General features: G+C 66.1%; 51 protein-coding genes and 2 tRNA genes (2 of these 53 only partly in view). 28 read left to right on the top strand and 25 right to left on the bottom strand.

Features of this window, described 5'->3' with window-relative positions; translation table 11 throughout:
* Both ACFQ4E_RS05280 and ACFQ4E_RS05275 read left to right on the top strand, forming a co-directional pair.
* On the top strand, positions 1 to 628 hold the 3' portion of the coding sequence (locus tag ACFQ4E_RS05280; protein ID WP_386801893.1) for a helix-turn-helix transcriptional regulator. It extends 242 nt beyond the left edge of the window; only the last 628 of its 870 coding nucleotides appear in the window; the start codon falls outside the window, past its left edge; its stop codon occupies positions 626 to 628.
* Positions 625 to 2,289 carry an ABC transporter substrate-binding protein gene (locus ACFQ4E_RS05275; RefSeq protein ID WP_386801892.1) on the top strand — a complete coding sequence of 555 codons (1,665 nt, stop codon included), beginning with the start codon at positions 625 to 627 and terminating at the stop codon, positions 2,287 to 2,289. Before ACFQ4E_RS05280 ends, ACFQ4E_RS05275 begins: the two co-directional genes overlap by 4 nt.
* Before the next feature lie 21 nt (positions 2,290 to 2,310).
* Here the strand turns inward: ACFQ4E_RS05275 and ACFQ4E_RS05270 are convergent, their stop codons facing one another.
* Positions 2,311 to 2,916: a lytic transglycosylase domain-containing protein gene (locus tag ACFQ4E_RS05270; RefSeq protein ID WP_386801891.1), complete on the bottom strand. Its 606-nt coding sequence runs from the start codon at positions 2,914 to 2,916 to the stop codon at positions 2,311 to 2,313.
* Positions 2,917 to 3,146: 230 nt separating this feature from the next.
* Here ACFQ4E_RS05270 and ssb point away from each other — a divergent pair, with 230 nt between their 5' ends.
* Entirely contained in the window at positions 3,147 to 3,647 is a 501-nt protein-coding gene (gene ssb, locus ACFQ4E_RS05265; protein WP_386801890.1) for a single-stranded DNA-binding protein, read from the top strand.
* 100 nt (positions 3,648 to 3,747) lie between these two features.
* Here ssb and aroB read toward each other — a convergent pair whose 3' ends face one another.
* Both aroB and ACFQ4E_RS05255 read right to left on the bottom strand, forming a co-directional pair.
* Positions 3,748 to 4,863: a 3-dehydroquinate synthase gene (aroB, locus tag ACFQ4E_RS05260; RefSeq protein WP_386801889.1), complete on the bottom strand. Its 1,116-nt coding sequence runs from the start codon at positions 4,861 to 4,863 to the stop codon at positions 3,748 to 3,750.
* Complete coding sequence (locus ACFQ4E_RS05255) at positions 4,860 to 5,429, bottom strand: shikimate kinase (protein WP_386801888.1); 570 nt, start codon at positions 5,427 to 5,429, stop codon at positions 4,860 to 4,862. Before ACFQ4E_RS05255 ends, aroB begins: the two co-directional genes overlap by 4 nt.
* Positions 5,430 to 5,527: 98 nt before the next feature.
* Here ACFQ4E_RS05255 and ACFQ4E_RS05250 point away from each other — a divergent pair, with 98 nt between their 5' ends.
* From ACFQ4E_RS05250 to ACFQ4E_RS05235, 4 genes are all read left to right on the top strand, one after another.
* The gene (locus ACFQ4E_RS05250; protein WP_386801887.1) at positions 5,528 to 5,677 is read left to right on the top strand and encodes a hypothetical protein; all 150 of its coding nucleotides are present in this window, start codon (positions 5,528 to 5,530) and stop codon (positions 5,675 to 5,677) included.
* Positions 5,667 to 7,259 carry a hypothetical protein gene (locus tag ACFQ4E_RS05245; protein ID WP_386801886.1) on the top strand — a complete coding sequence of 531 codons (1,593 nt, stop codon included), beginning with the start codon at positions 5,667 to 5,669 and terminating at the stop codon, positions 7,257 to 7,259. Before ACFQ4E_RS05250 ends, ACFQ4E_RS05245 begins: the two co-directional genes overlap by 11 nt.
* Complete coding sequence (locus ACFQ4E_RS05240) at positions 7,256 to 8,185, top strand: site-specific tyrosine recombinase XerD (protein ID WP_386801885.1); 930 nt, start codon at positions 7,256 to 7,258, stop codon at positions 8,183 to 8,185. The genes ACFQ4E_RS05245 and ACFQ4E_RS05240 overlap by 4 nt, the downstream gene beginning before the upstream one ends.
* 104 nt (positions 8,186 to 8,289) lie before the next feature.
* Complete coding sequence (locus tag ACFQ4E_RS05235) at positions 8,290 to 9,621, top strand: HlyC/CorC family transporter (RefSeq protein WP_386801884.1); 1,332 nt, start codon at positions 8,290 to 8,292, stop codon at positions 9,619 to 9,621.
* Here the strand turns inward: ACFQ4E_RS05235 and ACFQ4E_RS05230 are convergent.
* Entirely contained in the window at positions 9,563 to 10,705 is a 1,143-nt protein-coding gene (locus ACFQ4E_RS05230) for a histidine kinase dimerization/phosphoacceptor domain -containing protein (protein WP_386801883.1), read from the bottom strand. The genes ACFQ4E_RS05235 and ACFQ4E_RS05230 overlap by 59 nt on opposite strands.
* A 191-nt stretch (positions 10,706 to 10,896) precedes the next feature.
* Between ACFQ4E_RS05230 and ACFQ4E_RS05225 the strand changes: the two genes are divergently transcribed.
* Positions 10,897 to 11,496 carry a nucleotidyltransferase family protein gene (locus tag ACFQ4E_RS05225; RefSeq protein ID WP_386801882.1) on the top strand — a complete coding sequence of 200 codons (600 nt, stop codon included), beginning with the start codon at positions 10,897 to 10,899 and terminating at the stop codon, positions 11,494 to 11,496.
* A 144-nt stretch (positions 11,497 to 11,640) separates the two neighbouring features.
* Here ACFQ4E_RS05225 and ACFQ4E_RS05220 read toward each other — a convergent pair whose 3' ends face one another.
* From ACFQ4E_RS05220 to pdxH, 6 genes are all read right to left on the bottom strand, one after another.
* The gene (locus ACFQ4E_RS05220) at positions 11,641 to 16,620 is read right to left on the bottom strand and encodes an Ig-like domain-containing protein (protein WP_386801881.1); all 4,980 of its coding nucleotides are present in this window, start codon (positions 16,618 to 16,620) and stop codon (positions 11,641 to 11,643) included.
* 944 nt (positions 16,621 to 17,564) lie between these two features.
* Complete coding sequence (locus tag ACFQ4E_RS05215) at positions 17,565 to 21,233, bottom strand: vitamin B12-dependent ribonucleotide reductase (RefSeq protein WP_386801880.1); 3,669 nt, start codon at positions 21,231 to 21,233, stop codon at positions 17,565 to 17,567.
* 665 nt (positions 21,234 to 21,898) lie between these two features.
* Positions 21,899 to 21,975, bottom strand: a tRNA-Pro gene (locus tag ACFQ4E_RS05210).
* Between the two features lie 46 nt (positions 21,976 to 22,021).
* A complete protein-coding gene (locus tag ACFQ4E_RS05205; RefSeq protein WP_386801879.1) occupies positions 22,022 to 22,492 on the bottom strand; it encodes a DUF192 domain-containing protein in 471 nt (156 codons plus the stop codon).
* The gene (locus ACFQ4E_RS05200; RefSeq protein WP_386801878.1) at positions 22,462 to 22,995 is read right to left on the bottom strand and encodes a cold-shock protein; all 534 of its coding nucleotides are present in this window, start codon (positions 22,993 to 22,995) and stop codon (positions 22,462 to 22,464) included. Before ACFQ4E_RS05200 ends, ACFQ4E_RS05205 begins: the two co-directional genes overlap by 31 nt.
* Positions 22,996 to 23,106: 111 nt before the next feature.
* Positions 23,107 to 23,712 (bottom strand): pyridoxamine 5'-phosphate oxidase, encoded by a 606-nt coding sequence (gene pdxH / locus ACFQ4E_RS05195; RefSeq protein WP_386801877.1) that lies wholly within the window; start codon positions 23,710 to 23,712, stop codon positions 23,107 to 23,109.
* Between the two features lie 99 nt (positions 23,713 to 23,811).
* On the opposite strand from pdxH, the gene fabI reads away from it, so the two are divergent.
* The 6 genes from fabI to trpE are packed head-to-tail and all read left to right on the top strand — an operon-like array spanning position 23,812 to position 30,362.
* A complete protein-coding gene (fabI, locus tag ACFQ4E_RS05190) occupies positions 23,812 to 24,618 on the top strand; it encodes an enoyl-ACP reductase FabI (RefSeq protein ID WP_386801876.1) in 807 nt (268 codons plus the stop codon).
* 4 nt (positions 24,619 to 24,622) lie between these two features.
* Entirely contained in the window at positions 24,623 to 25,228 is a 606-nt protein-coding gene (locus ACFQ4E_RS05185; RefSeq protein WP_386801875.1) for a LysE family translocator, read from the top strand.
* A gap of 5 nt (positions 25,229 to 25,233) precedes the next feature.
* Positions 25,234 to 25,734 carry a xanthine phosphoribosyltransferase gene (gene gpt / locus ACFQ4E_RS05180; RefSeq protein WP_386801874.1) on the top strand — a complete coding sequence of 167 codons (501 nt, stop codon included), beginning with the start codon at positions 25,234 to 25,236 and terminating at the stop codon, positions 25,732 to 25,734.
* Between the two features lie 15 nt (positions 25,735 to 25,749).
* The gene (locus tag ACFQ4E_RS05175) at positions 25,750 to 26,943 is read left to right on the top strand and encodes an aminotransferase (protein ID WP_386801873.1); all 1,194 of its coding nucleotides are present in this window, start codon (positions 25,750 to 25,752) and stop codon (positions 26,941 to 26,943) included.
* 49 nt (positions 26,944 to 26,992) lie between these two features.
* Positions 26,993 to 28,843, top strand: a complete 1,851-nt coding sequence (locus tag ACFQ4E_RS05170; protein ID WP_386801872.1) for a peptidyl-prolyl cis-trans isomerase — start codon at positions 26,993 to 26,995, stop codon at positions 28,841 to 28,843.
* A gap of 4 nt (positions 28,844 to 28,847) precedes the next feature.
* A complete protein-coding gene (gene trpE / locus ACFQ4E_RS05165) occupies positions 28,848 to 30,362 on the top strand; it encodes an anthranilate synthase component I (RefSeq protein ID WP_386801871.1) in 1,515 nt (504 codons plus the stop codon).
* A gap of 191 nt (positions 30,363 to 30,553) precedes the next feature.
* Here the strand turns inward: trpE and ACFQ4E_RS05160 are convergent, their stop codons facing one another.
* From ACFQ4E_RS05160 to ACFQ4E_RS05150, 3 genes are all read right to left on the bottom strand, one after another.
* Positions 30,554 to 32,194 carry a BCCT family transporter gene (locus tag ACFQ4E_RS05160; RefSeq protein ID WP_386801870.1) on the bottom strand — a complete coding sequence of 547 codons (1,641 nt, stop codon included), beginning with the start codon at positions 32,192 to 32,194 and terminating at the stop codon, positions 30,554 to 30,556.
* Between the two features lie 440 nt (positions 32,195 to 32,634).
* Positions 32,635 to 33,627 carry an acryloyl-CoA reductase gene (gene acuI / locus ACFQ4E_RS05155; protein WP_386801869.1) on the bottom strand — a complete coding sequence of 331 codons (993 nt, stop codon included), beginning with the start codon at positions 33,625 to 33,627 and terminating at the stop codon, positions 32,635 to 32,637.
* A 111-nt stretch (positions 33,628 to 33,738) separates the two neighbouring features.
* Positions 33,739 to 34,254, bottom strand: coding sequence for a DinB family protein (locus ACFQ4E_RS05150; RefSeq protein WP_386801868.1), 516 nt, complete (start codon positions 34,252 to 34,254; stop codon positions 33,739 to 33,741).
* Between the two features lie 126 nt (positions 34,255 to 34,380).
* On the opposite strand from ACFQ4E_RS05150, the gene ACFQ4E_RS05145 reads away from it, so the two are divergent.
* The 3 genes from ACFQ4E_RS05145 to ACFQ4E_RS05135 all read left to right on the top strand — a co-directional run bounded on the left by ACFQ4E_RS05145 (position 34,381) and on the right by ACFQ4E_RS05135 (position 37,004).
* Positions 34,381 to 34,611 (top strand): aspartate aminotransferase, encoded by a 231-nt coding sequence (locus ACFQ4E_RS05145; RefSeq protein WP_386801867.1) that lies wholly within the window; start codon positions 34,381 to 34,383, stop codon positions 34,609 to 34,611.
* Between the two features lie 168 nt (positions 34,612 to 34,779).
* Positions 34,780 to 35,781, top strand: coding sequence for a Fe(3+) ABC transporter substrate-binding protein (locus ACFQ4E_RS05140; protein ID WP_386801866.1), 1,002 nt, complete (start codon positions 34,780 to 34,782; stop codon positions 35,779 to 35,781).
* Positions 35,782 to 36,002: 221 nt separating this feature from the next.
* Positions 36,003 to 37,004, top strand: coding sequence for a YihY/virulence factor BrkB family protein (locus ACFQ4E_RS05135; protein WP_386801865.1), 1,002 nt, complete (start codon positions 36,003 to 36,005; stop codon positions 37,002 to 37,004).
* Between the two features lie 12 nt (positions 37,005 to 37,016).
* Here the strand turns inward: ACFQ4E_RS05135 and ACFQ4E_RS05130 are convergent, their stop codons facing one another.
* The 4 genes from ACFQ4E_RS05130 to fabD all read right to left on the bottom strand — a co-directional run bounded on the left by ACFQ4E_RS05130 (position 37,017) and on the right by fabD (position 39,584).
* Positions 37,017 to 37,202, bottom strand: a complete 186-nt coding sequence (locus tag ACFQ4E_RS05130; protein WP_386801864.1) for a hypothetical protein — start codon at positions 37,200 to 37,202, stop codon at positions 37,017 to 37,019.
* Between the two features lie 91 nt (positions 37,203 to 37,293).
* Positions 37,294 to 37,527 carry an acyl carrier protein gene (locus ACFQ4E_RS05125; RefSeq protein WP_386801863.1) on the bottom strand — a complete coding sequence of 78 codons (234 nt, stop codon included), beginning with the start codon at positions 37,525 to 37,527 and terminating at the stop codon, positions 37,294 to 37,296.
* Positions 37,528 to 37,774: 247 nt separating this feature from the next.
* Positions 37,775 to 38,512: a 3-oxoacyl-ACP reductase FabG gene (gene fabG / locus ACFQ4E_RS05120; protein WP_386801862.1), complete on the bottom strand. Its 738-nt coding sequence runs from the start codon at positions 38,510 to 38,512 to the stop codon at positions 37,775 to 37,777.
* 139 nt (positions 38,513 to 38,651) lie between these two features.
* Positions 38,652 to 39,584 carry an ACP S-malonyltransferase gene (gene fabD, locus ACFQ4E_RS05115; protein WP_386801861.1) on the bottom strand — a complete coding sequence of 311 codons (933 nt, stop codon included), beginning with the start codon at positions 39,582 to 39,584 and terminating at the stop codon, positions 38,652 to 38,654.
* 166 nt (positions 39,585 to 39,750) lie between these two features.
* On the opposite strand from fabD, the gene ACFQ4E_RS05110 reads away from it, so the two are divergent.
* Entirely contained in the window at positions 39,751 to 40,956 is a 1,206-nt protein-coding gene (locus tag ACFQ4E_RS05110; protein ID WP_386801860.1) for a cytochrome b/b6 domain-containing protein, read from the top strand.
* Between the two features lie 123 nt (positions 40,957 to 41,079).
* Positions 41,080 to 41,397, top strand: a complete 318-nt coding sequence (locus ACFQ4E_RS05105) for a hypothetical protein (protein WP_386801859.1) — start codon at positions 41,080 to 41,082, stop codon at positions 41,395 to 41,397.
* Positions 41,398 to 41,581: 184 nt separating this feature from the next.
* On the opposite strand, the gene ACFQ4E_RS05100 is transcribed toward ACFQ4E_RS05105, so the two are convergent.
* Together ACFQ4E_RS05100 and ACFQ4E_RS05095 are read right to left on the bottom strand one after the other, a co-directional pair.
* Positions 41,582 to 42,166, bottom strand: coding sequence for a YceI family protein (locus ACFQ4E_RS05100; protein ID WP_386801858.1), 585 nt, complete (start codon positions 42,164 to 42,166; stop codon positions 41,582 to 41,584).
* A gap of 75 nt (positions 42,167 to 42,241) precedes the next feature.
* The gene (locus ACFQ4E_RS05095; RefSeq protein WP_386801857.1) at positions 42,242 to 42,502 is read right to left on the bottom strand and encodes a hypothetical protein; all 261 of its coding nucleotides are present in this window, start codon (positions 42,500 to 42,502) and stop codon (positions 42,242 to 42,244) included.
* Between the two features lie 255 nt (positions 42,503 to 42,757).
* On the opposite strand from ACFQ4E_RS05095, the gene rpsF reads away from it, so the two are divergent.
* The 3 genes from rpsF to rplI are packed head-to-tail and all read left to right on the top strand — an operon-like array spanning position 42,758 to position 44,036.
* Positions 42,758 to 43,114, top strand: coding sequence for a 30S ribosomal protein S6 (gene rpsF / locus ACFQ4E_RS05090; protein WP_386801856.1), 357 nt, complete (start codon positions 42,758 to 42,760; stop codon positions 43,112 to 43,114).
* Between the two features lie 25 nt (positions 43,115 to 43,139).
* Complete coding sequence (gene rpsR, locus ACFQ4E_RS05085; protein WP_008328567.1) at positions 43,140 to 43,367, top strand: 30S ribosomal protein S18; 228 nt, start codon at positions 43,140 to 43,142, stop codon at positions 43,365 to 43,367.
* A gap of 12 nt (positions 43,368 to 43,379) precedes the next feature.
* Positions 43,380 to 44,036, top strand: a complete 657-nt coding sequence (gene rplI, locus ACFQ4E_RS05080) for a 50S ribosomal protein L9 (RefSeq protein WP_386801855.1) — start codon at positions 43,380 to 43,382, stop codon at positions 44,034 to 44,036.
* Positions 44,037 to 44,262: 226 nt separating this feature from the next.
* On the opposite strand, the gene ACFQ4E_RS05075 is transcribed toward rplI, so the two are convergent.
* The 3 genes from ACFQ4E_RS05075 to ACFQ4E_RS05065 all read right to left on the bottom strand — a co-directional run bounded on the left by ACFQ4E_RS05075 (position 44,263) and on the right by ACFQ4E_RS05065 (position 47,173).
* Positions 44,263 to 45,447, bottom strand: coding sequence for an ATP-binding protein (locus ACFQ4E_RS05075; RefSeq protein ID WP_386801854.1), 1,185 nt, complete (start codon positions 45,445 to 45,447; stop codon positions 44,263 to 44,265).
* Between the two features lie 284 nt (positions 45,448 to 45,731).
* The gene (gene tig, locus ACFQ4E_RS05070; protein WP_386801853.1) at positions 45,732 to 47,063 is read right to left on the bottom strand and encodes a trigger factor; all 1,332 of its coding nucleotides are present in this window, start codon (positions 47,061 to 47,063) and stop codon (positions 45,732 to 45,734) included.
* 25 nt (positions 47,064 to 47,088) lie between these two features.
* Positions 47,089 to 47,173 (bottom strand) — tRNA-Leu (locus tag ACFQ4E_RS05065).
* A gap of 170 nt (positions 47,174 to 47,343) precedes the next feature.
* Here ACFQ4E_RS05065 and ACFQ4E_RS05060 point away from each other — a divergent pair.
* Complete coding sequence (locus ACFQ4E_RS05060; RefSeq protein ID WP_386801852.1) at positions 47,344 to 47,841, top strand: Hint domain-containing protein; 498 nt, start codon at positions 47,344 to 47,346, stop codon at positions 47,839 to 47,841.
* 74 nt (positions 47,842 to 47,915) lie between these two features.
* On the opposite strand, the gene ACFQ4E_RS05055 is transcribed toward ACFQ4E_RS05060, so the two are convergent.
* Entirely contained in the window at positions 47,916 to 49,520 is a 1,605-nt protein-coding gene (locus tag ACFQ4E_RS05055; RefSeq protein ID WP_386801932.1) for an NAD(P)H-hydrate dehydratase, read from the bottom strand.
* A 168-nt stretch (positions 49,521 to 49,688) separates the two neighbouring features.
* On the opposite strand from ACFQ4E_RS05055, the gene ACFQ4E_RS05050 reads away from it, so the two are divergent.
* The 5 genes from ACFQ4E_RS05050 (at position 49,689) to ACFQ4E_RS05030 (ending at position 54,600) form a co-directional block, all read left to right on the top strand.
* Complete coding sequence (locus ACFQ4E_RS05050) at positions 49,689 to 50,027, top strand: P-II family nitrogen regulator (RefSeq protein ID WP_386801851.1); 339 nt, start codon at positions 49,689 to 49,691, stop codon at positions 50,025 to 50,027.
* Between the two features lie 53 nt (positions 50,028 to 50,080).
* Positions 50,081 to 51,487, top strand: a complete 1,407-nt coding sequence (gene glnA / locus ACFQ4E_RS05045; protein WP_386801850.1) for a type I glutamate--ammonia ligase — start codon at positions 50,081 to 50,083, stop codon at positions 51,485 to 51,487.
* Positions 51,488 to 51,839: 352 nt separating this feature from the next.
* Complete coding sequence (locus ACFQ4E_RS05040) at positions 51,840 to 52,664, top strand: hypothetical protein (protein WP_386801849.1); 825 nt, start codon at positions 51,840 to 51,842, stop codon at positions 52,662 to 52,664.
* Positions 52,665 to 52,849: 185 nt separating this feature from the next.
* Complete coding sequence (locus ACFQ4E_RS05035) at positions 52,850 to 53,635, top strand: lytic murein transglycosylase (protein WP_386801848.1); 786 nt, start codon at positions 52,850 to 52,852, stop codon at positions 53,633 to 53,635.
* A gap of 116 nt (positions 53,636 to 53,751) precedes the next feature.
* The gene (locus ACFQ4E_RS05030) at positions 53,752 to 54,600 is read left to right on the top strand and encodes a hypothetical protein (RefSeq protein ID WP_386801847.1); all 849 of its coding nucleotides are present in this window, start codon (positions 53,752 to 53,754) and stop codon (positions 54,598 to 54,600) included.
* Here ACFQ4E_RS05030 and ACFQ4E_RS05025 read toward each other — a convergent pair.
* Both ACFQ4E_RS05025 and ACFQ4E_RS05020 read right to left on the bottom strand, forming a co-directional pair.
* The gene (locus tag ACFQ4E_RS05025; RefSeq protein WP_386801846.1) at positions 54,597 to 55,331 is read right to left on the bottom strand and encodes a heme-dependent oxidative N-demethylase family protein; all 735 of its coding nucleotides are present in this window, start codon (positions 55,329 to 55,331) and stop codon (positions 54,597 to 54,599) included. The two genes, ACFQ4E_RS05030 and ACFQ4E_RS05025, sit on opposite strands and share 4 nt — an antisense overlap.
* Before the next feature lie 67 nt (positions 55,332 to 55,398).
* Positions 55,399 to 55,573, bottom strand: the 3' end of a protein-coding gene (locus ACFQ4E_RS05020; protein ID WP_386801931.1) for a biotin transporter BioY. It continues 425 nt past the right edge of the window; only the last 175 of its 600 coding nucleotides appear in the window; the start codon falls outside the window, past its right edge; the stop codon is at positions 55,399 to 55,401.

Genomic DNA, 55,573 nt, shown 5'->3' with positions numbered 1-55,573 from the left:
CACGCTTTTCTCGGTCGAGCCCGGCGCGCAGGCCTATCTGCAGGTCATCGAGGCGCCCAAGGGGCTTCTGCCGCAACCGGTCCCGGGGCCCCTGCTCCTCCGGGTGCGCGACAGCCTTGGCCAGGCCGAGCTGACCGCGTGTTTCGAGGCGATGCAGCGTGAGACCGCCTATGGGCGGACGCATCTGCAGGACGCGCTCCGCGCGCATCTGGGTCTCGTCGGCGTCTGGCTTCGCCGTCAGTTCGAAGCGGGCGCGACCGACCGGCCGCCGGACAATGCCACCACCCGGCTCGCACGGCGCTTCGCCCATCTCGTGGTCGCGGATTTCCGCACCGACCGGGCGATGGCCGAATATGCCGAGGCGCTTGGCGTGACCGCCACCCACCTGACACGCACCTGCCGCGCCGCCTGCGGCAAGACCGCGTCGGAAATCATCACCGAGAGAAAGCTCTACGAGGCCAAGCTCATGCTGGGATCGGCCGGTCCGCCGATCCAGGAAGTGGCGCGGACGCTGGGCTTCAACTCGGCCGCCTATTTCACCCGGTTCATCCAGAACCACACCGGGCTGTCGCCCTCGGCGCTCCGGAAGCGCGCCCAGACGGCCAGCCATGTACGAGGTCCGGCATGAGCGCACGCCATCCTTTCGCGGCGCGCTACGCCGCCGAGCTTCGGTCAGGCGCGTTGTCCCGACGCGAATTCCTGACCCGGGTCACAGCGCTGGGCCTGACGCCCGCCGCGGCCTATGCCCTGGGCGGCTTCGCCCCCGCCGCCGCGCAAGAGCCGATCCCCGCCGATGCCGCGCCGGGCGACCGCATCCTGCGCATCCAGCAGGAGGTGCGCCCGCTGGTCGATCCGCGCACCGCCGACTGGTCCGAGATCGCCAATGTCTATCGCGGCTGGCTCGAATATCTCGTCGAAAACCAGGCGGACGGCACGCTGCGCGGCATGCTTCTCGAGGGATGGGAGGTGAACGCGGACGCGACCGGCTATGTCCTTCGTATCCGCCCGGGCGTCACCTGGACCACCGGCCAGCCGTTTAACGCAGAGGACGTGCTCCGGCTCTTCGACTACTGGTGCGACAGCTCGGTGGCGGGCAATGTCATGTCCGCGAGCCTCGCGAGCCTCGTCGATTCTGACTCCGGCAAACTGATCGAGGGCGCGGTCCGCGCGCGGGACGAGCTGACGGTCGAGATCGCCCTGCCCCATCCCGATGCCACGCTGATCGTGGCGCTCTCCGACTACCCCGCCGCCTGCGTGCCCCCGCGCTTCGATCCGGCGACCATGCTCTCGGCCCCGGTCGGCACCGGCCCGTTCCTGCCGGTCGAGGTCACCCCGGGCAGCCGCGCGATCCTCGTGCGCGACACGCAGCACGTCTGGTGGGGCAACACGGCGCCGGACTTCGGCCCAGTGGGGCTCGACCGGATCGATTTCGTCGATCTCGGGACGGATCCCGCAAGCTGGATCGCCGCCGCCAAGGCGGGCGCCATCGACATGCTCTACGAGAATGTCGGCCCCTTCATCGAAGCCGCCGATGGCATCGGCTGGCAGCGCTCCGAGGTCACGACCGGCGCGACATTGGTGCTGCGCGGCAACCAGACCGCCGAGATCTCCGGACGCAAGCCCTATGCCGAGCCCAAGGTGCGGCGGGCCTTGCAGCGCGCGATCTCGAACGAGATCTGCCTCGAGCTCGGTTATGACAATCGCGGCGAGGTCGCCGCCGATCACCACGTCTCGCCGATCCAGCCCGATTACGCCGATATCGGCCCCGCCCCGTTCGCCCCCGAGACCGCGCCGGTTCTGATCGCCGAAGCGGGCTTCGAGGATCTCGAGCACGAGGTGGTGACCCTCGACGACGGCATCGCCCGCGCCACCGGCGAGGCGATCGTGGCGCTCCTCGTCGATGCGGGCATCCGGGCGAAACAGGTGGTGCTGCCCGGGTCGCGGTTCTGGGCCGGGTGGAAGAGTTTCCCGCTCTCGGTGACCGAATGGAATCATCGCCCTCTGGGCATCCAGACCCTGAACCTCGCCTATCGCTCCGGCGCGGTCTGGAACGAGAGCGGCTACGCCAATCCCGCCTTCGACGCCGCCCTCGACCGGGCGCTCAGCCTTGCCGACGCCGCCGAGCGCAGCGCGGTGATGGCCGAGCTCGAACGGATGCTGCGCCTCGATGCGGTGATCGTGCAGCCCTTCTGGCGCAAGCTCTTCCGGCATTACCGTCCGGGCGTCACCGGGGCCGAGATGCACCCCTCCTTCGAGCTGCATCTCTACAAGCTGGGTCTTGCGGACTGACCGGTCGGAAGGCGCGCGGCCTCAGCCGCCGAGGATGACCTTCACGTAATTGCGGGTCTCTTTGTAGGGCGGCACGCCGCCATGCTTCTCGACCGCGCCGGGACCGGCATTGTAGGCCGCGAGCGCCAGTTTCCAGGATTTGAACTTGGCGAACTGCTGCTTGAGATAGCGCGCGCCGCCTTCGAGGTTCTGCGCCGGGTCGCGCGGGTCGACGCCGAGACGCTTGGCGGTCATCGGCATCAGCTGCGCCAGCCCCAGAGCGCCCTTGTGCGAGCGCGCCGTGGCGTTCCAGCCGCTTTCCTGCTGGACGAGCCGCAGGAAGAGATCCTCGGGGATGCCGTGGCGGCGGGCGGCCTCGCGCGCCATCGTGAGGTAGAGCCCCTTGTACTTGCCCTGGTAGCGCGGGATCGCGGTGTCGGGCTGGACGCCGTATTTCGTGGGCGTCACCACGGTCGGCGGCTGCAGGCGCACCGAGTTGCGGTACTGCTGCGCGGCGCGGGTATCGAGCACCTTGGTCTGGGTCGAGAAGAGCCGCGCGCGGTTCTTCGTCGACAGCACGTCGGCCACGCTGGCAGCCGGAATGGCAAGCGCGGCAATGACCGCGATGGAAACCCCGAAACGAAACACCCTGTCCCCCGAACGTCCCAAACAATCCGGGGCGACTATACCGGGTTTTGCCGCTCTGGCCACCCTTGCGACGCCCAATGGGCCCGGAGCCGCTTACGGTTTCTTAGCCAAGCCCGTGCTAGGCGTCCCCGGGCGTCTCGGGGCGTCGGCGGGTTACGCTCGGGACGGGGCATGGTAAAAGGTCGGTCAGCGGAGGAGAGCCGCAGATTCGCGAGCAGAAGAGAGGTGCCATGGCGGGCAGCGTGAACAAGGTCATCATCGTCGGAAACCTGGGCAGAGACCCCGAGGTCCGAAGCTTCCAGAACGGCGGCAAGGTCTGCAACCTGCGGATCGCGACCTCCGAGACCTGGAAGGACCGCAACACCGGTGAGCGCCGTGAAAAGACCGAGTGGCACTCGGTGGCGATCTTCTCGGAGCCGCTCGCGCGGATCGCGGAGCAGTATCTCAAGAAGGGCTCCAAGGTCTATATCGAGGGTCAGCTCGAGACCCGGAAATGGCAGGACCAGTCCGGCCAGGACCGCTATTCGACCGAGGTCGTCCTGCGCCCCTATCGCGGCGAGCTGACGCTTCTCGACGGCCGCGGCGAAGGCGGCGGTGGGGGTGGCGGCTCCTATGGCGGTGGCGGCGGCTCCTATGACGGCGGGCGCGACTACGGCGGCGGCGGCGGCGATTATGGCGGCGGCCCGAGCCGCGCCCCCTCGCGCGATCTGGACGACGAAATTCCGTTCTGATCCGGCCAGCGCTCCGGAGCGGACAGAGTTAGAAGGGCCCGGTTTCGACCGGGCCTTTTTGTTTGAAAAGCGCCGAAGTGGATGTGCCCTGCGTCGCCCGCTAGGCGCGCAGCGCCAGAGCCTCTTTCAGGAGCGACAGGACCACGTCTCCCGGCACGTCCGAGGTCACGAAGGCCTCGCCGATCCCGCGCGCCAGAATGAAGCGCAGCTGACCGTCCACGACCTTCTTGTCCTGACCCATGAGATCGAGCAGCGTTTCGGCATCCGGAAGATCGCCGGGAATATCCGACAGGTCGGTCTTCATGCCCATCGCCTTGAGATGCGCGCGCACCCGCGACGGATCCTCCTGCGCACAAAGCCCCAGCCGCGCCGAGAGCGCAAAGGCCAGCGCGCAGCCGATCGCCACCCCTTCCCCGTGCAGCAGGCGGTCGGAATAGCCGGTCGCCGCCTCGAGCGCGTGGCAGAAGGTGTGGCCGAGGTTCAGAAGCGCCCGGTCGCCCATCTCGGTCTCGTCGCGGGCCACGATCTCGGCCTTCATCTCGACCGAGCGCCGGACCGCCCGCGCGCGCGCTTCGGCATCGCCACGCGAGAGCGCCGGACCGTTGTCTTCGAGCCAGTCGAAGAACTCCGCATCGCCCAGCAGCCCGTATTTCACCACCTCGCCATAGCCCGCGAGGAAATCGCGGGGCGTCAGCGTCGCCAGCGCGCCGATATCGGCAAGCACGCGCGCGGGCTGGTGGAAGGCGCCGACAAGGTTCTTGCCATGCGGCGAGTTGATCCCGGTCTTGCCGCCGACCGAGCTGTCGACCTGCGCCAGAAGCGAGGTCGGCACCTGCACGAAGCGCACGCCACGGCGCAGGATCGCCGCCGCGAAGCCCGCGAGATCCCCGATCACGCCGCCGCCCAGCGCGACGACCACGTCGCGGCGTTCGATCTTCTGCGACAGGAGCCATTCCACCACACGCTGCAATTCGGCCCAACTCTTGGTCGCCTCGCCGGGCGTGAGCGTCAGCGTGCTGGAGGCGATGCCCTCCGCCGCCAGGGCCGCCTCGAACGTCGCGCCGTGATGCGCGGCCACGGTCGCGTCGGTCACGATGGCGATCCGCGGGCGTGCGAGGAGCGGCGCGATCTCGGCCCCGGCGCGGGCAATCAGGCCTTCGCCGATCCGCACCTCGTAGCTGCGCGCCCCCAGGGCCACAGTAACGGTATCGGTCATGAGAGAGGCTCCAGGATGTCGGGACGGGTCGCGAGCGCCTCGAGCACGCGCCCGGCGGTGTCGTCGATGGAATAATCGGGCTGCGTCGCGACCGACAGATCGGCCAGCCGGTAGACCGGCACGCGCGCCTCGAACAGAGCGGTGAGCGCGCCCTTGGGATCGGCGGTGCGCAGAAGGGGCCGCGTGTCCTTGTGCCGGACCCGCGACCACAAAAGATCGAGCGACGCATCGAGCCAGACCGATACGCCGCGGTTCGAGATCATCTCGCGATTGGCCTCGGACAGGAACGCGCCGCCGCCGGTGGACAGGATGCAGGGCACGCCATCGAGCAGCCGCCCGATCACCTGGCTTTCCTTGCGCCGGAAGAACGGCTCGCCGTCGCGGGCGAAAATCTCGGCGATGGTCATGTTGGCCGCGGCTTCGATCTCCTGGTCGGAATCACGAAACGCCACGCCCAGGCGGGCCGCCAAGGCGCGCCCGACGGCGGTCTTTCCCGCCCCCATCATGCCCACCAGAACCACGGTGCGCTTGAGACGGGCCCGATTGTGACGGGCGGTATCGGCCATCTCCTGCCCATGCTTGCTTTTTCCGCGTGAATGACGTGATCTTGCGAAAAAGGCCAGTTACAAAAGCCAAAAAACTTCTGGGCAGAACGTGAGGCGAGATGGGGCGATTGCTGAAATACCTGGTCTACCTGGCGATCATCGGCGTGATCGCGCTGGCGGGCTATGCCTATATCGGCCCGTTCTTCGGCGCCGATTTCTCCCCGCCACAGACCGAGGTTCGGGTGCCGGTCGATCTGGATGTGGACTGACCGAGCGTCGAGATGTGCCGCGCTCTGGCTTCTCGCCGCCCCCGCGGCGGCGCAGGAGCCACTGACGGCCATCGACTGGCTCGGCGCGACCGAAGGGTTGCCGCGCACGACGGCCTTGCCGCAGCCCGATGCCGCGGGCGCCACGCAGGGCTCTCCGGTCCAGCCGAACGAGCCTCCGGTGGCCGACAGGGTGGAGACGCCCGAGATCACCTCTGCACCGCTCGATGCGCCTTCGGCCGAGGCCGTGGGGCTCTTGCCGGTCTCGGTGACGGGGCTGCCGCGCACGCTCTGGTCGGCAAGCGAGACCCGCGACCTTCTTCCCAAGCTCAACCGGATCGAGGCCGATTACGCGGCCATCTCGGCGCTACTGAACACGCTTCTTCTGGCCGAGGCCGATCCGCCCGCGACCGGCAGCGAAGGCGCTCCGCTTCTCGCGGCCCGGATCGAACGGCTGATGCGGGACGGCGCGCTCGACCCGGCCCTGGCCTTGCTGGACCGCTCGGGGCTCGGGGCCGAGACGCTGTTCGATCTCTGGTTCGATCTCGCGCTCCTGACCCAGACCGAGGACGCCGCCTGCACCGAGCTTGAAGCCAAGCCGTCGCTCAGCGAGGCGCTCGCGCCGCGAATCTTCTGCGCCGCGCGGGCCGGCGACTGGCAGCGCGCGAGCCTCGCCCTCGCCGCGGGCCGCGAGACCGGCACGCTGTCGCCCCGCGATGCCGATCTGCTGGAGCGGTTTCTCGACCCGGAGCTGTCCGAGGGATTGCCGCCGCTGCCGCCGCCCACCGATCCGACGCCGCTCCAGTTCCGCCTCTTCGAAGGGATCGGCGAGCCGCTTTCGACCAACAGACTGGGCCGCGCCTTTGCGGCCACCGATCTCGATGGCGACCAGGGATGGAAGGCGCAGCTCGCCGCCGCCGAGCGCCTGGCCCGTGCCGGAACGCTCGCGCCGAACCGCTTTCTCGGCATCTATACCGAGCGCGAGCCCGCCGCGTCTGGCGGGATCTGGGACCGTGTCGAGGCGCTCCAGCGCTTCGATACCGCGCTGACCGCCCGCGATCCCCGCTCGATCGCCGCGGCGCTCCGCAGGGTCTGGCCCGAGATGCGGGACGCGGGGCTTCTCAGCACCTTTGCCACGCTTTACGGCCCGGATTTGGCGGGCTTGCCGCTCGACGGTCCGGCCAAGCGCATGGCGCAGCATGCGGGGCTTCTGTCGGAAGAGTACGAGACCATCGCCGCCACCTCGGCGCCGGCGGGCGACGCGGCGCGGTTCCTTTTTGCCGTCGCGCGCGGAACCGATCCCGGCACGCCGCCGCCGGACCTGCCCCATGGCGCCTCGGTGCAGGCGGGTTTCGACGGCACGGCCGAGACGCCGCCCCGGATCAAGACGCTGGCCGAGGACGGAAAGCTCGGGGAAGCGATCCTCGTCACCATGCTGGAATTCGAGCGTGGTGCCGCGGGCGATCCCGGCGCTCTGTCGGGTGCCTTGGCCGCGATGCGCGACCTGGGGCTCGAAGACACGGCGCGGCGCGCGGCGCTCGAGCTTGTCGTGACCGCCCTCGAGGCGCGCGAGGCTCGGCGATGAGCGACCGGCTCTGGATTTCCTCGTTCCTCGAAGCGCAGGCGGCCGAGCGCGGCGCGGCACAGAACACCCAGCTCGCCTATGCGCGCGATCTCTCCGACGTGGCCGATTGGCTTTCGGGGCGGGGCCGTGGCTTCGTCGATGCGGAGCGGTCCGATATCGAGGATTACCTTGTGCATTGCGACGCGCAGGGGCTCTCCGTCGCCACCCGCGCGCGGCGGCTTTCCGCGATCAAGCAGCTCTACCGCTTCACCTTCGAAGAGGGGCTCCGACCGGACAACCCGGCGGTCCAGATCTCGGGGCCGGGCCGCGCCAAGCGACTGCCCAAGACGCTGTCCATCGAAGAGGTCGACCGGCTCCTGACCGCCGCCGAGACCCATGGCCGGACGGACACCGACCGCCTGCGCTCGACCTGCCTGATGCAGCTTCTCTATGCTACCGGCATGCGGGTCTCGGAACTCGTCTCGCTCCCGCTCGCCGCCGCCAAGGGCGACCCGCGCATGCTTCTCATTCGCGGCAAGGGCGGGAAGGAGCGGATGGTGCCGCTCTCGCCGCCCGCCCGCGACGCGCTCGCCGCCTGGCTCGCGCATCGGATGGACGAGGAGGACGCCGCGCGCAAGGACGGCAAGCCTGCCTCGCCCTTTCTCTTCGCCTCGCGCGGGAAGGCCGGGCATTACACGCGCCACTGGTTCTATGCGCATATCAAGGATCTCGCGGTGACCGGCGGAGTGTCGCCCGCGAAGGTCACGCCGCACACGCTCCGCCACGCCTTTGCCACGCATCTCCTGGCCAACGGCGCCGATCTCAGGGCGATCCAGACCTTCCTCGGGCACGCGGATGTCGCGACGACGGAAATCTACACCCATGTGCTGGAAGAGCGGCTGCGCGAGCTTGTGCTCGACCATCACCCGCTGGCGCGCGAGGGCTGACGAGCAGCCCGGGACCGAAAGTCGGGGTCCGGAACCCCGGGCGCGCTTGAACTGCCGCCCTGCCCGACCCATAACCGATTGAGTTTCTGCAACCGGACGGGCCGATGGACGCCAGCATTTTCGACACCGCTTTCTGGATCACCGCCGGAGCGATCCTCGCGCTCCTGGTCCTGTCGGGCTTCTTCTCGGGCTCCGAGACCGCGCTGACCGCGGCCTCGCGCGGCAAGCTGCGCGCCGCGGTCGACCGCGGATCGAAAGGCGCCGAACGGGCGCTGAAGATCACCGAGGACAACGAGCGGCTGATCGGCTCGGTCCTGCTGGGCAACAACCTCGTCAACATCCTGGCGACCTCGCTCGCCACGGCGCTTTTCACGCGCATTTTCGGCGAGGGCGGCGTGGCGCTGGCGACGCTGGTGATGACGTTCCTCGTCCTGATCTTCGCCGAGGTGCTGCCCAAGACCTACGCGATCACCAATCCCGAGACCGCCGCCGCGCGGGTCTCTCCGGTGATCCAGCTCGTGATCCTGGTCTTCTCGCCGGTGGTGAGCGCGGTCCGGGTCTTCGTGCGGCTGGTCTTGCGGCTCTTCGGCGTGCAGACCGATCCCGACAGCCAGATCCTCGCCGTGCGGGAAGAGATCGCGGGCGCGCTCAATCTCGGCCATTCCGAAGGCGTGGTCGAAAAGGAGGACCGCGACCGGATCCTCGGCGCTCTCGATCTGGCCGAGCGCACGGTCGAGGAGATCATGCTCCACCGGTCGGGCATCGAGATGATCGACGCCGACAGCGATCCGAGCCAGATCCTCCAGCAATGCCTGGAAAGCCCGCACACGCGGCTGCCGATCTACAAGGACGACCCCGAGAACATCATCGGCGTGATCCATGCCAAGGACCTTCTGCGCGCGATGTACAAGCTGATGCAGGGGCCCGAGGCCTCGATGCAGGCGCTGAAGGAGTTCGACATCCGCAAGGTCGCGATGAAGCCCTACTTCATCCCCGACTCGACTTCGCTCGACGACCAGATGCGGCAGTTCCTGCGCCGCCGCACTCACTTCGCGCTGGTGGTCGATGAATACGGCGCGCTTCTGGGGCTTCTGACGCTCGAGGACATTCTCGAAGAGATCGTCGGCGAAATCACCGACGAGTTCGATCCCGATGCCGATCACGCGATCAAGATGGCCGAGGACGGGCATTTCTGGATCGACGGGCTGATGACGATCCGCGACTTCAACCGCGCCACGGATTTCCAGCTTCCGGACGAGGAGGCCAACACCGTCGCCGGTCTGGTGATCCACGAAGCGCAGATGATCCCGACCGTCGGACAGGTGTTCTCGTTCCACGGCTTCCGTTTCGAGGTCGCGGGCCGCGAGAACAACCGGCTCACTCGGCTGAAAGTACGACCTCTCGAGGCCCGTCCGGAACCGCGCCCGGATCAGTGACGAGGCTCAGCCGGTAGCCGGTCGCCCCGGCGCCGATCTCGACCTGCCCGCCGATCTGCTCGGCCGCGCTTTCGATGAGGCGCATGCCGATGGAGCTGACGTCGTTGCCCGCGTCGAGCTGGGTGGCCTGATCCCCGATCCCGTTATCGCTGCACTCGAGACGGAGTGTGCCGTCGTCGTCGCAGGCGACGCGGATCGTGATCACACCGTCGCGCCCGTCGGGGAAGGCGTGCTTGTTGGCGTTGGCGGCGAACTCGGAGACGATCATCGCCAGCGTCGCGGCCTTGCGGCTGTCGACACGCACCGACGCGATCTCGGCATCGATGGCGACGTTGCCCTTGAGCGATCCGCGCATCAGATCGAGGATCCGGTGTAGATAGGTATCGAGCCGGACCATGTCGAATTCGGAGGTCTGGTAGAGCTCGCGGTGAAGCTGCGCGATGGCATCGACCCTGCGCCCCACGGCCTCGAGCGCGTCGCGGCTTTCCGGCGAGCGGGCGCGTGAGACATAGATGCGGATGAAGCTCGCCACGGTCTGAAGCGAGTTCTTCACCCGATGATCGATCTCGGCGCGCAGAACCTCTTCGTTGCGGAGCGAGCGCTTGAGGTCCATCTGGCGCATCACCTGCCCGGCCAGGACCTCAAGCGCGTGGCGCTGGGTCTCGTTCAGCCGCCGCGGCTTCGTGTCGAGCACGCAGAGCGATCCGAGCGCATAGCCCGAAGGCGTGATCAGCGGCGCCCCGGCGTAGAAGCGGACGGGATCCGTCTCGCTCAGGCACAGCGGATTGTCGCGCGTCCGGCGATCCTCGAGCGTGTCAGGGATCTCGAGCACGCGGGTGCCGAGGATCGTGTGGGCGCAGATCGCCTGGTCGATGGGGGTCTCGGGCTGGTCGAAGCCCTCGCGCGCCTTGAACCACTGGCGGTTCTTGTCGACGAGGCTGATCAGCGCCGTCGGGACCTGGCATATCTCCCGGATCAGCGCGACGACATCGTCAAAGCTCTTCTCCGAGGACGTATCCAGAATCTGGTAATTGGCGAGCTCTTCCAGGCGCTCGTCCTGATTTTCCGGTACGGGTGCTCGCATTGAATGTCGTGGTGCCTCAAGTCATGTGTCAGGGTGACGGACAGCAGCATCGGACCGAGACGCTTCGTGACCGGTTGCGCGCTGCCATATATACCGACACCTCGGGTTTGCAAATTTAGATGGACGATTCTGTCACAAAGATCAAACATGCGAATGTCATATATATTTGACAGTTTCTTGAAGGTCGCCCGGTGAGCGGAACCCTGCCGGTTTTACTGCTCGCAGCCGGGGCCGCGCGGCGCATGCGCGGTGCCGACAAGCTTTTGCAAGAGATCGACGGCGTCCCGCTCCTGCGCCGCAGCGCCGAAGCCGCGCTCTCCGTCTCTCGGAGGGTCTTCGTCACCCTGCCCGCCCCCGAGGGCGCGCGCGGCGCGGCGCTCGACGGTCTCGACGTGACACGCGTGCCGGTTGCCGATCGCGATCTGGGCATGTCCGCTTCGCTCCGGCGGGGCGTCGCAGCCCTGCCCTCCGACGCGGCGGGCGTGATGATTTTGCCAGCCGACATGCCGGAGCTGACGGCGGAAGATCTCGCCGCGCTTCTCGCCGCGTTCGGAGCGGGAGACATGCCCGTTCAGGCCACGAGCGCCGAGGGCACACCCGGCCATCCGGTGATCTTTCCCGCCTCGGACTTCTCCGCCATCGCAAAGCTCGACGGCGATCAGGGCGCGCGGCCCGTGCTGCGCGCGCATGGTGACGCGGTGCGCCGCATCGCTCTGCCAGAAGAACGTGCGCTCGTCGACCTCGATACTCCCGAAGATTGGGCAGCGTGGCGGGCGGCGACGCGCGGCTGAGGCATGAAAAAAGCGGGGCACGACATCGCGCCCCGCTTTGGGTTGCCCATGGTCTAACCGGATGACCCGGGCCGCTGCATAACCCGTAATGTCGGTGGTCGGTGACGGCGGCCCCGGACCTTGTCCGCGGCCGCCGAGATATCCTTACTTCAGCGTCAGGAGCTTGGCCTCGTGCTTCTTCAGCGAGCGACGTGCCGAGCGGTAGGCCTCGAGGCCTTCCTTCTGCTCAAGCTCCGGGAAGAGCTCGAGGATCTCGCCACGCTGCGCGTTGCCGATGCCGTTGAGGCTGTAGTCACCCGGCTGGAAGCTTTCGGTCCAGGCGCCGTTCGAGAGCACCACCTCGTGGTGATCGAACATGAAGTGGATGTAGCTGACCCCGAGCGAGCCCACCTCGTCGACACCGTCAAGACCGGTCAGGTGCTTGGCCGCGGCCAGAACCTCACGCTCTTCGAAGTAGAGCGCGGTCTTGTCGTTGTTGACCAGAACCCGGTGGTTCGGGGACACGAGCATGTCGTGCTCCGGCAGGTTCGGGCCGAGGCTGCCCTTCTGGATCAGGATCGGACGCATGTGCGGCTTGCGCGCCAGCTCGTGTCCGGTCAGGTCCTTGCGACCCACCCAGCGGATTTCCTGGATGCCGTTATCGCGGGTGATGATCCGGTCGCCTTCGCGGAGATCCTCGATCAGACGCTCGCCCTGGGGCGTGGCAATCAGGGTGCCGGGGGTGAAGCAGGGCACGACCTGTTCGATGTTGAAGAAGTCCATCGAGCCGGTGACGTTGCCTTCGCCATCGAGGAACTCGACAGTGCCATCGATGCCGTTCGAGGGCAGATCGCCATCATCGTCGGGACGGACATCCACGAGGCGCCAGTCGAGCCCACGCTCGCCCGCACCGGTCAGGTCCAGCACGTCGAAATCGTCACCCTCGTTGCCGCCGTCGGCGACATCGCCAAAGGCATCCTCGGGGCTGTCGACCACGATCACGTCGCGATCCGCGCCGCCGTCGATCATGTCCGGACCCGCGCCACCGTTCAGGGTGTCGTTGCCGGCACCACCGTCGAGCGTGTCGGGACCGTCGCCGCCATCGAGCACATCGTCGCCCGCGCCGCCGTCCATGTCGTCCGCACCGTCGCCGCCGTCGAGAACGTCGTCGCCGAGACCGCCGGTCAGCGTGTCGTCATCCGCGCCGCCCATGAGCGTGTCGGGGCCGTCGCCGCCGGTCAGGACGTCATCGCCCTCGCCGCCGTCGAGCATGTTCTCGCCCGGACCACCCGAGAGGGTGTCGTCGCCGGTGCCGCCGAGGACGGTATCGTCGCCTTCGCCGCCGTCGAGCACGTCATTGCCCGCGCCGCCGTCCAGCAGGTCGTCGCCGAGATCGCCGTCGAGCGTGTCCGCACCCTCGCCACCGGCCAGCGTGTCGTCGCCTTCGCCGCCGTCGAGCACGTCGTCGCCCGCACCGCCATCAAGATCGTCCGCGCCGTCGTCGCCGTCGAGCACGTCGTCGCCCTCGCCGCCGTCGAGTACGTCGTCATCGGCCGCGCCGTTCAGAGTGTCGTCGCCTGCGCCGCCCATCAGCGTGTCGGGGCCGGAGCCTGCGTTCAGGACATCGTTGCCGTCGCCGCCGTCGAGCTCGTCCGCGCCGTCGCCGCCGTTCAGGACGTCGTCATCCGCACCGCCGAGAAGCGTGTCGTCGCCCTCGCCACCAAGGAGCGTGTCCTCGCCAGCGCCGCCGTCCAGAAGGTCGTCGTCGATGCCCGCATCGAGAAGGTCATCGCCCTCGCCGCCCATCAGCGTGTCGTCGTCGTCGCCGGTGGTGATGGTGTCATTGCCCGCACCGCCCATGACGCTGTCGCGGTCATTCTCGGGATCGGGATCGACATCGTCGGTCAGTTCGGTCGCCGGATCGCCGGAGGCGTCAATCAGGTCGTCGCCCGCGCCGCCGTCGATCGTGTCGGAGCCGTCCTCGCCGGTGACGGTGTCGTCGCCGTCGCCCGCCAGCACGCTGTCGTCGCCAGCGCCCGCATTGATCAGGTCCTCGTCGATGCCGCCGTCGAGCAGGTCATCGCCGTCGCCGCCGAGAAGCGTGTCGTCATCGTCGCCACCGAGGATGGTGTCGTTGCCGGCACCGCCCACAAGGCTGTCGCGGTCGTTGACGGTCGAGATGTCGGTGTCGTCGGCGACCTCGAGGGCCGGGATGTTGGAGCCGTCGATGTAATCGTCGCCCTCGCCCCCGTCGATGGTGTCGGAGCCGTGGCCACCGATCAGCGAGTCCGCGCCGTCGTCGCCGAAGATCTCGTCGTCGTCGATGCCGCCGTCGATGGTGTCGTCGCCGTCGCCGCCCGAGATCGTGTCGCGGTCGTCGCCGGTGGAGATGAGGTCGTTGCCCTCTTCGCCGAAGACGAGGTCGCGGCCGTCATCCTGGTTGGGGTCCTGCGGATAATCGAGCGGAATCGGGGTCGCGCCGTCGGGATAATCCGAGAAGGTGTCGACGCCTGCGATGATCGTGTCGTCACCGGTGCCGCCGAAGATCGTGTCCGAGCCCTGCACATCGGTGATGAGGTCGTCGCCCGCATCGCCGAAGACGAGGTCGTCGTCGATGCCTGCGTCGATCACGTCGGCGCCGTCGCCGCCCTCGATCGTGTCGCGGTCGTCGCCGGTGGTGATGGTGTCGTTGCCCGCACCGCCCGAGACGCTGTCGCGGTCATCCTCGGGATCGGGGTCCTCGTCGAAGCCGTCGAGCGGATCGTCGGCCTGGGTGAAGGGCGAACCGGCGGGCAGGTCCTCGATCGGGAAGACATCGGTGTCGATGCGGCCGGGGCCGGTCGCGTCGGTGTCGATCACGTCGTCGCCGTCGCCACCCTCCACGGTGTCCGAGCCGTCGCCCGAGATCACGGTGTCGTCGCCGTCACCGGCCTCGACACGGTCGTCGTTCGGGTTGTCGCCGGGAATGATGGCGTCGTCATTGTCGATCTGGTCCGGCGGAGTGTCCGGATCGCCCAGGTAATCCTCGTCGATCAGATCGTCGCCGGGCGTGCCCTCGACGATGCCGTCGCGCTCGGGCGTGACGGTGACGGTGACGGTGAGTTGGCCGGTGGAGGTGTTGCCGTTACCGTCATCGATGAAATACGGGATCGTGTCCTCGCCGAAGAAACCCTCGTCCGGGGTGTAGGTGATGGTGCCGTCGGGATTGACGACCGCGGTGCCGTTGAAGGGATCGAACACGCCGGTGACCGTGAGCGGATCGTCTTCGGGATCGGTGTCATTGGCCAGCACATCAACGGTCACCGGCTCACCCGAGGGCGTGGTGGCGAAATCGTCGACCGGGGTCGGCGGCAGGTTGTCCGTCTCGTCATCCTCGTCGACCGTGATGAAGATGTTGGCCGTCGCCGTGCCGCCATTTCCGTCGTCGATGGTGTAGGGGATCGTGTCCTCACCGGTGAAGTCGGCACCAGGCGTGTAGGTGACGGTGCCGTCGTCGTTCAGAACCGCGGTGCCGAAGGACGGCGTGCCGATGGAGCTGACGGTCAGCGGATCGCCCTCGGGGTCGCTGTCGTTTGCCAGAGGAGCGACGGTGATCGGGGTCGCGAATGCGGTCGTCTCGGTATCGTCCACGGCGACCGGATCGTCGTTGACCGGGGTGACGGTCACGACCAGCACGGCCTCGTCGGTGTTCCCGTTGCCGTCGTCGATGGTGTAGGGGATCGTGTCCTCACCATTGAAGTCCGGGTTCGGCGTGTAGGTGATCGTGCCGTCGTCGTTCAGGACAGCCGTGCCGTTGGCGGGCTGGGTGATCGAGGTGACGGTGAGCGGGTCGCCCTCGGCGTCGACGTCGTTGTCGAGCACCGGAACGGTGATCGCGGTGTCCTCGGGGGTCTCGACGGCGTCGTCATTGGCGACGGGCGAGTCCTCGACGGGGCGCACGGTGATGGTCAGGACCGCCTCATCGGTGCCGCCATTGCCGTCCGAGACGGTGTAGGGGATCGTGTCCTCGCCGGTGAAATCCGCGTTCGGCGTGTAGGTGATGGTGCCGTCGTCGTTCAGGACGGCGGTGCCGTTGGCAGGCTGGCCGAAATCGGTCACGGTCAGCGTGTCGCCGTCGACATCGGTGTCGTTGCCCAGGACCGGAACGGTGATCGCGGTATCCTCGGCGGTCTCGACCGCGTCGTCATTGGCGACCGGATCATCGTTGATCGGGTTCACGGTGACGACGATCTCGCCGGTCGCGATGTTCCCGTTGCCGTCGGTGATCGTGTAGGGGATCGTGTCTTCGCCGTTGAAGTCGGGATCGGGCGTGTAGGTGATGGTGCCGTCATCGTTCAGGACCGCGGTGCCGTTCGCGGGCTGGGTCAGGCCGACGATGGTCAGCGTGTCGCCCTCGGGATCGCTGTCATTGGCCAGCGGATCGATGATCAGCGCCGTGTCCTCGTCGGTCTCAACGAGATCGTCATTGGCGATGGGCGCGCCGTTCTCGGCATCGATGGTCGAGAAGTTGACGTCGGAGATCACGACGCCCTGCTCGCCGGTGCCGCCGTTGTCGTAGACGATCTCGATGCGCGAGACCGGACCGGCGATGTTCACCACGAGCGAGCCGTCGGCATCGGTGAAGAAGGTCTCGGTGGTGCCGGAGACCGTGTTGCCGTCCACGTCGATCGCGCCCAGATCGGCAAAGCTGATCTCGGTGGGCGTGCCGTCGGCGTCATAGGCGATGATGGTGATCTGGTCTTCGAACGCGGCGAGGCCGGGCTGGTTGAAGTCCGACGCGGTGTCGCTGGCATCGAGATCGGAGATGCGGAACGAGACATTCTGGACCTCGTCGGCATAGGCCGCATCGGTCGACCGGAAATCGAGCACGGTAGTCGAGGTCACGGTGTCCGGCGCGCCGGGAGTGTCCGCGGTGCCCTCGCCCTGGAGCTTGAGGAAAGAGTTCGGATCGAACGCCCCGTCGGTGCCGACATAGGCGGCCGAGTCGTAGACGAAGGCAGTGGAGCCTGCCTCGCCGGAGGTGAAGGAGATGTCGACGGCGATCCCGCCCGCATCGTAGGTGGTGGACACCTCGCCCTCACCTACCGAAGTCAGTTCCGTGCCGTAACCACCCAGGTCGGTCCAGTCCAAAGTCAAGTCAGCCATCGTTCGACCTTTCACACTCACATGCCGGAACACAGGTCCGGTTGCCATTCCGATCGGGGTCAGCCAGCAGCAGTCGCCCATTCAAGGTGTCGTCCGGACATGTCAGGAAGGTCGCTCGGGATCGCCCAGTCTCGGGGCAAATCTTCTCCGTTGGCGGTCGACCGGGGATTCTCCCGATCTCGCTTCCCTCGCATCCGTCCGGATGACTTAAAGTTCAGCGGCCGCCCCCGTGGCCAGCAGTCAGTCTCACACCCCCCAGTTGGGCGTGACACTTTCTTACGGCTGCAAATGTCTCGAACAAAGCGAAAAATGGCTGAAACCGGGCAGACGATCCGTCCGGATGGACTGATTGCGCCGCATTTCGGCCCGATTTCACCTCGGCCCTCGCTCGGATTGTCTCTTGGATCACGACAGTTGCGGTGGTTTTCCGCCGCGGGGCCCACAATATCTGGGATCCGCCTGTCTCTTTGGCTTGAAGCTGGAAACAGTGAGCGTCGTGGCCCGCGTGGCTTGGTGAAATGAGGCCGCCTGCGGGCACCCCGGAAGCCTTTGTTCGGGCGTCAGAACCAATAGCGGGGCGTCTTCGAAGATTGATCCCGCAAGACGCGAAACCCGCGTCAGAAAATCCGAATCATTCTACTCAAATGCGGCAATGAACGGCCCCGTGAAATGTGGCCGTGCCGTCCAAAAGCCGCTTCCGAGACGGGCTTCGATGCGCAGCACGAGGGCATCGGGGCGCGAAATGTGACGGGAAGTGGGCGGATTGCCCGCAAGAAAAAGGGGGCCCCTCGGGGCCCCCGTTTAGTCTCGCTTTCAGGGCTCGTTCTGGTTCACCGCTCGAGATTTTATGCCTGCGGCCCTGACCGCGCCTGGGGCGAGCGCACCCGCCCCGGGGTTCCGTGTGTCTCGTCGGGGAACGAGGTGGCACCCCGCTCCCCTGCCCCTCACGAACAGCCTGACGTGCCGCCGCAGGTGTTGCACTTCATGCAGGTGCCGTTGCGGACGAGCGTGTAGTTGCCGCACTCGCCGCAGGGATCGCCCTCGTAGCCCTGCATCTTCGCCTTGGTCGAGGCATCCATCGTGATCGCCGTGCTGGCCACCGTCGTCCGCGTGGCCACCGCGACCTCGCCCGCGGTTTCGCTCACGATCGCAGCGAGCGCGGCCGAGGGATCGTCATGCCCGGCGAAGCTCATGGCCTGGCCGCCCTGCAGCACCACCAGCTCCTGCGGCACCCGCTTGCGCAGGTAACCGGTCGAGCTGATCTGCTTGAGCACCTCGAGCGAGCGGGACGCCGCGCTTTCGGACAGCTCCTTGACGTTCGACACGCCCTCTTCCTCGCCGCGGCCGATATCGTCGAAAGTCGCGCCTTCGGGCTTCACATGCGCCAGGTCGGTGCGGTCGAGATAAGAGACCGCCAGTTCCCGGAAGATGTAGTCGAGGATCGAGGTCGCGTTCTTGATCGAGTCGTTGCCCTGAACCATGCCCGCGGGCTCGAACTTGGTGAAGGTGAAGGCGTCGACGAACTCCTCGAGCGGCACGCCGTACTGAAGACCGACGGAGACCGCGATGGCGAAGTTGTTCATCATCGCCCGGAAGCCCGCGCCTTCCTTGTGCATGTCGATGAAGATCTCGCCCAGCGTGCCGTCGGCATATTCGCCGGTCCGGAGATAGACCTTGTGGCCGCCGACGATGGCCTTCTGGGTGTAGCCCTTGCGGCGCTCCGGCATCTTGGCGCGCGCGGTGGCCTTCTCGACCTCCTTGATGACGATCTTCTCGACCACCTTCTCGGCCAGCACCGCCGCCTTTTCCTGCAGCGAGCCGCTTTCCAGGATTTCCGCCGCCTCGTCGTCATCCTCGACCAGCGCCGCCGCGAGCGGCTGGCTGAGCTTGGAGCCGTCGCGGTAGAGCGCGTTGGCCTTGACGCCGAGGGACCAGCTCAGCTCGTAGGCCTTCTGGCAATCCTCGATGGTGGCGTCGTTGGGCATGTTGATCGTCTTCGAGATCGCGCCCGAGATGAAGCTCTGCGCCGCCGCCATCATGTGTATGTGGCTCTCGACCGACAGATACCGCTTGCCCTTCTTGCCGCAGGCATTGGCGCAGTCGAAGACCGGGTAGTGCTCGGCCTTCAGATGCGGCGCTCCCTCGAGAGTCATGGTGCCGCAGACATGGTCGTTGGCCGCCTCGATATCGGCGCGGGTGAAGCCCAGGTGCCGCAGCAGGTCGAAGGACGGATCGCTCAGCTTCTCGGCGGGGATGCCGAGAGCGCCGGTGCAGAACTCCTCGCCTAGCGTCCACTGGTTGAAGACGAAGCGGATGTCGAAGGCCGAGGCCAGCGCGTTCTCGATCTTCTCGATCTGCGCCGTGCCGAAGCCGTGGCCGATCAGCGCTGTGTGGTTGATCGCGGGCGCATTCCCGAGGCTGCCGTGACCGACCGCGTAGGAGACGATCTCTTCGATCTGGCTCGACGAGTAGCCGAGCTTTTCAAGCGCCGCGGGCACCGAGCGGTTGATGATCTTGAAGTAGCCGCCGCCTGCGAGCTTCTTGAACTTCACCAGCGCGAAGTCGGGCTCGATGCCGGTGGTGTCGCAGTCCATCACGAGGCCGATCGTGCCGGTCGGCGCGATGACGGTGGCCTGCGCGTTGCGGTAGCCGTGCTTTTCGCCCAGCCGCAACGCCTCGTCCCAGCTCGACATGGCCAGCTCGACCAGAAGCGCGTCGGGGCAGTTCGAGTGATCGAGCGCCACCGGCTTGGTCGCCAGCTTCTCGTAGCCGCTGGTCGCGCCATAGGCGGCGTTGCGGTGGTTGCGCATGACCCGGAGCATGTGCGCCTTGTTGCGCTCGTAGCCCGAGAAGGCACCAAGCTCGCCGGCGATCTCGGCCGAGGTGGCATAGGCCACGCCGGTCATGATCGCGGTCAGCGCGCCGCAAAGCGCCCGGCCCTCTTTCGAGTCGTAGCTGAAGCCCATGTTCATCAGGAGGCCGCCGATATTGGCGTAGCCGAGGCCCAGCGTCCGGAAGTCATAGGAGAGCTGCGCGATTTCCTTGGACGGGAACTGCGCCATCGTCACCGAGATCTCGAGCGTGAGCGTCCAGAGCCGGGTGGCGTGCATGTACTCCTCGGCCTGGAACTTGCCGTCCTTGAGGAAGGTCAGCAGGTTCATCGACGCCAGGTTGCAGGCGGTGTCGTCGAGGAACATGTACTCCGAGCACGGGTTCGAGCCGCGGATGGCGCCGTCCTCGGGACAGGTGTGCCAGTCATTCACAGTGTCGTGGAACTGGATGCCGGGATCGGCGCAGGCCCAGGCCGCGTGGCCGACCTGCTCCCAGAGCTCGCGCGCCGAGATGGTCTTGGCGACCGAGCCGTCGGTGCGGTTCAGAAGCTCCCAGGGTTTGTCTTCGCGCACGGCCTTGAGGAAGGCGTCGGTGACGCGGATCGAGTTGTTCGAGTTCTGTCCCGAGACGCTCGCATAGGCTTCGCTGTCCCAGTCGGTGTCGTAGGTGGGGAACTCGATCGAGGCATAGCCCTGCCGTGCGTAGTCCAGAACCCGCTTGATGTAGGTTTCCGGGATCTGGACCCGCTTGGCGGCGCGCACGGCCTGTTTCAGCGCGTCGTTGACCTTCGGGTCATAGGCACCGTCCTCGGAGCCGTCGAACTCGCGGATGGCCGAGAAGATGCCGTTGAGCATCTTTTCGTGCATCTTGGAGCCGGCGACGATCGAGGCGACCTTCTGCTCTTCCTTGACCTTCCAGTTGATGAACTGCTCGATATCGGGGTGATCGGCGTCGCAGATCACCATCTTCGCTGCTCGACGGGTCGTGCCGCCCGATTTGATTGCGCCCGCCGCGCGGTCGCCGATCTTGAGGAACCCCATGAGGCCCGAGGACTTGCCGCCGCCCGAGAGCTTTTCGCCCTCGGCGCGCAGCGACGAGAAGTTGGTGCCGGTGCCGGAGCCATACTTGAAAAGGCGCGCCTCGCGGACCCAGAGGTCCATGATGCCGCCCTCGCCCACCAGGTCGTCGGCGACGGACTGGATGAAGCAGGCATGGGGCTGCGGATGCTCGTAGGCGCTTTTGGAGCGCGTCAGTTTGCCTGTCTTGTAGTCGACATAGTAGTGACCCTGGCTCGGGCCATCGATGCCGTAGGCCCAGTGCAGGCCGGTGTTGAACCACTGCGGCGAGTTCGGCGCGGCGCGCTGGGTGGCCAGCATGTGGCGCATCTCGTCGTAATAGGCGCGCGCGTCTTCCTCGGTGGTGAAGTAGCCGCCCTTCCAGCCCCAATAGGCCCATGCGCCCGCGAGACGGTCGAACACCTGCTTGGACGAGGTCTCGCCGGTGGTCTCGGTGCCTTTCTCGGCGGGCTCGGAGCGCCACAGGAACTCGGGCACGCCCGCTTCCTTGACGCGCTTCGTGGCGACCGGGACACCGGCCTTGCGGAAGTATTTCTGTGCGATCACGTCCGAGGCGACCTGGCTCCACTTGGCGGGAACCTCGACCTCGTCGAGACGAAAGACGATCTTACCATCTGGATTACGGATTTCGGAGGCCGTGGTCACAAACTCGATGCCCGCGTAGGCATCCTGGTCGGCCTTGGTAAACTGTCTTTCGATCTTCATTTTTCGCTGCCCCGTTAGAATGACCGTATCTTCGTGCCGGTCGCGAGCGCAGGGCCGCAGGAGGTCGGTCACGGAACCGGACGGTTCCGAGCAAAGAGGCCTTGTTGCCAGGCTTGTCTGTGTCCCCCGCGGCCGAACCTACTACATGTAGTGCTCCATCGACCGGCTCACACAAACTGACGTAAATCCGCGGTTCTGGTCAACGGATTTTTTTGCGGCGGCGGACTATATTTTGTGTTGACCCAAAAACCGCCCACATTCCCTATCCCGGATCGTCACGATTCATCTACAGAATGTGGACAATCCCAGACCCCCGGAACCCCTTGTAGAACGGCTTTTCACACCGGCTTATCCACAAGGCTTTCCCGACGGGCCCGCAGTTTTCCCCAGACTTCTCAGCGCGTGCGGCTTTGCCGAAAATTCAGGCTCCGATGCAATCTCGCCTCGGAATCGCGATAAAAATAGGGCGCTACGCCTTTGGCGCGAGAATCAGCAGGCACGATCGCCGAAGCCTCATGGACGGCCCGGGGCGGCTCGCTGTCCGGGTCGGCGGACAGGCTGAGCCCGCAGTGTCACGATTTGTGCACAGACGGGTTTGCACGCATGAGGAGATCAGGGAAATTCAGGGGCTACCAGATGTAGACGGCGGCGGCGTCGCTCTGCGCTGGTCGGGGCGAGAGGATTCGAACCTCCGACCTACGGTACCCAAAACCGTCGCGCTACCAGGCTGCGCTACGCCCCGACGAGGGCCCGTTTAGCGGTCGTCCCACGGCTTGGAAAGCGGTTTCTCAAGAACAGGGCCAGGCGGCGGTCTGGCCGATGGCCGGATGCTGCATCTCGGCGCCCGGCTCTATGCCGAGCTGCCGGGCGAGCCCGCCATTGATCTCGAGCACGAACTGGATGTCGTCGCCCCCGGGAATGCCGGTCAGATCGCCTGGCACCGCGTTTTCATGCACCTTGCGCACGACGCCATCGGCCCCGGCGAACACCATATCGAGCGGGATCAGCGTGTTCTTCATCCAGAAGGCCACCGGCTGCGGGCGGTCATAGACAAAGAGCATGCCCGTCGCGCGCGGCATCTTCTCGACGAACATGAGCCCGCGGGCCCGTTCCTCGACATCGTCGGCGACGCTCACGCTGAACTGGGCGCTCCCGAACGCGCCGCGCAGCGACACCCTGTCGGTCGCGCAGTCCGCCTGCGCGCTGGCCGTCCATCCGAAGAAGAAGATCAGTCCAGCAAGGTAAGCGCGCTTTCCCACGCGTTGACCTCCGTCGCCATGCGGCCGCGCTTGCCCTCGACCGCGCGGATCGCCAGCGCCTCTCCGGGCTGCAGATCCGCGAGGCCCGAGCGGCGCAGGACCTCGACATGAATGAAGACATCCTCGGACTTGCCGAAGACATTGGCAAAGCCGAAGCCCTTGGCCTTGTCGAACCACTTCACCCGGGCGGGTTCCAGCGGTGCCGAGGCCAGCACGTCGGGGTCCATTTCCTGGAAATCGGCCAGCGGAGCGCTGGTGGCATCCTCGGGCGGATCGATCCGGTGGATGCCAATCGCCTGCATCCCGCGTTCGGTCTGCTGCGCGTCGATCTCGAGCCGCGCGCCATCGGCAACCGAACTCTGACCGAAGTTCCGCAGGACATTGGCATGAAGCAGGATGTCCGGACCGCCCTCGTCTGCGATGACGAAGCCGAATCCCTTACCGGGATCGAACCACTTCACCTTACCCAGGAGGCGGCGGATCGGTTTGTCGCTGTCGGTCACAATAGGTCCAAAATCTCTCGCCATGTCACAGTCATGCGACAAAGATCAAAGGTAAAGCAAGACTTTTAACCCAACAAACAAAGACCCCTAACATTTCACGTGACGTGAATTTTAAGGGTTTAAACGCATCACTGTCCACGCATCGGCAACCTTTTGCCGAGACCACCGAAACCGGTCGTGCAACCGGAAGGCGCCATCGGCCCAGAACTCTATTTCCAGAGGGCGAATGCGATATCCACCCCAAAACGGAGGCCGCTCCGGATTGGTGCCCTGCTGTGCCGTCACCTTGGCCACCTCGGCCATCAGCGCGGCCCGGCTGGAAAGCGGCTTCGACTGGTCCGACGCCCAGGCGCCGAGCCTGCTCTTGAGCGACCGGCTCTTGTAATAGGCGTCCGCCTGCGGGCCGTCCTCGCGTTCGGTGAGCCCCCGCACGCGGATTTGCCGACGGAGCGACTTCCAGTGCATCACGAAGGCCGCCTTGCCGGCCTGGTCGATCTCGCCGGCCTTCACCGAGCCGTAATTGGTGTAGAAGACGAAGGCGTCCGCCTCGATCTCCTTCAGAAGCACCATGCGCGCGTTCGGCAGACCATCTTCGCCCACCGTCGAGAGCGCGATGGCGTTGGGGTCGTTGATCTCGGAGGTTTCGGCCTCCGCGAGCCAGGCACGCGCAATCTCGAACGGGTCCGGTCCCGCGAAAATTCCGTCCCTGTCGCTCATCACCCGCTGCCTCCTGACCTCTGGCACACGCTCGCGGCCTTGATAGCCCAATAGCCTTCGCCTAAACGGCTAGGACCAATTGTCGCTTGGAGATCTGCGATGTCAAACTCTCTTATGGCTGGCAAGCGCGGCCTGATCATGGGCCTGGCCAACGACAAGTCGATTGCCTGGGGCATCGCGAAAGCGCTCGCCGATGCTGGCGCGGAGCTCGCCTTCTCCTACCAGGGCGAGGCGCTGAAGAAGCGTGTCGGCCCTCTGGCGGAAAGCCTCGGCTCGGATATCGTCCTGCCCTGCGACGTCGGTGACGAGGCCTCGATGGATGCGCTCTTCGAGGCGCTGAATGAGAAATGGGGCAAGCTCGACTTCCTCGTTCACGCCATCGGCTTCTCCGACAAGTCCGAGCTGCGCGGCCGCTACGTCGATACCAGCCGCGAGAACTTCCGCATGTCGATGGACATCTCGGTCTATAGCTTCACCGCCGTGATGCAGCGCGCCGAGAAGCTGATGACCGATGGCGGCTCGGCCCTGACCATGACCTATTACGGCGCCGAGCGCGTGATGCCGCATTACAACGTGATGGGCGTCGCCAAGGCCGCGCTGGAGGCCTCGGTGCGCTACCTCGCCGAGGATCTCGGCAAGGACGGCATCCGCGTCAACGCGATCTCGGCCGGTCCGATCAAGACGCTGGCCGCGAGCGGGATCGGCGATTTCCGCTACATCATGAAGTGGAACGAATACAACGCGCCGCTCCGGCGGACCGTCACCATCGAGGATGTCGGCGGCTCGGCGCTGTATCTCCTGTCCGATCTGGGCTCCGGCACCACCGGCGAATGCCTGCATGTGGATGCGGGCTACCACGTCGTCGGCATGAAGGCCGTGGACGCCCCGGATATCACCAAGGGCTGAGGACATGGACGCGGCGCATCTGCTCGCCTTCAACGCCACGCTCCTCGCCGCCCTGGCGAGCCCCGGCCCTGCCCTTCTGCTGGCGCTCCGGACCGCGACGGTCGAAGGGCGCGCGGCGGGGATCGCGACCGGTGCGGGGCTGGCGCTGATGGCGGCGACCTGGACCACGGTCGCGCTCCTGGGTCTCGACGCGGTCTTCGCGCTGGTGCCCTGGCTCTACGGGGCGCTGAAGCTCGCGGGCGCGGTCTATCTTCTCTGGATCGCGGTGCAGATCTGGCGCGATGCGCGCGCGCCCCTGACCGCCACGCCGCAGGTGTCGGGCCGTCGTGCCTTTGCCCGCGGTCTTCTGGTCAATCTCGCCAACCCGAAATCGGTGCTCTTCGCGGGCGCCGTTCTGGTGGTGATCTTCCCCGGCGACCTCACGGGCTTCGAGAAGTCCGCGATCGTTCTCAATCACTTCTGCGTCGAACTTGCTGCCTATACCGCCTTTGCGACGCTGATCTCGACGCCCCGCGCGCGGGCCGGTTACATGCGCCTCAAATCCGGGTTCGACCGGGTCGCGGCACTGGTTCTCGGCGCGCTGGGGCTGCGCCTCATGTTCGGAAGGTAAGACCGATGGATCGACTGCCGCACGAGAAGGGCTTCCACGTCAGCTGGGACCAACTTCACCGCGACGCCCGGGCGCTGGCCTGGCGGCTTCAGGACGCCCGCCCCGAGGCCGGATGGCGCGCGGTGGTCGCGATCACCCGCGGCGGTATGGCGCCCGCGATGATCGTCGCCCGCGAGCTCGACATCCGCACGGTCGATACGATCTCGGTCAAGAGCTACAATCACCAGACGCAGGCCGAGCCGCGCATCATCAAGAGCCCGGACATGGAGATGGTCGGCGACGGATCGGGCGTGCTGGTTGTCGACGACCTCGTCGATACCGGGCGCACGCTCGAGGTGGTCAAGGCGGCGATGCCCAAGGCCCATATCGCCACGGTCTACGCAAAGCCGCAGGGCCGCCCTCAGGTCGATACCTTCATCACCGAGGTCAGCCAGGACACCTGGATCTTCTTCCCGTGGGACATGGCGCTGCAATACGTCAAACCTTATCACGGCGCCGACGACTGAGGCGGAGCGAGACCGGTGACCCGCACGCAAGAGACCTTTGCGCCGCCGGTGATGGAAGCGCGCCGCTGGCTCGAGGACGTCACCTGCCCGCCCGACCGCCCGCTTCTGAACGTCAGTCAAGCCGCGCCGGTCGAGCCTCCGCCCGAGGCCCTGCGCGCCGCCATGGCCGAGGCTCTGGGCGATCCCGCCACCCATCTCTATGGACCCGTTCTGGGCCTGCCCGCGCTGCGCGAGACGCTGGCGCGGCATTGGGCCACGGCCTACGGCTCGGACACGCGCGCCGAGAATGTCGCGATCACCGCGGGCTGCAACATGGCCTTTGCGGCGACGCTGTCGGCGATCACCGGCGAGGGAGATGAAGTTCTTCTGCCAACGCCTTGGTATTTCAACCACAAGATGGCCTGCGACATGGCCGGGGTGCGCGCCGTGCCGCTGCCGACCGGCCCCGATCTTCTGCCAAGCCGCGACGCGGCCGAGGCGCTGATCACGCCCCAGACCCGCGCCTTCGCGCTTGTGAGCCCCAACAATCCCGGCGGCGTCGAATACCCGCCCGAGACGCTCCGTGCCCTATTCGACCTCGCCCGCGCACGCGGTCTGCGGCTGATCCTCGACGAGACCTATCGCGATTTCGACAGCCGCGTCGGTCCCGCCCATGACCTTGCCGCCGATCCCGAGGCCTCGGGCACGCTGATCCAGCTCTACAGCTTTTCCAAGGCCTACCGGCTGACCGGGCATCGCACCGGGGCGCTGATCGCCGAGCCGGGGCTCCTCGCGGAGGTGGAGAAGTTTCTCGATACCGTGGCGATCTGCGCGCCGCAGCTCGGGCAACGCGCGGCGCTCTGGGGGCTCGACAATCTCGGCCAATGGCTGGCCGGGGAGCGCGACGAGATCCTCGCCCGCCGCGCCGCCATCGAGGCCGAGATGCCGCGGCTGGCCGCGAGAGGCTGGCGGCTCATGGGGGTCGGCGCCTATTTCGCCTATCTCGAGCACCCCTTCGCGCTGTCATCGGCCGAGCTTGCCCCGCGTCTCGTGCGCGAGGCGGGCATCCTGCTTCTGCCGGGCACGATGTTCCGGCCCGCCGACGATTCCCGGGGCGCGCGCGAGATGCGCGTCGCCTTCGCCAATATCGACGCGCGCGGCATCGCCACGCTCTTCGACCGTCTCGAAGGGCTGCCGCTGCCCCTTGCGACTGACGCACACGCGACTTAACACTCCGCAACCGTTCGCACCGCCGCATCCGCGCCCCAAGGGAGGTCCCATGGCACTCAAGGTCCGCCGCCTGTCCACCGTCTTCGTCTGGATCCTGATGGGCCTTCTGCTCCTCGGGCTCGCGGGCTTCGGCGCGACCAGCCTCTCCGGAACCGCACGCTCCGTCGCCTCGGTCGGCGACAAGGATGTCGCGATCCAGCGCTACGCCACCGCGCTGCAGAACCGGATGCGCCAGGTGCAAAGCCAGGTCGGCCAGCCGGTGAGCATGACGCAGGCGCAGCAGATGGGGCTCGACACCCAGGTGCTGTCGGAACTGATCGTCAACCGCGCCTTCGACTGGGAGGCCGACCGCATCGGCCTGTCGGTGGGCGATGCCGAACTGGTCAAGGCGCTGCGCGCCATCCCCGCCTTCCAGGGCGCCGACGGCGCGTTCAACCGTGACGCCTACAGCTTCGCGCTCGACCGCGCCAACCTGAGCGAGTCGCAGTTCGAAGAGGACCTGCGCGGCGATACGGCGCGCTCGATCCTGCAGGGCGCCATCGTCGCCGGGGTCTCGATGCCCGACACCTACGCGCAGACGCTGGTGGGCTTCGCCAACCAGACCCGTGATTTCACCTGGGCGCTCCTCGAACGGCCCGAGCTCGACACCGGGCTTGCCGAGCCGACCGAGGACGAGCTGCAGGCCTATTACGACGCCAATGTCGACAGCTATATCCGCCCCGAAACCCGCGACATCACCTATGCCTGGCTGACGCCGGACATGATGCTCGACACCGTCGAGGTGCCCGAGGCCGATCTGCGCGCCGCCTATGCCGAGCGCGAGGCCGAGTTCAACATGCCCGAGCGTCGGCTGGTCGAGCGGCTGATCTTCCCCTCCGAGGAGGCCGCCGCCTCCGCCCGCAGCCGGTTGGACGCCGGAGAGATCAGTTTCGACGACCTGGTCGAGGAGCGCGGTCTGACGCTCTCGGATGTCGATCTCGGCATCCAGTCCCGCGCCGATCTCGGCGACGCTGCAGAAACGGTGTTCTCTGTTCCAGCGGGAGAGGTCGCAGGCCCCGCGCCCACGTCGCTCGGACCGGCGCTCTTCCGCGTCAATGCCGAGCTGGCCGCCCAGGAGACGCCCTTCGAGGAAGCCCAGGAGGTGCTGCGCGACAGTCTCGCGCTCGATCGCGCGCGGCAGGTGATCGATGCGCAGATCGAGGATCTCGACGACCGGCTGGCGGGCGGCGCGACGCTCGAAGAACTCGCCGACGAGACCGAGATGCAGCTCGGCCAGATCGGCTGGACCGGCGCCGCCGAGGACGGTCTCGCGGGCTATCCCGAGTTCGCCGAGGCTGCCGACGCGGCCACCGAAAGCGACTTCCCGACCATCACGCGGCTCGGCGATGGCGGCGTCTTCGCTTTCCGTCTCGACGAGATCAAACCCGCCGCACCGCGCCCCCTCGACGAGGTTCGCGACCAGGTGCGCACCGGCTGGGAACGCCAGCAGATCACCGAAGAGCTCGAAGCCCAGGCCGAGGCGCTCGTCGCGCGTCTCGAGGCTGGCGAGAGCTTCGAAGAGGTCGGGCTCGAGCCGACCTCGCAGAGCGGCTTCCGGCGCTCGGATTCAGTGGACGTGCTGCCCGGCGGCGCCACCGCCCGCGTCTTCCGGCTCGAGACCGAGGGCGACATCGCCGTGGTCTCCGACCCGGGCCGCGTCGCGATCCTGCGGCTCGATGCGGTCATTCCCGCCGATCTCGAAAGCGTCGAGGCGCAGGCGCTCGCCGAACGGCTGCGCGACGAGGCCGCACAGGAACAGGCCGATGCGCTCTTCCGCGCGCTGGCCGCCGATATCCAGACCCGGGCCGGGGTCAGCGTGAACCAGACCGCGCTCAACTCGGTCAACAGCCAGTTGCAGTGATCCGATGGCCGCGCTGACCCCGGATTACGAGAGCTTCGCCAAGGCCTACGAGGCCGGACGCAACCAGGTCGTCTACGCGCGCCTCGCCGCCGATCTCGACACGCCGGTGTCGCTGATGCTCAAGCTCACCGGTGCCGCGCGCGACGCGTTCATGCTGGAATCGGTGACGGGCGGCGAAGTGCGCGGCCGCTACTCGATCATCGGCATGAAGCCGGACCTCATCTGGGAATGCCGGGGCACGGGCGCGCGCCTCAACCGCTCGGCGCGTTTCGACGCAGACGCGTGGCAGGACTGCGCCGAAGACCCGCTCACCGCGCTCCGGGCGCTCATCGCCGAGAGCCGGATCGACCTGCCCGACGACCTGCCGCAGGCCGCCGCGGGGCTTTTCGGCTATCTCGGCTACGACATGATCCGTTTGGTCGAGCGCCTGCCCAACGTGAACCCCGACCCGCTCGGCCTGCCCGATGCGATGATGCTGCGGCCTTCGGTGGTGGCGGTGCTCGACGGGGTGAAGGGCGAGGTCACCGTGGTGTCGCCCGCCTGGGTCTCCGACGGCCAGTCGCCCCGCGCCGCCTACGCGCAGGCGGCCGAGCGCGTGATGGATGCGGTGCGCGATCTCGAACGCGCCCTGCCCCAGGCCAGCCGCGATCTGGGCGAGGCGCATGAGGTCGGCGAGCCGGTCTCGAACTTCACCCACGAAGGCTACAAGCAGGCGGTCGAGACCGCCAAGGACTACATCCGCGCGGGCGACATCTTCCAGGTCGTCCCCGCCCAGCGCTGGACCCAGCCCTTCCCGCTGCCGCCCTTCGCGCTCTACCGCTCGCTCCGGCGCACGAACCCGTCGCCCTTCATGTTCTACTTCAATTTCGGCGGCTTCCAGGTGATCGGCGCGAGCCCGGAGATCCTCGTGCGGGTCTTCGGCCGCGAGGTGACAATCCGGCCCATCGCGGGCACCCGCCCGCGCGGCGCGACGCCCGAGGAAGACCGCGCGCTCGAGGCCGATCTTCTCGCCGACAAGAAGGAACTGGCCGAGCACCTGATGCTGCTCGATCTGGGGCGCAACGATACCGGACGGGTATCCAAGATCGGCACCGTGCGCCCGACCGAGAAGTTCATCATCGAGCGCTACAGCCACGTGATGCATATCGTGTCGAACGTGGTCGGCGAACTGGCCGAGGATCAGGACGCCCTGTCGGCGCTTCTCGCGGGCCTGCCCGCGGGCACGGTCTCGGGCGCGCCCAAGGTCCGGGCGATGGAGATCATCGACGAGCTCGAGCCCGAAAAGCGCGGCGTCTATGGCGGCGGCGTCGGCTATTTCAGCGCCGGGGGCGACATGGACATGTGCATCGCGCTGCGCACGGCGATCGTGAAGGACGAAAAGCTCTACATCCAGGCCGGGGGCGGTGTCGTCTATGACAGCGACCCGGAGGCGGAATACCAGGAGACGGTCCACAAATCGAACGCGATCCGCCGCGCCGCCGCCGATGCCGCCCGCTTCACGGGCTCCGGCAACAGCTGAGATCGGCCCGCGCCCCGCGCCAATCCAAGACGTGAGCGCGCGTCTCAGCCCTTCATCTGTCCATAAATATTCCCGTAGAGCGCGAGAGGCAGAGCCTCTCGCCCGCTTGATGATCGGTCACGATCAGCAAGCCAGACATGCGCGCGGGGCCCGAAGGCCCCGCGCTCCGTCTTGCAGGTCGGCGCGCCGGTTCAGTCGCGTTTCTCCGACCGGAGACCCGCGATGATCGCCCAGCACATCATCAGAAGCACCACGGTGAAGGGCAGACCGGTCGAGATCACCATTGCCTGAAGCGCGGCGAGACCGCCGCCCAGCAGCAGCACGATCGCCACCAGGCCCTCGAAGAGGCACCAGAAGACCCGCTGCGGGACCGGGGCGTCGATCTTTCCGCCCGCGGTGATCGTGTCGATCACCAGCGAGCCCGAGTCCGACGAGGTCACGAAGAACACGATTACTAGCACCACCGCGATGGTCGAGGTTATCGCGGTCAGCGGCAGTTCCGCCAGCATCCCGAAGAGCGACAGTTCCGGGCTGTAGCTGTCGATAACGTATTGCTTCACCAGACCGCCGTCGCCCGACAGCACCTGCTCGATCGCGGCCCCGCCGAACACCGCCATCCACAAGACGCAGACGAGGCTCGGGATGATGAGCACGCAGATCACGAACTCCCGCACGGTGCGGCCGCGCGAGACGCGGGCGATGAACATGCCGACAAACGGCGACCAGGAGATCCACCAGGCCCAGTAGAAGGCGGTCCAGCCCTGGCGATAGCTGTCATCGTCGCGCCCGAAAGGCGTCGACAGCGGCACCAGGTCCGCCACGTAGGTCATGAGCCCCTTGCCGAAATCGGTCAGGATGATCACGGTCGGTCCGGCGATCAGCACGAAAAGCAACAGAAGCGCCGCGACGCCCATGTTGATCTCCGAGAGCACCTTCACCCCGCCATCGAGACCGCGCAGCACCGAGACCAGCGCCACCAGGGTGATGATGATGATCAGGACCACCTGGCTCGTCACGTCATTGGGCACGCCGTAGACGAACTCGAGCCCCGCAACCGCCTGCTGCGCCCCGAAGCCCAGCGAGGTCGCCAGACCGAAAAGCGTCGCGAAGACCGCCAGCGTGTCGATGATGTGACCCGGCCATCCCCAGACCTTCTCGCCGAAGATCGGGTAGAAGGCCGAGCGGATCGTCAGCGGCAGGCCCTTGTTGTAGGTGAAGAGCGCGAGGCTCAGCGCCACCACGGCGTAGATCGCCCAAGGGTGCAGACCCCAATGGTAGATGGTCGCCGCAAGGCCCTGCGCGCGTGCCGCCTCGACGTTCTCGGCGATGATGCTGCCGTCCTCCGCGAAGGGCGACGGTGTCTGCAAGGGCTCGGAGATCGCCATGTGATAGACGGGCTCGAGCACGCCGAAGAACATCAGGCCGATGCCCATACCGGCCGCGAAGAGCATCGCGAACCAGCCGAGATAGGTGTAATCCGGCACCGCCTGGGTGCCGCCCAGCCGCACCGAGCCCCAGGGGGACACGATCAGGAACAGGCAGAAGATCACGAAGATATTGGCCGCCGACAGGAAGAACCAGTCGAAGGTGGAGGTCAGCCAGGGCCTCAGCGCGCCGAAGGCCGCCTCGGCGGTTTCGCGGAAGATCAGCGCAAAGAGCACGAAGGCCACGACCGACAGCCCGGAGATCAGGAAGACCGGGTTGTGGATATCGAAACCGAAGGGACCGACCGAGCCCTCCACGTTGTCCTGCCCGATATCATATTCGGTATCGATGAGATTCACATGGCCTTCGGGCTCTGGCACGCCCTCGACCGTGGTTTGATCCGACATCTCGGAAATCCCTCCTTGGATAGCTCGACGCGGCTCCAGAGGCGGCCCCCGTCCAGTTTTTCTTATTTTGCCGCCCGCCGGAGCGGCTCTCCCGGGATCAATCCTGCCCCGCCGAATCGCGGCAGGTTGTCTGAAAACGACCCTCAGTGGTCCATCTCCGGTCGCGAGCCTAACACGCCCGGCCCGAGATGCGAGCCGTGATCGAGAAAAAATCTTTTGCGATCAATAGATCACTGACCGAAGTTCGCACGCGACCCCTGTCGCACGCCGCTCTAGAGCGACATGCAAGCCGCGCCCGGGGCGCCCGAGGAACGGGCGCGGTGAGGCGTATTGTTCAATGCGATCCGCCCATTGCGGGGTTTTCGGCGGATGGCGGCGGCCGCGTCTTCCGGAGAAGAGGCGGCCGCGCTGATGATCCGAAACTCACTGCCCGAAGCAGATCAGCCCGCGACGTTGACGACCACGCGGCCCCGGACCTGCCCCTTGAGAATATCCGCCCCGAGCTTCGGCAGGTCTTCGAGCGTCGCCGGTTCGACCATCGCGTCGAGCTTCTCCATCGGCAGGTCCTTGGCGATCCGCTGCCAGGCCCTCAGGCGGTTGTCATAGGGCTGCATCACGCTGTCGATGCCCAGGAGGTTCACGCCGCGCAGCAGGAAGGGGATCACCTTCGCGGGCAGGTCCGCCCCGCCCGCAAGTCCCACCGCGGCGACCGATCCGCCGTAGCAGATCTGGCCCAGGACGCGCGCCAGCATCGGCCCGCCGACCGCGTCGACGCAGCCCGACCAGCGCTCGCTTTCGAGCGGCCGCTTGGTGGTCTCGGCAAGCTCTTCGCGCGGCACGATCTCGGTCGCGCCGAGGCTCTTGAGGTAGTCCGCACTTTCCGGCCGACCGGTCACGCAGGCGACCTTGTGGCCGAGATTGGCGAGGATCGCCGTCGCGACCGAACCCACGCCACCCGACGCGCCGGTGACGAGGACGGGATGCTCGCCCGGCGTCACCCCGTGATCCTCGAGCGCCATGACCGCGAGCATCGCGGTGAAGCCCGCGGTGCCGACGGCCATCGCCTGCCGGGTGGTCAGCCCATCGGGCAACGGCACAAGCCAGTCCGCCTTGACCCGCGCGCGGGTGGCATAGCCGCCCCAATGCGCCTCGCCCACGCGCCATCCGGTCAGGACGACCTTGTCGCCGGGGGCATACCGGTCGTCGTCGGAGCTTTCTACCGTGCCCGCGAAATCGATGCCGGGGACATGGGGATATTTGCGGACCAGGCCTCCGCCCGGCCCGATGCAGAGACCGTCCTTGTAATTGAGCGTGGAGTACTCCACCGCGACGGTCACCTCGCCCTCGGGCAGGTCCTCGAGGCCGATCTCCTTGACCGCGGCGCGGGTCTTGCCGCTCTCCTCGTCCTTCTCGACCACCAATGCCTTGACCATCGTCCCTCTCCCTTATCTGCCGTGTCTTGTCGCCGCCGTGGCACCCAAGGGGCACGCGGCTCGTCTGCCCTTCGAGATACCGCGCGTCCGCGCCGGGGCAAGCGCAAAGCGTCAGAGCCGACCGTCGCTCTCCGACATGAAGCAGAGATCGGTGACCGGCGCACGGGCCCCTGCGGCGGTCAGGAGCGCATGGACCTGGCCTCGGTGGTGGGTCTGGTGGTTGAACATGTGCAGCACGCAGAGCGCGACCGGTCGGGTCACGTCGCGCCCCGTGGCGCCGGAATGCCAGCTCATGCTGCCTGCAAGCTCCACCGCGGTCAGCCCTTCAGCCCAGAGCATGATCCGTGCATCGGTCCGGAAGCGTTCGGTGGCCCAGAGATCGGCGCGGGCACAGAGCGACGGGCTTTCGGCGAGGGGGATGCCGGGACCGGCGCCGCCGTCGAAGCGCGACATCCAGATCTGGTCGCCCCAGAGGAGATGGTTGAGCGTGCCGAGGATCGAGCCGAAATGCGCGCCGCGGTCGCGGATCAGATCGGCCTCGGTCAAGCCCTCGACGGCTTCGCGCAACTGGCGGTTCTGCCAGGAATTGTAGCGTGCGAGCGTCACGCAGGTGGTGCGGTCGATCATGTGGCCATCCCCTGCCCCGGGTCGACGCGCAGCATGGCGCGGCGCGGCGGGGCTTTGCAAGACCGGCCGCGAGCGGTCGGTGGCCCCGTCACCCAAGTTTAACCAGTTCGTGCCACGCTCCGGGACATGTCGCGTCGGCACGGTCCCTCCACGCCCGAGCTTTGGCTTCGGGACACGTTCACCTCGCAAGCGGTCGCACGCGGCGAGGTGATGCGGCGCAGGCGGCGCGATGTCGAAAGGTTCTGCGGTCTGGAGCGTTTCCTTGACGAGGTCCGCCAGCGCGGGTTCCAGGCGGTCGAGAATGGCGGGATGATCGTGGTGTTCTGCAATCGCGACCCGATCCGCCGATTGCGCTGACGCCCACCACGGCGACCCGAATTCCGAACCGGAATTCGCGCGAAATCCGGTTCGGATTTCGCCAGCGCCCGGCCCGACGTCTTTTCTTATTTTTTCCGTCGGGTATTGACCCGACAAAAACACTCAGGCAAACCGCCCTCATAAACGGTACCAACTCTGGAGAGCTTCATGCCCATCCGCCTCACCCCAGCGCTCGCCGCCCTCGTCGCTGCCACCCCGGCCCTCGCCGAGGTCAACATCTACTCGCAGCGCCAGCCCGAGCTGATCGAGCCCATCACCGATGCCTTCACCGAAGCCACCGGCATCGAGACCAACGTGGTCTTTCTCGATCAGGGCCTGACCGAGCGCCTGCAGGCCGAGGGCAGCCGCAGTCCCGCCGATATCGTCATGACCGTCGACATCTCCCGCCTCTCGCAAGCGGTCGAGGCCGGCGTCACCCAGCCGGTCGAGAGCGAGGTGCTCGCCGCCAACATCCCCGCCGAGTTCCGCGACCCCGGCAACCAGTGGTTCGGCGTCACCACCCGCGCCCGCATCGTCTATGCGTCCAAGGACCGCGTCGACCCGTCGGAGATCACAACCTACGAGGATCTCGCCGACCCGAAGTGGGAAGGTCGCATCTGCACCCGTTCCGGCACCCACCCCTACAACCTCGCGCTTCTCTCGGCGGTGATCCATCACCACGGCTACGAGGCCGCGAAGGATTGGGCCGAAGGGGTCAAGGCCAATCTCGCGCGCAAGCCGCAGGGCAATGACCGCGCGCAGGTCAAGGCGATCTGGGCCGGTGAATGCGACATCTCGCTCGGCAACACCTATTACATGGGCAAGATGCTCGAGGATCCCGAAGAGACCGAATGGGCCGAGAGCGTCAACGTGCTCTTCCCCAAATTCGAGGAATCGGGCACCCATATGAACGTCTCGGGCGTCGCCATGACCGCGGCCGCCCCGCATCCCGAGGACGCGCTGGCGTTCATGGAATTCCTCGCCTCTCCGGCGGCACAGGAAATCTACGCCGAGGTCAATTACGAGTTCCCGGTCAAGGCCGACGTGCCGCGCTCCGAGCTGGTGGCCTCCTGGGGGGAGTTCACGCCCGACACGGTCAATCTCATGGAACTCGCCGCGCTGCGCGCAGACGCGCTGAAGATCATGGAAGAGATCAATTTCGACGGCTGACCCCCTCCGGCAGCCCCGTCGATCCAACCCCGGAGCGTGTGGCGCGCTCCGGGGTTTTTTGTGCCATGCAAGGCGTGGTGCCCGATGCGGAACCGCGCCCCCTCCCCAGCCGTATCCGTGATCCTCAGCGCCTCAGGACGGCGCGCGCGAAAAGTCGCAATCCTCGCGAATTTCCCGCGCGAGGGGGAACTTACCGCGCGAGTTTCGCGTATGTTGGCGTCATGACAGACGTTTTACGCGGCCAGGCCGCCAAAAAGCCGACCCAGATTCCGCAGCGCGGCTGGTGGGACATCCTCAAGCGCGTGGTGCATGACGTGATCCACGACCATGTCTCCGTGGTCTCTGCAGGCGTCGCATTCTTCGGTCTCCTCGCGATCTTCCCCGCCGTCACCGCGCTCATCTCGATCGCCGGTCTGGTGCTGCACCCGTCTGACGTGGCCGCGCAGCTCGACAGTCTCGCGACAATGCTGCCGCCCGATGCCGCGTCGATCATCCAGGATCAGGTTCTCAAGGTCACCGGCGGCGATGAGAAGGCCACCGGTCTGGCCGCGATCTTCTCGTTCATGCTGGCCTATTATGGCGCGGTCAAAGGCGTGAAGACCCTCATCGAGGGCATGAACGTCGCCTATAACGAGCGTGAGAAGCGCAGCTTCGTGGTGCTGAACCTGACCGCCGTGGCGCTGACGCTGGTGCTGATCGTGGGCGTGATCCTCGCCACATCGGTGATGTTGGTGCTGCCGGTCGTCCTGAGCTTCTTCCCCATCCCTGTGGGCGTCGAGATCTTGCTGACCGCCGGGCGCTTCCTTGTCGCGACCGCCATGGTCATCTTCGGCCTCAGCCTCCTCTACCGCTTCGCGCCGTCACGGCGGCGTCCGAAATGGCGCTGGGTCTCTCCCGGTGCGGTCATCGCCTGTGCGCTCTGGATGATCGGAACCGCGGGCTTTTCGCTCTATGCACAGAACTTCGCCTCCTACACCGAAACCTACGGCGCGCTCGGTGGCGTGATCATCCTGCTGACCTGGCTCTGGCTGTCGGCCTTCATCGTGCTGCTCGGCGCCGAGCTCAATGCCGAGATGGAGCACCAGACCCGGACCGACACGACCGTCGGCCACCCTCGTCCCGAAGGGGCACGCGGCGCGGTCAAGGCGGATACCACGCCCGAAGGCATGCGCGGTCCCGACGCCGATCCCGACGATGTCAGCCGGGTGGGCGAGACGGCGTAGTCCGACGCCGCATCACGGCTCGTCTGCGTCGTCTTCATCGCGACGCGAGGTCCGGCGCCTGCGCAGGTCCCATTCGATCAGCGCCCACACCGCGGCGGCCAGAGCGCAGAGCACCAGCCAGCCAATGACATGCGGCAGACCGTCGAGATGTTTGGGCTGAACCTCGAACGCCGCCAGAAAGGCCACGAGCCCCGTCACGCCGATCTCAAGCCGTCACCGAGGCCCGAAACGCAAACGGCGCGCCCCGATGGGACGCGCCGTCGCGAAACTCTCATCAACGAGACCGGGCTCAGCCCTGCTTCTTGATGAACTCCACCGCGTCGCCGAAGGTCTGGATGCTCTCGGCGGCGTCGTCCGGGATTTCGATGCCGAACTCTTCCTCGAAGGCCATGACCAGCTCGACGGTGTCGAGGCTGTCTGCGCCAAGGTCGTCGATGAACGAAGCGTTCTCGGTCACCTTGTCCTCTTCGACGCCGAGATGCTCGACCACAATCTTCCGCACGCGATCTGCGATGTCGCTCATGTTTTCTTCCTCACAGTTCTTATCGGGACCCACCGGGTCCGGCTCTTGCCCTCGCCCCTGTTCGGGACCATTGCGTCTTGCCCATTCGGGCGGTTCGCCCCGAGCGGGGCATTGGCGGAGCCCGGATCCTGCGATCTGGGCCCGAAGCTAAAAGCGCCTATAACACATGCTTAAACGATGGCAAACGCTTTCCCAAGCGGCAACCGAACCCGCGCCGCGAGCGTGTCGGCGACGCCGGAAAGTCTTTTTAGACCATCGCCATGCCGCCGTTCACGTGCAGGACCGTGCCGGTGACATAGGCCGCCTCGGGGCTGGCGAGATAGGTGACCGCCGCGGCGATCTCGCCCGGTGTGCCCATGCGGCCCGCGGGTACCTGGCCCAGGATCTCCTTGCGCTGGTCATCGGTCAGCTTGTCTGTCATCGCGGTCTCGATGAAGCCCGGCGCGACGGCGTTCACGGTGATCCCGCGCGTCGCGACCTCGTAGGCGAGCGATTTCGACATGCCGACCATGCCGGCCTTTGCTGCGGCGTAGTTGCCCTGCCCGGGATTACCGACCGCGCCGACCACCGAGGAGATATTCACGATCCGGCCCCAGCGCGCCTTCATCATGCCGCGCAGCACGCCTTTGCAGAGCCGGAAGGTCGAGGTGAGATTGACCTCGAGCACGCTCTGCCATTCATCCTCGGACATCCGCATGAAGAGATTGTCACGGGTGATCCCGGCATTGTTCACGAGGATGTCGACGCTGCCCATCGCCTCGGCGGCCTGTTTCGGCAGAGCGTTGACCGCCTCGGCATCGGACAGGTTGCAGGGCAGCACATGCGCCCGCTCGCCCAGCTCGTCGGCCAGCGCCTTGAGCGGCTCCTCGCGCGTTCCCGACAGGCCGACCGTCGCCCCCTGCCCGTGCAGGGCTCGCGCGATCTCGCCGCCGATCCCCCCCGAAGCGCCGGTGATCAGCGCCGATTTTCCCGTCAGATCGAACATGATGTGCTTCTGCCTCCTCTGGCGAGCCGCCCGTTTTAGGCCGCTTTCGCCCGGTAATGCCCCGAGACCCGCGCGGTTTCAATCTTCGAGACTGCGCGGGCGGGAACTGTCGCCTGCACCGTCCTACAGAGCTGTGCGCTCAGCCGCCCGCAGCCGCCGCGACCTCGGCGGGCGTGCCGACGCAGGTGCACTCGATCTCGCGGGCGATCCGGCGGATCATGCCCGAGAGCGCCTTTCCGGCGCCGATCTCCGAGGCGTGGGTCACGCCCTGCCCGGCCATCCACAGAACCGACTCGCGCCAGCGCACCGCGCCGGTGACCTGGGCGACGAGGAGCTTGCGGATCTCTTCGGGGTCCGAGACGGCCTCGGCCCGCACATTGGCGACGACCGGCACGCGCGGGGCGGCGATCTCGACATCCGCCAGAGCCGCCTCCATCGCTTCGGCGGCGGGCTGCATCAGCGCGCAGTGGAACGGTGCGGAGACCGGCAGGAGAAGCGCGCGCTTGGCCCCCTTGCCCTTGGCGATCTCGACCGCCCGCTCGACCGCGGCCTTGTGGCCCGAGACCACCACTTGCGCGGGGTCGTTGTCGTTGGCCGCTTCGCAGACCTCGCCTTGCGCGGCCTCCGAGGCCACCTCGCGCACGTCGTCGAGACCGAGCCCGAGCACGGCCGCCATCGCGCCCTGGCCCACCGGCACCGCCTCCTGCATGGCGCGGCCGCGCGTGCGCAGGAGACGGGCGCAGTCGCCGACGCTGAGCGCGCCCGCAGCGGCAAGGGCGGAATATTCACCGAGCGAGTGCCCCGCGACGAAGGCCGCGTCCGTCACCGAGACGCCCTCGGCCTCGAGCGCGCGCATTGCGGCCAGCGAGGTCGCCATCAGCGCGGGCTGGGCATTGGCGGTGAGCGTCAGGTCCTCGGCGGAGCCCTGCCAGATCAGCGCGCTGAGCCGCTCTCCCAGCGCCTCGTCGACCTCGTCGAACACCGCCCGGGCCGCGGGATAGGCCTCGGCCAGATCCTTGCCCATTCCGACGGTTTGCGCGCCCTGCCCGGGAAAAACGAATGCTCGGCTCATCTTGTGTCTCCTCAACAGCTTAGCCCTCAATAGACCGCGGCCGCCACCTTCGCAACGGCGGCGCACCGCGACTGTGCGCCGATGCGCTTGGCGCGGCAGCGCAGCACGGCTAAGTGACGAGCCAATTGGTCGCCCGTCCGGGGCGTCAGACACGGAGGTCGCGCCCATGGCTGCCCGTAATACCCCCACGCGCTACGGCACGGTCACGAAAACCCTGCACTGGGCCACGGCGCTCGGGATCTTCTTGGCGATCGCGCTCGGGATTGTGGCCGAGCGCTGGCCGATGGCCGATGACGCCGCGCGGGCCACCAAGATCGCGCTCTTCTCGGCGCACAAGACGCTCGGCGTGACGCTGCTGGCGCTGGCGTTGGTGCGCATCGCCTGGGCCGTCACCCAGGCCAAGCCTGCGCCGCTCCATCCCGAGCGGCGGCTCGAGACGCTCGCCGCCTCGACCGTGCACTGGCTGCTTTACGGCTCGCTCGTCGCGGTTCCGCTGACCGGCTGGCTGCACCACGCCACGGCCCCGGGCTTCGCACCGATCCTCTGGCCGTTCGGACAAGGGTTGCCCGGTCTCGCGGCGTCCGAGCGGCTGACCGAGGTCTTCTCGGCGCTGCATCTTGTGCTCAACTGGGTGCTGGGTCTCAGCATCGCCCTACATGTCGCCGGCGCGCTGAAACACGCCTTTTTCGACCGCGACGCCACACTCGCCCGCATGCTGCCCGGCCGGACCGAGGCCGGATTGCCCGGGCGCCATCCCGGCGCTGCCCTGCCCATCGCCGCGGCGCTGGCGGTCTGGGCGGCTGCTTTCGGCATCGGCGCGGGCACCGGTCTCTTTTCCGCCGACGACCAGGGCGCATCCGCGGAACTCGCCGAGGTCGAAAGCCAATGGCAAGTGACCGAGGGCACGCTCGCGATCACCGTTCAGCAGATGGGCAGCGAGGTCAGCGGCCAATTCGCCGACTGGACCGCCGATATCGCCTTTGAAGAACGCGATGCGCCCGGCACGCGCGGCTCGGTCCGGGTCGAGATCGCCACCGGTTCGCTGACCCTCGGGTCGGTGACCAAGCAGGCGACCGGGCCCGACTTCCTCGCGACCGAGGCGCATCCCGTCGCCATCTTCGAGGCCGAGATCATGACCGCCACCGACGGCTACGCGGCTGAGGGCACTCTGACGCTTTCGGGCGAGACCGTGCCGGTAACCCTGCCCTTCCAGCTCCGGATCGACGGAGACCGAGCGGTGATGGAAGGCGCGCTTACGCTCGACCGGCGCAATTTCGGCATCGGGTCCGGGATGACCGATCCCGATCAGCTGGGCTTTTCCGTTCAGGTCGAGGTTTCGCTCACCGCAACGCGCGCCGACCCGGCGGTCTGACCGGGCGCGCGCCGAGGCGCGGCGGAGACATTCGGCGGGGCTGTCGGAAAGGCGTCCCTAAAGAGCGCGAACCGTGGTAGGATGCGGCATTCTTGAATCGCATTCTTACCTCGGTGATTTCCCATGAGCCCCTCTGTCGCGCTTTTCGCGCTGATTTCCGCCTTGTTTTACTGCCTCGCCATGCTCGTCATGAAATCCTGGGCCGCGGGCCCGAGCCTGATCGGCGCGCTCCTGATCGCGGGCGCTCTCCTGGCGGCAGGTGCCTTCGAGATCGCGGCGCTGCGCCACGAGAGGCTGGGCCTGATCTACGTCGTCATTCTCGGCGCGGAGGTCGTGGTGATTGCGGGCATCTCGCTGTTCCACTTCGGCGAGACCTACAGCCCGCGCGAGATCGCCGGGATCGCCATCGTATTGCTTGGAACCGCGGTCGCCTGGGCGTAAGGCGTGCCGATTGAAGGGGGGCGGCTGAACGCTCCGACGCAAGCACGCGCGTCACTCACCCGCCCTGCCAACATGCGATCTTTCCGTTTCGCATCGCGCAGCCGCTTGCAGAGGGCCTGAGAGCCAAAAGAAAACCCCCGGCCTGCGCAGGCCGGGGGCTGATGTCTCGATATCAGAGAGCCGATCAGCTCGCTTCGCCGTCCGCCTGCATGGCTTCGAGCGAGATCTCGACCTTGACCTCGTCAGAGACGTAGGGCGCGAAGGCACCCACGCCGAAATCCGAGCGCAGCAGCGTCGTGGTTGCCGAGAACCCGGCCCAGGGCTTGTTCTCCATCGGGTGCGGCGCGGCCTGGTTCAGAACCGCGTCGAGCACCACTTCCTTGGTGGTCTCGTTCAGCGTCAGGTCGCCGGTGATCAGCGCGGTGTTCTCGCCGGTGACTTCGATGCCGGTCGACACAAAGGTCACCATCTCGTCCTCGCCCGCGCCGAAGAAATCGTCCGACATGAAGTGCTCGAACCGTGCTTCCCAGCCGGTCAGCATCGAACGCACCGGAAAGCTGACCTCGACAGTCGAGTTGGCGGGCTCGTCCTGATCGAACATGATCTCGCCCTCGAAGCCCGAGAACATGCCGGTGCCGGTCGAGAAGCCGAGGTGGTCATAGGTGAAGACGATCTGCGCGTGACTCGAGTCGATGTCATACGCGACAGGCTCGGCGGACACGGCGAAGGGGGTCGCAGCCAGGGCTGCGGCAAGGAAGAAACGGGTCATGAGATATCCAGTGTTCTAGGGTCGTTACGCCCTAGAGATCGCGAACCGCGCCGGGTTTCTCAATTCGCCGAAAGATCACAGGGTCTGTTGAGGAATGAACACGCGGCGGCGGAACGGCTGCGCAATCGCCAGGCAGCAGGCGCCGCCGGTGACCATGAAGACCGACACGCCGAGCTTCATCAGCGTCAGCTCCGGCAGATCCTCGGCGGCCGGAAAGAGCCAGACGCCGAAGCCCGAGAACACGAGCGCCGCGCCGACAAGCCCCAGGAGAAGCCGCGGCAGTAGCGCGACCCCGGTGTCGGGCGTCTCGATCGATGGGACAAGCGCATTGCTCATGGAGTGCGGTCTCGTGCATTGGGCGGTTCGGGACAGCGTGACCCTCCAGTTGGACGGAATTGCGGCGCAAGCGGGGAAACACCGTGCGCGCCGCCCCCGCCCCTCGCGCGCCCGGACCCTTGCGCACACGGGCGATCCGTGTATATGGACGCTTCCTTTCGCATTTCTTGATACCCGCGCAGTCTCTCGTGGGCCGGCCGCGGAAGGACCATCCGCCGGTCCTTTGAAATGCGCTCGAACAGATAGGGATACCGCATGCCGCTCTACGAGCATGTTTTCATCTCGCGCCAGGATCTTTCCAACGCGCAGGCCGAAGGGCTCATCGAACACTTCACCTCGGTTCTCTCCGACAACGGCGGCAAGCTGGTCGAGAGCGAGTACTGGGGCGTCAAGACGATGGCCTACAAGATCAACAAGAACCGCAAGGGCCACTACGCCTTCCTGCGCACCGAGGCACCCGCCGAGGCCGTGCAGGAGATGGAGCGCCTGATGCGTCTGCATGACGACGTGATGCGTGTGCTCACGATCAAGGTCGAGGGCCATGACGAAGGTCCGTCGGTCCAGATGCAGAAGCGCGACGAACGCGACGGCCGTCGCGAACGCCGCAACTGATCGCCTGACAGGAAAGGGATAACCCATGGCAGCCAAACCGTTTTTCCGCCGCCGCAAGGTCTGTCCGTTCTCCGGCGACAACGCGCCGAAGATCGACTACAAGGACACCAAGCTGCTGCAGCGCTACATCTCCGAGCGCGGCAAGATCGTGCCCTCGCGGATCACCGCCGTCTCCGCCAAGAAGCAGCGTGAACTGGCCCGCGCCATCAAGCGCGCCCGCTTCCTCGCCCTTCTCCCCTACGCCGTGAAATAAGGAGCCCACGACATGCAAGTGATCCTTCTGGAACGCGTGGCCAAGCTTGGCCAGATGGGCGACGTGGTCGAGGTGAAGCCCGGCTTCGCGCGCAACTACCTGCTTCTGCAGGGCAAGGCGCTGACCGCCTCGAAAGAGAACATCGCCCAGTTCGAGGCGCAGAAAGCCGATCTCGAAGCCAAGAACGAAGAGACCCGCGCCGACGCCGAGAAGATCGCCGACACGCTCGGCGGCGAGCAGTTCGTCGTGATTCGCCAGGCCTCCGACGGCGGCAATCTCTACGGCTCCGTGACCACCCGCGACGCGGCCGAGGTCTGCAAGGAAGCCGGCCACGATGTCGACCGTCGCCAGGTCATCATCCGCACGCCGATCAAGGAGCTGGGCCTCCACGAGGTCGAGCTGCACCTGCACCCCGAGGTGATCACCACGATCACCCTCAACGTCGCGCGCTCGCCCGAAGAGGCCGAGATCCAGGCGCAGGGCAAGTCGATCCAGGAACTGGCCGCCGAGGAAGAGGCACAGGCCGAGTTCGAGATCGCCGAGCTCTTCGACGACATCGGCGCAGCCCAGCTCGACGAGCTCGAGACCGAGGTCGAGCAGGCCTCCGGCGAGCCCGCCGTTCAGGAGAAAGAGGAACTCGACGAGAAGCTCTCGGACGACGACCAGTAAGACCCAGCTTCACCGCTGATCTTCGGAACCCCCGCGATGGCCCAAGCCGTGGCGGGGGTTTTGGTTTTTGGTGGACGGATGGACGGATGGACGGATGGACGGAAACCGGACGTCCGGTGCGTGAAAAGTCAACAGAAAGACGCGAAGCTCTCCCTCGATATGCCCGCGCTGACAACTGATTTGCCGAGACCGTCCTAAGACGGATAGCCTGACCTTGATCACGAATTTAGTCTAATTTTTCGCTCGGCTCCCAATTTCGACGGAGATAATCGTCAAACATCGGAACCGTAAAAGCTATATCACCATACTGGGGGCTATAAATCATGCCCTTGTCGATAATCTGCGCACGACGAGGCCCCAGCTTTGAGGGAGGCTCGCCCAACCGCTCTGCAACCTCGGAAGATCGGTATGGTCCTTTCCCAAGCTCTGCCATCGCAATGACATACTCGCGCTCTTTCGGAGTTAATCTGTCAAAACGAACCTGAAAAAATCCTTCATCTAGTCTCTTCAGCGCGTTGTGAGTAGCTCTTTCTACGTCGCCAATATCAATGGGTGATACATCCGCAGCATTCCAGGACTGGAAGCCCCACTCTTGTAAAAAGTACGGGTAACCCTCTGTAATTCTGCAAATTTCATTCAGAGCACTTTTGGTTATTTCTTCCCCTTCATCACCGATTGGCCCTTGAACAGCCTGCAAGGCAGCTTCTTTATCCAGCGGTCCTACTTTCGGATAGGAAAAGAGCCGTTCCGCATATGATTTGGCATCCCCAGACAGCCCTGCCAACTGTGGAAGTCCAGCCCCAAAAAAAATGACTGGAAGCTGCTTTTGGCCAACTCTGTGAATAGCTACAATTAACGCAGCAAGCTCGTCTGATTTGAGATACTGCACCTCATCAATCAGAAGACACCAGCCCTTACCGGCGGCTTTTGCGGCCCGTCCGATTGCGACGAACATGTCAGGAAGATCATATTCTAGGTTACCGCTATCCGCCACCCCTGGCTCCGGATCAACAGAAACCGATAAATCCCCAATCTGCACCTTGAACGCACTTGCGAAGCTTCGAAGAGCCTTCATGGCAGCGTACGTATTTACTTTGGCGGCCTCGATTAGCGAGAGCTTCCGAAGTACTTGCTGCATTTTAGGATACAGTAACTCAGCTAGAGGTTTATCCTCCGGGGCTTCGATTACTGAAGTTAAGTATCCGTTGTCTTCGGCAGCATTTTCAATAGTGTTAAGTAACACGGTCTTGCCAGTTCCGCGTAGTCCAAGCAGCATTTGCGACTGCGCATGTTTGCCAACTAGCATTCTCTTCAATGCAGTGGTTGCATCGGCGACGATCTCATCTCGACCGGCAAGTTCCGGAGGTTGTGATCCTGCTCCAGGCGCGAATGGGTTTCTGACGGGGTCCATAAGTCTACCCACCTCTATCAAGTTATAACCACCTTAGGCTATAACCACATAGAAGTCGATACACTTAACGCATCGACTGACGAGCCACCATACTGGCGAGAAGCAGCATCAGCGATACTGGAGGCTCAGCTTTCTTTAGCTGCGCTAGCGCCGAAGCTCGATTCAGGATCGCTTGCTACCTTTTATTCTAGAGAAACTCATAAAAAACCGCCCCCCCCAACCGGAGGGCGGTTCTCAATTTCATCGCTCTCCACCGCCCCCGAAGGGACCGGCGGAGCGCGGGATCACTCCTCGTCGAGGGCCTCGACGGCCTTCTGGAGCTCGTCCTTCGACACCTCTTTCTCGGTGACATTGGCCTGCTCGACGATGTGGTCGATGACCTTGTCCTCGAAGATCGGGGCGCGGAGCTGCTGCTGCATCTGCGGGTTCTGGCGCACGAAGTCGAAGAAGGCGCGTTCCTGGCCCGGGTACTGGCGCGCCTGGGACATGATCGCCTGGGTCATCTCGGCGTCGGACACCTGGACCTCGGCCTTCTGGCCGATCTCGGCGAGCAGGAGCCCGAGGCGCACGCGGCGCTCGGCGAGCTTCTGCTGCTCCTCGGTCGGCTCGATCTCGCCGTGGTCGTGGCCGTGATCCTCAGGGTGCTCTTCGTGGTAGATCTGGTGCGCGATCTGCTTGGCCTCGGCCTCGACGAGGCTCGGCGGCAGGTCGAAGGAGACCTTGCCGTCCAGCGCGTCCAGGAGGCCGCGCTTCATCACCTGGCGCGCGGCACCGGCGTACTCGGCCTCGAGCCGCTCGCGGATCTGGCCCTTGAGCGCCTCGAGATCCTCGGCGCCGAACTTCTTGGCCAGCTCGTCGTCGATCTTGGCGGCGACAGGCTTCTTGACCTCCTTGACGGTCACGTCGAAGACGGCCGCTTTCCCGGCGAGGTTCTCGGCGCCGTATTCCTCGGGGAAGGTGACCTCGACGGCCTTCTCCTCGCCCGCGGTCACGCCCACGAGCTGATCCTCGAAGCCGGGGATGAAGCTGTTGGAGCCCAGGACCAGCGGGTAATCCTCGGCCGCGCCGCCCTCGAAGGGCTCGCCGTCGACCTTGCCGACGAAGTCGATCACGACCTGGTCGCCATCCTTCGACTTCACGCCCTTCTTGCGGGCCTGGAAGTCCTGCGCGGTCTCGGCAAGATTGGCGAGCGCCTCGTCGACGTCCTTGTCATCGGCCTTGGCCACGAGCTTCTCGACCGACACGTCCGAGAGATCGAGCTCGGGCACCTCGGGGAGCTTCTCGTAGTTCATCTCGACATGGACGTCGTCGCCCTCTTTCCAGTCCTCGTTGGTCATCTTGACCTCGGGCTGGAGCGCCGGGCGGTCGCCGGAGTCCTCGAAATGCTTGTTCATGGCGCCGTCGATGCTTTCCTGCATCGCCTCGCCCATCAGGCGCTGGCCAAACTGCTTGCGCAGGAGCGGCAGCGGCACCTTGCCCTTGCGGAAGCCCTTCATCTCGATATCGGGCTGCGCCTCGGTCAGTTTCTCAGTGACCTTCGCGTCCAGTTCATCGGCGGTCAGCACGATCGCGTAGCCGCGCTTCAGGCCGTCGTTCAGGGTCTCGGTGACCTGCATCTCAGTGATCCTCACTCTCGTCCTCTGGTGCGGGTGGAGGGACTTGAACCCCCACGCCTTGCGGCGCCAGAACCTAAATCTGGTGCGTCTACCAATTTCGCCACACCCGCTGAAACCATCGCGGGGCCGCGCTTCCGCCCGACCCCGGTTCCGGCGCTCTGTAGCAAAGCCACACAAGGGATGCGAGAGGAAAAATCGGCCTAGAAAGGTCTCGGCGTGAACGCATTCTTGCCATATTGTGGCGCAAAAACTCGAGGCAGGAACAGACAGGATGACGCCGATGGAACCGAAAACGGTCCGGCGTGCAGATGCGGCCACCGCCGCAGCACGCCATTCAGAGCTTTCCCCCGCAAACGCCCTTGTCGCCGGCACCACCGTGCTGACACTCGATGGCGCCTTGCCGGTAGAGTTCATCTCGGCGGGCGACCGCGTCATCACCCGCGACAGCGGAATGGCCGTCGTCGCGGAGGTCCGCATCACCAAGCGCACGGTCCGGGCCATCGGAATCCGTGCGGGATCGCTGGGCAACACCCGTCCCGATCGCGATGCGGTGCTTCCCGCAAGCCAGGAAATCCTGATCCGCGACTGGCGCGCCGAGGCCCTCTTCGGTGCGAAGCAGGCGCTGGTTCCCGCCAAGCGCCTTGTCGATGGCGAGTTCATCCGTGACCTCGGGATGCGCGAGATCACCACGGTGGAGCTCGTGTTCGACACGCCGCACATCCTTTACGCAGACGGGCTCGAGGTTGCCTCGGCACAGCCGGAGATGGCCGAGGCCTGAGCCCATTGCACCCCGCGGGAGCCGCTGCCCGCACGAGAAAAGGCAGGGTGGCCCCCTGCCTTTTTTCATGACCGCTAGGCACGCTCCTCGAGATCGGCCAGGACCGCCGGGATCATCTCGGGCAGGTCCTCGGAGATGAGGCCCGGACCGAAGCGACGGGCGGCCTCGACATGGAGCCATGTGGCATCCTGCGCGGCCATGAACGGCGTCATGCCGCGCGCCATCAACCCGCAGATGAGACCGGCCAACACATCGCCCGATCCGGCGGTGGCGAGCCAGGGGGCCGACCGCGCGTAAGCCGCGGCATGGACGACGCAAGCGCCGTTCGGCGCCGCGATCACCGTGTCGGGCCCTTTCAGCAGGAGAACCGCCCCGGCCCGCGACGCGGCGGCGCGCGCCACATCGACTCTCGACAGCGCCGGTCCGCGATCCGCGGGCTTCGAGAGCGCCTCGGCCAGGTCGGGAAAGAGCCGTGTGAACTCGCCCCGATGCGGGGTGAGGACGACATCCTCGTGCAGCATAGCGAAGAGGTCCTCGGGGGCATCGTCGAACGCCGTCAACGCATCGGCATCGAGCACGACGCGCCGTCCGGGTCCGGCAGACAGCGCCGCCGGAACGAGCGCCCGGGCGCGCTCGATGCCCAATCCGGGGCCGAGGCAGAGCGATGTCAGGCGCGGGTCCTCGAGCGCCGCGGACAATCCCGCCGCGTCCTCGATCCGGCGCAGCATCAGGGCGGTGATCTGGCACGCGACCTCCTGCTGCGCCGCTCCCGGCACGCCGAGCGTCACCAGCCCCGCTCCGACACGCAGCGCCGCGCGCGCCGCAAGTCGGGCCGCGCCTGTGCGCCCTGCCCCGCCGGTCAGGACCAGCGCGTGGCCGTGGCTGTATTTATGGCCGCTGCCGCCCTTCCCGAGACGCCCCAGCGGCGCGGTCACGGGAAAGAGGCACAGCCGCTGGTCCTCGGGCAAGCCGTCGCGCACGTCTGGCGACAGCCTCTGGCGATGCGGCGACGGCAGACCGATATCGACCACTGCAACCCTTCCGCAATGGAACGGCCCATCGGACAAAAGATGACCGCGCTTCAGAGCGTGAAAGCTGACGGTCAGATCGGCCCGGATCGCCGCACCCAGCACCCGACCACTGTCGCTGCAGAGCCCCGATGGCAGATCGACCGACACGACCTTCGGTCCGTAATCGGCGTGGCGCGCCTCGGTCAGATCGAAAAACGCCCCGAGCGCGGTGCCTCGCGCCTCGACCGGGCGGGTCAGCCCCGTGCCAAAAAGCGCGTCAACGAAAACCGCCGCCTCAAGCTCCAGAAGCGCGTCCTCGTCGGCGATCTCCTCGACCGCGCGCACGGCACCGATCTCCTTCCAACGGGCGCAATTCGTGGCGGCATCGCCTTTGAGGCGCGCGGCGTCTCCATAGAGAAAGAGGTCGATCTCCCAGCCCCAGCCCTTGAGGAGCCGCGCGACGACGAAACCGTCGCCGCCATTATTGCCCGGACCGCAGAGGACGATCGCCCGCTTCGGCGCCTGCGCAAGCTCGGGCCATCGCGCGAAAAGCGTATCGACCACGCCCCGCCCGGCCCGCTCCATGAGCTCGAGCCCGGTGACGGTGCCGCGCTCCATCTCGAAGCGTTCCGCCGCGCCCATCTGCGCCGCGGTCAGGATTTCCGACATCTCCGCCGGCGTCGATTCAATTCTGCTCATTTCGTGTGCATCTTGCTCAAAATTTCGACGCGAGCTCTCTTCCTGTTCCGCCGCCCCCACAATCGGCCTCGCCAGCGATTGTGGCCTCCCGCGCGACATGGTCTGCAGCGTTCCAAACCGAGTGCTGGGAGGCAAGGCATGAAAAAGATCGAGGCGATCATCAAACCGTTCAAACTCGACGAGGTGAAAGAGGCGCTCCAGGATGCTGGCATCCAGGGCCTCAGCGTCGTCGAAGTGAAAGGTTTCGGCCGCCAGAAGGGCCACACCGAGCTCTATCGCGGAGCCGAATACGTGGTCGACTTCCTTCCCAAGGTGAAGATCGAGGTCGTGCTGGACGACGATCAGGTCGACGGCGCGATCGAGGCCATCGTCTCGGCCGCGAAGACCGACAAGATCGGCGACGGCAAGATCTTCGTCTCGACCATCGAGCAGGCGATCCGGATCCGCACCGGCGAAACCGGGTCCGAGGCGCTCTGACGCCCGCCGACCGAACCCCAACCAATTCAGACCGAAGAAAGGGATTGTAGAGAATGAGCAAGGATGCGGTTCTCAAGACCATGAAGGACGAAGATGTCGCCTATGTCGACATCCGGTTCACCGACCCGCGCGGCAAGCTGCAGCACGTGACCGTCATGGCCGACCAGGTCGACGAGGATTTCCTCGACGAAGGCTTCATGTTCGACGGCTCCTCCATCGCTGGCTGGAAGTCCATCGAAGCCTCCGACATGAAACTCATGCCGGATACCGACAGCGCCTATATCGACCCGTTCTACGCCGAGAAGACGCTCTGCATTCACTGCACCGTGGTCGAGCCCGACACCGGCGAGGCCTATGACCGCGACCCGCGCGGCACCGCACAGAAGGCAGAGGCCTATCTCAAGTCCTCCGGCATCGGCGACGTCTCCTACTGGGGCCCCGAGGCCGAGTTCTTCCTGTTCGACAACGTCCGTTTCTCGAACTCGATGAACAAGGTGTCCTACGAGGTCGATGCCATCGACGCGGCGTGGAACACCGACACCGAGTACGAGATGGGCAACATGGGCCATCGTCCCGGCATCAAGGGCGGCTACTTCCCGGTCAACCCGACCGACCACGCCCAGGACATCCGCGGCGAGATGCTCTCGACCATGAAGCGCATGGGCATGAAGGTCGACAAGCATCACCACGAGGTGGCGTCGTGCCAGCACGAGCTTGGCCTGATCTTCGGCACGCTCACCGAGCAGGCCGACCACCTTCAGAAGTACAAGTACGTCATCCACAACGTGGCGGACGCCTATGGCAAGTCGGCGACCTTCATGCCGAAGCCGATCTATGGCGACAACGGCACCGGCATGCACTGCAACATGTCGATCTGGAAGGACGGCAAGCCGCTCTTCGCGGGCGACAAGTATGCCGACCTCAGCCAGGAGGCGCTCTACTACATCGGCGGCATCCTGAAGCACGCCAAGGCGCTCAACGCCTTCACCAACCCGTCCACCAACTCCTACAAGCGCCTGATCCCCGGCTTCGAAGCTCCTGTTCTGCGCGCCTATTCCGCACGCAACCGCTCGGGCTGCGTTCGTATCCCGTGGACGGAAAGCCCGAAGGCCAAGCGCGTCGAGGCCCGCTTCCCCGATCCCTCGGCGAACCCCTACCTGTGCTTCGCCGCGCTCCTGATGGCAGGTCTCGACGGCATCAAGAACAAGATCGATCCGGGCGAGGCGATGGACAAGAACCTCTACGACCTGCCCGCCGAAGAGCTGGCCGGCATCCCGACCGTCTGTGGCTCGCTGCGCGAAGCGCTCGACGAACTGCAGAAGGACAAGGACTTCCTGCTCGCAGGCGACGTGTTCTCGGAAAGCCAGATCGAGGGTTACATCGAGCTCAAGATGGAAGAGCTCGAGCTCTATGAGCACACCCCGCATCCGGTCGAGTTCCAGATGTACTACAGCTGCTGACTCAGCCACCCCATTCGAGACAGTGACGAAACGGCGCGCCTCGGCGCGCCGTTTTATTATTATCGGAATAGCGCCATAGAAATGACGTATCCCATTGGCATAGCGCGATAAATCCAAGTCGCTGACTTCGGGATTCGGTCATTTGCGCCGCAATCCCGGGTCTTTTGACTCAAAGTTTTCTCTTTGTGGCGAGACTACGCCCAAACGGCCTCTTATGGGGCCGGTTGCCTTTTATTTGTCCTGCATCAACCAAAATATTGGCTCGAATCGTCTGCAATCTCGGTCTCATCAAAACGATCTGCGAAAGAAAAAATCATCGCAGACATAAGCCAAAGAGCTTGGAGAACCGAAGATGACCTACGCATTGAACACCACCGCCACCCTGACCTTCGACGCCGGCAAGAGCTTCTCGCAGCGCCGCATGGCCTCGCTCCTCACCCATCTCATGGACGAGCTGTCGCTCTCGGGGAACAAGAGCTGCACCGAGACGCTGAGCGGCGTGCTCCTCTCCGGTCCCGAACTGGCCGGTCAGCTGACCCTCGACACCGCCCATGGTGAAACCCGGCTCGAGCTCAAGCTGCGCCCCTCGGACACCGCCTGCGGCATGCCGCTCGACGGCATCGACGCCAAGCTCGCCGAGATGGCCTACATCCTCGCCAGCCGCCTGACGCCGCGCCACGTGATCTGGTCGGATACCGAAGTGCGCCTGCCCTGCGACGTCTTCCTCGCCGGTCTCGACGCCCAGTTCGGCGGCCGCCGCCCGGCCCGCCCCGCAGCCGATGCCGAGCGCGTCGTCCCGATCCGCCGCCGCGCCTACTTCGCCGCGCCCCGCCGCGCCCGTCCCGCCCTGTCGAGCAACGACCACCTGTCTCGCGCCCTGACCAACCGTCTCGAGACGCCGCGCTACGACGCCCATATCCAGGCCTACGAGGCGCAAATCCGCCTCGCCGTGACCCATGTCTGCGACGAAGAAGAGCTCGCCGCGCTCCGCGAAGAATACGGCATCGTGCCGCTCGACGAGCGCGTCGCCGAGATCGCGGCCCAGGCTCCGGGCAAGATCTACGAAGTCGCCCGCTCCGAACCGGCCCGCGCCGCCGCCGCGGTTGTCCTGATGGCCGGCGTCTTCCTCGGCCTCGACACCACCGGAGCGATGGCGGCCGTCACCGCGGCCTTCTGACCCCGACCACCCCTTCTGAGACGAGCAGTTTTCTCCAAGCCTTGCGGGCGCTCCTTTCGGGGCGCCCGCCTTGTTTCGAACCGTCGATGTCCGGAAGGCGGTCCTGACGGTTTCCTGACTTTGCCCTACACGGAATTGGCGCTACGCTCTGGCGCCAATGATCTCATGTCCAAGGATGCTCCCAAATGCGCCGCCTCGTACTCGCCCTGTCCCTGCTCGCCGCACCGGCGCTCGCTGCGCCCTGCGGCAATACCGGGTCGGGCTTCGAAGCCTGGAAAGCGGATTTCGCCCAGGTTGCACAGGGCGCTGGTGTTGGACAGCGCGGCCTGCAGGCCCTGGCCCAGACGAGCTACTCGCAGTCGACGATCAATGCCGACCGCAATCAGAAGAGCTTCAAGTACAGCCTCGATAAGTTCATGCAGGTGCGCGGCGCCGAGACGATCGTGGCGCAGGCGCGCAAGCGCAAGGCCCGCAACCCGAACTTCTACGCCTCGCTCGAGCGCGCCTATGGCGTGCCCGCGGGCGTGCTTCTGGCGATCCACGGAATGGAGACGGCCTTCGGAGGCTTCATGGGCGACAGCCAGGTGGTCTCGGCGATCACGACCCTCGCCTATGATTGCCGCCGGTCCGACTTCTTCGTCCCGCATGCCATCGGCGCGCTGAAGCTCGTGGATCGTGGCTCGATCTCGACCTCGACCAAGGGCGCGAAACATGGCGAGCTTGGACACACCCAGTTCCTGCCGGGCAACGCGCTGCGCTACGGCGTCGACGGCAATGGCGATGGCCGGGTCGATTTCTACAACGAGGCCGACGCGCTCGCATCGACCGCGAATTTCCTGCGCCAGAAGGGCTGGCGCCCGGGCTCCGGCTATCAGGAAGGCCAAGCGAACTTCCAGGCGATCAAGGCCTGGAACGCGGCGACCGTGTACCAGCAGGCCATCGCGATCATGGCGGGCCGGATCGACGGCTGATCGCAAAAAACGCCTGAACGCGGCCCGAATGCCCTGCATCGGGCCGCATTTGAACACAATTCTTCCCGAATTCGCGCCTAGCGTCACATTTGACCTGTGAGCGATAGAGGCGCTTCATGACCCGTGCGACCCGACCTTATGCCGGAGTGATCGTTCCGCGGACCGGCGGAGTGACGACTGACCTGTTTCTTCGCGCCGCCAGAATGGTGATGAACAGGCACGATGGATACGAAGGCTCGGGAGTCAAGGTTTCCAGGAAACACGCGGCGGTCGCCGGCGACACGCTCCTTCTGAAGATCAAGGTCGACATTTCGCCCGCCGATGGCGCGCGCGTGACCTTTCTTCTGGCGGCGCGCCCGGGCCTCGATGCGCCCGACATGCGCCGCGCGGCGGTGATCCTGTCGGACATGGTCCTGCAGGCGCTGCAACTTGTCGAGGCGCGCCATGTCGAATGGCTGAGCCCGCGCAGCATCCTCAGCCCCGAAGAGTTCGAGAGCTCGCGCAACTATGTCAGCCAGCGCCGCGGCTCGAAGCGCGAGATGACCGGTCTGCCGCCGATGGAAGACAGCATCGACGAGATCGAGCGCAATCTTCAGAAGATGTTCGCCTCGGACGAGCCCGCCGCACCGGCCGCACCCGAGACCGACATCAAAGAGCCCGCTGCGCTGGCCGCCTCCGCCGTCGATCCGGATCAGGAGCGCCCGACAAAGCCCCTGGTCTACGAGATCCGCGACCGGCTGGAGCCCGAGGATCCGCGCCAGTTCCGCCAGATCGCAGCCTCCTGGGCGCTGACCGCCGCGATCACCGCGATCTCGCTGCCCGTGGCGCTGCTTCTCGCCGTCGTGCATGTCATGCGCGGCAACGATTTCCGGCTCTCCGCCCATTGCCTGGCGCTCTCGGCCTTCGGTGCCGCGCTCCACGCGGCGGGCATGCTCGAGCCACTGATGCGCAGCCTCGGGATCTAGCCCCAGATCGCCTCCAACCGCGCGAACTCGATCATGTAGCTGTGGATCGAGAAGACCGCCGCGCGCGTCTCGGGCAGCCGCATCACGACCTGTCGCTCCGACCGCATATAGGTGCCGCCCTGCCATTTCGTGGCATGCGGCGCGGCCTGCGGCTGAAAGAGCGTCGGATCGTCGGTCGCAAGCGCGTTGTAGCGCCAGATCGGGCACCCCGGCTGGACACCATCGAAAAGCCTCTGGACCCGCGGCGCGACGCTGTCGTCATAAGCCGCCACCGGCTCGTGGATCGCCGTCAGCGGGCGCATCATCTTGGCCGCGAGAGACCAGCGCGCCGGGAAGCACAGGACGGCCCCGGTCAGGAGATGCTCGGGCCCGTCGCGCTTTTCGATCAGGCAGAGGTCCTCCTGCACGAGGCGACCCAGCGTCCCCAAAGGGTCTCCCCGGTCGAGCGGCACCTCGACACCGTCGGGACGGCAGGCCTGCCCGCCGCTCAGGCTGAACCCGTCCGGCAGAGAGGCCAGCACCGTCTCCAGAAGCTCGTCCGCCGCGGGCCGCGCATCCGGATCGAGTGCTATGACGGCCTCGCGCTGCCCGGCGATCAGCCGGTCGCGCTCGGCCATCTGCGCGGGATAGGCGTCGTCGACCAGAAGCCAGGGCGCATCACCCAGCGGCTGGATGCCCGGCAAGCGACGGCGATCTCGTGGATCATACGGAATATGGGTCTGCAGGATCATGCGGTCTCCAACAACAAAGGGCGCGGATCGCTCCGCGCCCTCCCCGAAATCCCTGTTCGGCAGGGTCTCAGCCGCGGGCGTCGCCCACGAGCTTCCAGACCAGCGGCAGCAGACCGGCGGCCAGCGCGAGCTTCAGCGCGTCGCCCACGAGGAACGGCGTCAGGCCCCACTCGAGGATCGGCTTGTCCCAGCCATAGAGCATGCCGAGCCAGATCAGGCCGGGCACGTAGATGATCACGTTG

Source organism: Litorisediminicola beolgyonensis (assembly GCF_042679605.1).
Lineage (GTDB): Bacteria > Pseudomonadota > Alphaproteobacteria > Rhodobacterales > Rhodobacteraceae > Litorisediminicola > Litorisediminicola beolgyonensis.
Note: the sequence above shows the minus strand (reverse complement) of the source record. Positions and strands in the feature narration are given on the sequence as shown.

Excerpts from the sequence above, each read along its gene's own strand:
- ACFQ4E_RS05275 (WP_386801892.1), top strand. The coding sequence starts at position 625 with ATGAGCGCACGCCATCCTTTCGCGGCGCGCTACGCCGCCGAGCTTCGG.
- ssb (WP_386801890.1), top strand. The coding sequence starts at position 3,147 with ATGGCGGGCAGCGTGAACAAGGTCATCATCGTCGGAAACCTGGGCAGA.
- aroB (WP_386801889.1), bottom strand. The coding sequence starts at position 4,863 with ATGACCGATACCGTTACTGTGGCCCTGGGGGCGCGCAGCTACGAGGTG.
- ACFQ4E_RS05255 (WP_386801888.1), bottom strand. The coding sequence starts at position 5,429 with ATGGCCGATACCGCCCGTCACAATCGGGCCCGTCTCAAGCGCACCGTG.
- ACFQ4E_RS05250 (WP_386801887.1), top strand. The coding sequence starts at position 5,528 with ATGGGGCGATTGCTGAAATACCTGGTCTACCTGGCGATCATCGGCGTG.
- ACFQ4E_RS05245 (WP_386801886.1), top strand. The coding sequence starts at position 5,667 with ATGTGGACTGACCGAGCGTCGAGATGTGCCGCGCTCTGGCTTCTCGCC.
- ACFQ4E_RS05240 (WP_386801885.1), top strand. The coding sequence starts at position 7,256 with ATGAGCGACCGGCTCTGGATTTCCTCGTTCCTCGAAGCGCAGGCGGCC.
- ACFQ4E_RS05235 (WP_386801884.1), top strand. The coding sequence starts at position 8,290 with ATGGACGCCAGCATTTTCGACACCGCTTTCTGGATCACCGCCGGAGCG.
- ACFQ4E_RS05230 (WP_386801883.1), bottom strand. The coding sequence starts at position 10,705 with ATGCGAGCACCCGTACCGGAAAATCAGGACGAGCGCCTGGAAGAGCTC.
- ACFQ4E_RS05220 (WP_386801881.1), bottom strand. The coding sequence starts at position 16,620 with ATGGCTGACTTGACTTTGGACTGGACCGACCTGGGTGGTTACGGCACG.
- ACFQ4E_RS05215 (WP_386801880.1), bottom strand. The coding sequence starts at position 21,233 with ATGAAGATCGAAAGACAGTTTACCAAGGCCGACCAGGATGCCTACGCG.
- pdxH (WP_386801877.1), bottom strand. The coding sequence starts at position 23,712 with ATGAGCGACAGGGACGGAATTTTCGCGGGACCGGACCCGTTCGAGATT.
- fabI (WP_386801876.1), top strand. The coding sequence starts at position 23,812 with ATGTCAAACTCTCTTATGGCTGGCAAGCGCGGCCTGATCATGGGCCTG.
- ACFQ4E_RS05185 (WP_386801875.1), top strand. The coding sequence starts at position 24,623 with ATGGACGCGGCGCATCTGCTCGCCTTCAACGCCACGCTCCTCGCCGCC.
- gpt (WP_386801874.1), top strand. The coding sequence starts at position 25,234 with ATGGATCGACTGCCGCACGAGAAGGGCTTCCACGTCAGCTGGGACCAA.
- ACFQ4E_RS05170 (WP_386801872.1), top strand. The coding sequence starts at position 26,993 with ATGGCACTCAAGGTCCGCCGCCTGTCCACCGTCTTCGTCTGGATCCTG.
- trpE (WP_386801871.1), top strand. The coding sequence starts at position 28,848 with ATGGCCGCGCTGACCCCGGATTACGAGAGCTTCGCCAAGGCCTACGAG.
- ACFQ4E_RS05160 (WP_386801870.1), bottom strand. The coding sequence starts at position 32,194 with ATGTCGGATCAAACCACGGTCGAGGGCGTGCCAGAGCCCGAAGGCCAT.
- acuI (WP_386801869.1), bottom strand. The coding sequence starts at position 33,627 with ATGGTCAAGGCATTGGTGGTCGAGAAGGACGAGGAGAGCGGCAAGACC.
- ACFQ4E_RS05150 (WP_386801868.1), bottom strand. The coding sequence starts at position 34,254 with ATGATCGACCGCACCACCTGCGTGACGCTCGCACGCTACAATTCCTGG.
- ACFQ4E_RS05145 (WP_386801867.1), top strand. The coding sequence starts at position 34,381 with ATGTCGCGTCGGCACGGTCCCTCCACGCCCGAGCTTTGGCTTCGGGAC.
- ACFQ4E_RS05140 (WP_386801866.1), top strand. The coding sequence starts at position 34,780 with ATGCCCATCCGCCTCACCCCAGCGCTCGCCGCCCTCGTCGCTGCCACC.
- ACFQ4E_RS05135 (WP_386801865.1), top strand. The coding sequence starts at position 36,003 with ATGACAGACGTTTTACGCGGCCAGGCCGCCAAAAAGCCGACCCAGATT.
- ACFQ4E_RS05125 (WP_386801863.1), bottom strand. The coding sequence starts at position 37,527 with ATGAGCGACATCGCAGATCGCGTGCGGAAGATTGTGGTCGAGCATCTC.
- fabG (WP_386801862.1), bottom strand. The coding sequence starts at position 38,512 with ATGTTCGATCTGACGGGAAAATCGGCGCTGATCACCGGCGCTTCGGGG.
- fabD (WP_386801861.1), bottom strand. The coding sequence starts at position 39,584 with ATGAGCCGAGCATTCGTTTTTCCCGGGCAGGGCGCGCAAACCGTCGGA.
- ACFQ4E_RS05110 (WP_386801860.1), top strand. The coding sequence starts at position 39,751 with ATGGCTGCCCGTAATACCCCCACGCGCTACGGCACGGTCACGAAAACC.
- ACFQ4E_RS05105 (WP_386801859.1), top strand. The coding sequence starts at position 41,080 with ATGAGCCCCTCTGTCGCGCTTTTCGCGCTGATTTCCGCCTTGTTTTAC.
- ACFQ4E_RS05100 (WP_386801858.1), bottom strand. The coding sequence starts at position 42,166 with ATGACCCGTTTCTTCCTTGCCGCAGCCCTGGCTGCGACCCCCTTCGCC.
- ACFQ4E_RS05095 (WP_386801857.1), bottom strand. The coding sequence starts at position 42,502 with ATGAGCAATGCGCTTGTCCCATCGATCGAGACGCCCGACACCGGGGTC.
- rpsF (WP_386801856.1), top strand. The coding sequence starts at position 42,758 with ATGCCGCTCTACGAGCATGTTTTCATCTCGCGCCAGGATCTTTCCAAC.
- rpsR (WP_008328567.1), top strand. The coding sequence starts at position 43,140 with ATGGCAGCCAAACCGTTTTTCCGCCGCCGCAAGGTCTGTCCGTTCTCC.
- rplI (WP_386801855.1), top strand. The coding sequence starts at position 43,380 with ATGCAAGTGATCCTTCTGGAACGCGTGGCCAAGCTTGGCCAGATGGGC.
- ACFQ4E_RS05075 (WP_386801854.1), bottom strand. The coding sequence starts at position 45,447 with ATGGACCCCGTCAGAAACCCATTCGCGCCTGGAGCAGGATCACAACCT.
- tig (WP_386801853.1), bottom strand. The coding sequence starts at position 47,063 with ATGCAGGTCACCGAGACCCTGAACGACGGCCTGAAGCGCGGCTACGCG.
- ACFQ4E_RS05060 (WP_386801852.1), top strand. The coding sequence starts at position 47,344 with ATGGAACCGAAAACGGTCCGGCGTGCAGATGCGGCCACCGCCGCAGCA.
- ACFQ4E_RS05055 (WP_386801932.1), bottom strand. The coding sequence starts at position 49,520 with ATGTCGGAAATCCTGACCGCGGCGCAGATGGGCGCGGCGGAACGCTTC.
- ACFQ4E_RS05050 (WP_386801851.1), top strand. The coding sequence starts at position 49,689 with ATGAAAAAGATCGAGGCGATCATCAAACCGTTCAAACTCGACGAGGTG.
- glnA (WP_386801850.1), top strand. The coding sequence starts at position 50,081 with ATGAGCAAGGATGCGGTTCTCAAGACCATGAAGGACGAAGATGTCGCC.
- ACFQ4E_RS05040 (WP_386801849.1), top strand. The coding sequence starts at position 51,840 with ATGACCTACGCATTGAACACCACCGCCACCCTGACCTTCGACGCCGGC.
- ACFQ4E_RS05035 (WP_386801848.1), top strand. The coding sequence starts at position 52,850 with ATGCGCCGCCTCGTACTCGCCCTGTCCCTGCTCGCCGCACCGGCGCTC.
- ACFQ4E_RS05030 (WP_386801847.1), top strand. The coding sequence starts at position 53,752 with ATGACCCGTGCGACCCGACCTTATGCCGGAGTGATCGTTCCGCGGACC.
- ACFQ4E_RS05025 (WP_386801846.1), bottom strand. The coding sequence starts at position 55,331 with ATGATCCTGCAGACCCATATTCCGTATGATCCACGAGATCGCCGTCGC.